The sequence below is a fragment of the Streptomyces sp. NPDC047974 genome, from assembly GCF_040653375.1.
GTDB lineage: Bacteria > Actinomycetota > Actinomycetes > Streptomycetales > Streptomycetaceae > Streptomyces.
The window spans coordinates 1-56,382 of the sequence record NZ_JBEZNU010000002.1 but is presented as its reverse complement, the minus strand read 5'-3'; the positions used below and the strand labels follow the sequence as shown (position 1 = coordinate 56,382).

The window sequence follows — 56,382 nt, the reverse complement described above, 5'->3', positions numbered from 1 at the left end:
CGCCGCTGCGCGGCCCACCCGGACCCCTTACCGGCCACCCGGGCCGCCTTCCGGACCGCGCCCGCGGCGCTCGCCGGCGCCCGCCTCGCGGCGGGCCTCGCGACCGTCCTCCTCGGCGTGCTCCTGCTGCCCGTGGTGGGCCCGCTGCCCGCCGCCGCGCGGTACGCCCTGGTGCGGCTCTGGACACGGGCGGTCGTCCGCGCCTTCGGGGTCCGGCTGACCGTCACCGGCGCCCTCCCGGACGCCGGCCGGTCCGCGCTCGTGGTGGCCAACCACGTCTCCTGGCTCGACATACCGGTCGTCGCCGCCGTCCTGCCCGGCCGGATGATCGCCAAGCGCGAGGTGCGCGGCTGGCCGGTGCTCGGCCCGCTCGCCGCCCTGGGCGGCACGCTCTTCATCGACCGCGACGGGCTGCGCCGGCTGCCGGGGACGGTGCGCGAGGTCGCCGGGGTGCTGGCCGGCGGCGGCCGGGTGACGGCCTTCCCTGAGGGCTCCACGTGGTGCGGGCGGGACGGTGGGCGGTTCCGTCCGGCGCTCTTCCAGGCCGCCGTGGACACGGGATCCGATATACAACCCGTACGCATCGCCTATCGGCCCGAAGGGGCGGCGGCGTACGTGGGGGAGGACCCGCTGGGCGCGTCGCTGTGGCGGGTCGCGCGGACGCCGGGACTCACCGTGGAGATCCGGATACTGGATCCGATATCCGCAATCCAGTATCCAGACCGTCGGCTTCTCGCCTCCGCAGCCCAGCGGGCCGTCCTGCCGACTTCCTACCGGGCCGTCGCCAGCGACAGCGCGAAGCGGCCCTCAGCGTCCGTCCACCAGCGCGTCAGCTCGAACCCGGCCTCGGCCAGCTCCGTCCGCACGCCCTCCTGACGGAACTTCGCCGACACCTCGGTCCGCAGCTCCTCGCCCTTCTCGAACTCGACCATCAGATCGAGCTCGGGGATCTTTACGGTCAGCGCGTGCCGGGCGCGCAGCCGCATCTCGATCCACTCGCGCTCCCGGTCCCACCGGGCCACGTGGTCGAAGTCGTCCGGATTCGCGTCGGCGCCCAGCTCCCGGTCGAGCACGGCCAGCACGTTCTTGTTGAACTCCGCCGTCACCCCGGCCGCGTCGTCGTACGCGGCCACCAGGGTCGACTCGTCCTTCACCAGGTCCGTGCCGAGCAGGAAGCCGTCACCCGGCGCCGTCATCTCCCGGACCGAGCGCAGGAACGTCCGCCGCTCCTCCGGCAGCAGATTGCCGATCGTGCCGCCCAGGAACGCCACGAGCCGCGGCCCCGGCGTCTCCGGCAGCGCGACGCTCCGGGTGAAGTCGGCGATCAGCGCGTGCACGTGCAGCCCGGGACGGTCGGCGAGCAGTGCCTCCGCCGCCCCGGCCAGCGCCGACTCGCTGACGTCCACCGGCACGTACGCGGCAAGGTCCGGCAGCAGCGCGTCGATCAGGAACCGGGTCTTCTCCGAGGAACCGGAGCCCAGCTCCACGAGCGTCCTGGCCCCGGTCGCCGCCGCGATCTCCGGCGCCCGGTCCATCAGGATCTCCCGCTCCGCCCGCGTCGGGTAGTACTCGGGCAGCCGGGTGATCTCCTCGAACAGCTCACTGCCCCGCGCGTCGTAGAACCACTTCGGCGGCAGCTCCTTGGGCGTGCGGGTCAGGCCGTGCAGCACATCGGCGCGCAGATCCGCGGCGGCCGCGTCCGGGGCGAGGGTGCGGGTCAGCTGGAACGTGCTCACGCGGTGAACTCCTTGAGCGGAATGAGGGTGACGTCGGAAGGGCGGGCGGTGACGAGCGTGTGCTCGGGCACCTCCTGCCACAGCGGATCGTCGTCGTAAGGTTCGGAGGCCACGACCACCCGGTCGGGGCCCGACAGGTACCACAGGCTGTTGCCCCAGGCCGTGGCGGCGATCTGTTCGCCGTCGGTGAGCAGCAGGTTGAGCCGCGCCTCCGGGGCCGCCTCGGCGGCCGCCGTCACCGTCTCGGCGAGCGCGTCCCCGGGGCTCCGGCCCGCCCGGAGCCGGTGCAGCACCAGGGCCCACAGCAGCGCCGCGTCGGTCCGCGCCTCCAGTTCGAGCAGCTCCGCCGCCGGCAGCGTCGACGCCAGCGGTGTCAGCGTCCCCGGCCAGCCCGGCACGGCGCCGTTGTGGCTGAACAGCCACGGCCCCGAGGCGAGCGGCGCGGCCGCCGCCTCACCGTCGGCGCCCGGCAGCGTCGCCCCCCGGACCGCGCCGAGGAACGCCCCGCTGCGCACGACCCGGGCGAGGTCCGCGAAGGACAGGTCGCCCCAGATGGGCCCCGTGCGCCGGTACCGCGCCGGGACCGGGTCCCCGTCCGCGTACCAGCCGACGCCGAAGCCGTCCGCGTTCACCACACCGCTGGTCTGCGTCCGCGGCGCCCAGGCCTGGCGCAGCAGCGCATGCGGCGGCCTGACGATCAGGTCGCCGAGCGCCACCGGCTCGCCCAGATAGGCGAGATGACGGCACATCAGTCCGTCTCCGCGGAGCGGGCGGTGCGGAAGCCGGCGAAGATCTGCCGCCGTACCGGATAGTCCCAGTTGCGGAAGGTGCCCCGGCAGGCCACCGCGTCCACCGCGAACGAACCGCCGCGCAGCACCTTGTGCTCGGGACCGAAGAACACCTCCGAGTACTCCTTGTACGGGAACGCCCGGAAGCCCGGGTACGGCAGGAAGTCGCTCGCCGTCCACTCCCAGACGTCACCGATCAACTGCCGCACGCCGAGCGGGGACGCACCCGCCGGGTAGCTCCCCGCCCGGGCCGGCCGCAGATGCCGCTGGCCCAGGTTGGCGTGGTCCGGGCCCGGGTCGGCGTCGCCCCACGGATAGCGGTGCGAGCGGCCGGTCACCGGGTCGTGCCGGGCGGCCTTCTCCCACTCCGCCTCCGTCGGCAGCCGCCGCCCCGCCCACCGGGCGTACGCGTCCGCCTCGTACCAGCTCACGTGGACCACGGGCTCGTCCTCCGGCACCGGCTCCGTCACGCCGAAGCGGCGGCGCAGCCACTGACCGCCCTCCTGCCGCCAGAACAGCGGGGCCACGATGCCGTGTTCACGGATCTGGGCCCAGCCCTCCGGGTGCCACCACCGGCGCTCGGTGTAGCCGCCGTCCGCCATGAACGCCAGGTAGGCGCCGTTGGTGACAGGCACCGTGTCGATGTGGAAGGCGGCCACGGTGCGGACGTGCGCCGGACGCTCGTTGTCCAGCGCCCACGGCTCGTCCGACGTTCCCATCGTGAACGGACCGGCGGGTATCAGGACTTCGGGCGGAAGCGGCGCCGAGGGGTGCACCGGGGGAGGCGGAGCGCTCAGCGCGGCCGGCCCCTTCCTCAGCTGATGGGTGATCAGCATCGTCTCGTCGTGCTGCTGTTCGTGCTGGGCGATCATCCCGAAGGCGAATCCCTCGTCCAGCAGCGGACGTCCGTCCGGGCGCACCTCGGTCAGGACGTCGAGGACACGGGTCCGCACGTCGGAGGCGTACGCCCGGGCCTCGGCCGGCCCGAGGAGCGGCAGCGACGGCCGCTCCGAACGGGGGTGCGCGAAGGCGTCGTACAGCGGGTCGATCTCCGGCCGCAGGGCATCCCGGCCCGCCACCTCCCGCCACAGCCACTGCTCTTCCTGGTTCCCGATGTGTGCCAGGTCCCAGACGAGGGGGGACATCAACGGAGAGTGCTGCGCGGTGAGTTCGCCGTCGTCCACGCTGTCCGTGAGCAGCGCGGTGCGCTCCCGGGCGGTCGTCAGCGCCTCCAGCGCCCGCTCCCGCAGCGCTTCCGGGCCGAGCTTCCCGCCCGCGGCCGGGCCCGTCTCCGTGCCCGTCGTCGTGCCGGTCGTCGTGTTCGTATCGGCCGTGCTGGTCATGACGTCACCACCTGGAGCTCGTCTGCGGGGCAGCCCCCGGGGTCCACATACCGTTCCCGGAAGGCGTCGACGGCCTTCCGTACCTGCTCGCTCGCGCCGATCCGGTGGAGGGCGGGCCGGACCGCGGCGAAGACCTCGACCGCCACCGCGTGCAGCAGCGGATCGGCGAGGCCGTCCCTGGCGGCCCGCAGCCAGAGCGGGTTGCGGGGCGCGGGTTCCGTCCCGGCCAGCTCCGCCAGCGGCCGTACCGCCCGGTACACCGCCTCGGACGCCGTCACGTCCTCGAAGGCCGCGGCCGCCACCGCCACCGGCACCATCCAGCCGTCCGGGCCGGGCTGCGCGTCGATCATCCGCAGTTCCAGATGCCCGCGCGGCCGGACCGGCGGGAAGAGCGTCGTCAGGTGGTAGCGCAGGTCGTCGGCGTCGGCCTGCCGGGGCTTCCCGGTCCGCAGCCACTCCCGGAAGGTCAGTCCCTCCGGCACCAGCCACGGGCCGTCGCCCTCCGCCCGCACGCAGAGCACCGGCGTGTCCAGGACGTGCGCGGCCCACGCCTCGCGCGGGTCGCCGTCCGCCGGCGGGGCCAGCGCCCGCGTCGGGTCCAGATCCGTCCACAGCGCCTGCCGGGTGGAGCGCCAGCCGGTCGGACGCCCGCCGTGCAGCGGGGAGTTGGCGAAGACCGCCACGAGGACCGCGCCGAAGAGGTGCGCCAGCTCCCAGCGGCGCAGATAGCCGAGCGGACCCGGCTCCTCGTGCCCCGCGTCGAGGCAGACCTGCACCGAGGCCGACTCGCACATCATCGCCCGGCCCGAGGGTCCCGTCCGGCCCAGCGCGAGCTCCATCGCGTCGTACCGGGGCTCGCGCAGCACCCGCTCGCGCGGTGCGTGCCAGGGGTCGACCCCGTATCCGCTCAGCGTCAGACCGAGCGGTCCGAGCGCCGTGCGCACCGCCGACAGGTCGGAGGCGAGGGAGTCCATGCATTCCATGAGAGAACCGGCAGGGAGCGAGCTGAGCTCCAGCTGCCCGCCGGGTTCGAAGGTGAGCGACGACACCAGGGGCAAGGACCGTACGGTGTCGAGCGCGGCCGCCAGACGGTGCGGACGCACCGGTTCACGCGGGTCGCGCAGGTCGTGGACGAGCCACTCCAGCTCCGCCCCCACGGTCCGGGGCGGGCCGGTCTTGAAACAGATACAGCGCAGCAGGTCCTCTGCCGCCTCCTCGGTGAGGGGCGGGCCGCTGCGCGGAGTGACGCCGGGCGCCATCCGTGCACCTCCAAGTGCTGGTCGCGGAGCCGTTCGGCTAGCCGCTGCCTTCCACCTAAGGCCACGGTCGGGCAGCGTGCAAGAGCGCGTCGGCGCCCCCGAGTGCGCCCTCCGCGCCCCCAGTGGGGCGCTGCGGCGGAGAGCCGAGAAAGACTCAAGAGTTACCCGAGCAAGACTCAAGCAAGACTCAAGCCGGATTCGAGTGAGATTCGAGTGAGATTCGAGCGAGGTTCGAGTGAGACTCAAGGGGGATTCGAGAGTGGCCCGAGGCAGACTCGAGGCAGACCCGAGGGAGACCGGATGAAGACTCGACGGTGATGCGAGGATGACCCGGGCAGGAACCGAGCCCGCTCCGGAGGGGAGCCGAGGGCGAGCGGGGAAAACCGTTTGTCCCGAACCCGCCGAAACGATCATCCTCGGGACATGAGTGCACGACTGCGCGAGATCGCGCGGCAGACCGAGGCGATCGTCGCCGCGGCTTCCTACACCGCCCCCGACGGGCGGACCGTCTCCCTCCGCGAGGACCTCTCCGCCGCCCTGGCCGGAACCAGGCTGTACGGCCCCGAGCCGGTCCCCGTCGCCCCCGCCACCGGCCGCGCCGGCCGCATCGAGGTCACCGGCGAGAGCAGCCTCGCCGCCGCCCGCCGGATGACCGCCGCCGACCCGGCCGGGCCGGTCGCCGTCCTGAACTTCGCCTCCGCCCGCAACCCCGGCGGCGGCTACCTCAACGGGGCCCAGGCGCAGGAGGAGGCCCTGTGCCGCTCCTCCGCCCTCCACGCCACGCTGCTCCGCGCGCCCGCCTACTACGAGCACCACCGGAGCGAGCGGGACGCGCTCTACACCGACCGGGTGATTCACTCGCCCAGGGTCCCGGTCTTCCGCGACGACCGCGGCGCGCTGCTCGCCACCCCCTTCACCGTCGGTTTCCTGACCTCTCCGGCCCCCAACGCCGGCGTCGTCCGCCGCCAGGACCCGGCACGGGCCCACCTGGTGCCGGCGGCCCTGGCGTCCCGCGCCGAGCGGGTCCTGGAGACGGCGGTCGCCGCGGGGTACCGCCGGATCGTCCTGGGCGCGTGGGGCTGCGGCGTCTTCCGCAACGACCCGGCAGAGGTGGCCGGGGCCTTCAAGGCGCTGCTGACCGGTGACGGGCGGTTCGCCGGCCACTTCGACGAGGTCGTCTTCGCGATCCTGGACCGCGCCTCGGGCGCCCCGACCCTTGCCGCCTTCCATCGGATCCTGGATCCAATATCCTGATCCGCTCCGTAATGCGGTGTTCGTACCCCCGTGCGAGTCTGGAAGGACACGGACGCGCCGCCGAGTCGCGGCGCGGCCGAGAGTCTTCGTACGGGAGGCACGATCGTGGGCAAGAAGCAGACCCGGGTGAACAAGGGCGCCCGCACGGGTGGTCACGAACACCGCGAAACCCCGCCCGCCAAGGAGAAGAGCGGCAGCCCGGCCATGGGCGAGGCGCCGCGCTCCGTCATCGAGCAGCCCTCCCACCGCAGAGAGCGGAAGTTCGGCCACAACTGACCTCCGCGCGACAGGAAGTGCGCCCCTGCTCCCGCGCCGTCGTGCGGGAGCAGGGGCGCGACGCGAACGGGATCAGCCGTTCCGGTCCTTGATCACCACGACCAGCATGGCGGCTCCACCCACTCCGATGGCCCCTCCGGCGGCGATGCCGATCCAGCCGAATACCCGCCGGCCGAGTTCGTCGCCCTTCTTCTCCTCGTCCGCGGTGGACTCGACGGCGTCGTCGCCGGTTCCCGTGACGCAGACCTGACCCTCGTCCATTTCCCGGCTCCCGCAGAGGGCTCGTCCCTCCGAGGTGGCCAGACCCCAACTGGCGGTCAGCAGCCAGATTCCGGCGGCCGCGATGGCCAGGGCGATCGGAATCGCACAGCCGAGTACGGGCCCTTGCCGTGCCGGTGACGATGTCATGTGCCTGACACGCTCCTCGATGGGTTCCGCTGGTGGGCGGATGTCCGACGTCGACGTGCGGGTGGCGGATGCCCCCGGCGTCGGAGGCGCCCCGCACTCACTCACTAGAATATGGTTCTAATTTCGGCGTCATCATACCCGGCAAGGAGCCACGCACGGTCAGACCTGATGCCCGCGAGACGGAGTGCGGGCCGGGTCCGGCACGCCCGTGGCGCGTCGGACCCGGCCCGCGTACGCAGGGGGGGGCGTCAGGTCACGTGTCGGCGTCGCCGACGGTGATCTCGACCGTCGTCACCTCCTCCTCCGCGGCCGACCGGGCGCCCGGCACGGCCGCCGCGGCCGGGCGCTCGGAGCCGTTCGGGCCCATCGTGGCGAGCAGCTGGCGGGCCAGGCCGAGGCCCGTACCGCCCATGGTGAGCGCCTTGGCGAACATGTCCGCCATGCCGTCGGCACCGTTCAGGAGGACCATCTGGTCCACGTTCCCGAAGGCGGAGGCGCCGGCCTCGACGATCTCCGGCCACCGTTCGGCCAGCTGCTGCGCGACCACGGCCTCCTGGTTCTCCGCGAGGGCCGCCGCCCGCGCCTTGATCGCCTCCGCCTCGGCCAGACCCTTGGCCCGGGTGGCCTCGGCCACCGCGAGACCCTTGGCGTGCGCCGCCGCGGCCTCGGCCTCGCCGGTGACCCGGGTCGCCGTCGCCGACGCGGCGCTCGCCAGCTCGGTCTCCCGCGCCTTGGCCTGCGCGGCCGAGATCCGGGCGTCGCGCTCTGCCTCGGCCAGGGTCCGCGTCTCGTACGCCATCGCGTCGGCCGGCTTGCGGACGTCCGCCTGGAGCTGCTGTTCCTTGCGGTGCGCCTCCAGCTCCGCGACCCGGGTCTCCTGGACCACGACCTCCTGCCGCGAGGCCGCCTCGGCGAGCGGACCGGCCTGCCGGGCCCGGGCGCTGGCCTGGTCCCGCTCGGCCTGGTAACCGGCCTGGAGGATCTCGCTGTCGCGGGTCGCCTCCGACATCCGGGCCGCCGCCTGCTGCTCGGCCTCGGTCGCCAGCCGGTTGGCCTCCGCCTGCGCGATCCGGGCGTCACGCTGAACGGCGGCCGCGTGCGGGGCGGCGAGGTTCTTGATGTAGCCGGTCGGGTCCTCGATCTCGTGGATCTGGAGCGAGTCGACGATCAGACCGAGCTTCTCCATCTCCGTGCCACAGGCCGAACGCGCCTGCCCGGTCAGCTTCTCCCGGTCACGGATCATGTCCTCCACGGTCAACCCGCCCACGATGGCGCGGAGATGACCGGCGAAGACGATGTGGACCCGCTCGCTCATCAGCTTCTGCTGGTCGAGGAAGCGACGGGCCGCGTTGGCGATCGACACGAAGTCGTCGCCCACCTTGAAGATCACCACACCCCGGACCTTGAGCGGAATGCCCTGGTGGGTGACGCATTCGACCTGCAGCTGCGTCTCGTTGAGGTCCAGCGACAGCTTCCGCACCGCCTGCACGCCGGGCACCACGAGGGTGCCGCGCCCGGTGACGATGCGGAACCCCATGCCGTCGCCGAGGCCCTCGTTCTTGTGGTTGGAACCGGAGATGATGAGGGCCTCGTTGGGTTCCGCGACCCGCCACATCATCTTGAACAGGACGATCAGGACGGCGACCGCGCCGACGACGGCGCCCGCCAGAATGCCGATGCCCATGGGAAAGGTCCCCCTTCACCGGAGCCGTGCGGATCCGGTGAAGGGAGTGTGCGCCCGGGGCGGCCGCGGCTCAACGGTCGTGCCGGACGTCGTGTCAGACGTCGTACACGGCTGTGACATAGACGGTGCGCGGAGGGAGGTGTTCCACGACGGTCACCAGGGTGCCGACCTCGATCCGCTCCTTCGGGGCCGCCGCGTACGCGAGGAAGTGCTCGGCCCCGCCGCGGATCCGAAGCATCACCTCGCCGACGAGCCCGGGCCCGATGGTCCCGGTCACGCGGCCGAGCAGTCCCAGCATCGAGCTCTCCATCGACTCGTCCATGCCTGAACGGTACGTCAGAACGGTACGTCAGAACCCCTGCGTACGGAGGGGGTTGCCGTCCCCGTCGATCAGCGGACCGAGCGGATCGGCCGCACCGCGAGGGCGCCCAGGACCGACAGCACCGCCGCGACGAGGAACAGCGGCGTGTAGCCGCCGCCGATCGACACCACGGCCGAGGCGACGAAGGGCGCCACGATCTGCGGTCCCGCGTTGGCGACGTTCAGCACGCCCATGTCGCGGGCGGCGTCCTCCGCCGCCGGGAGCACCATGGTCACCAGAGCCGTGTCCACCGCCATGTAACAGCCGAAACCGAGGCCGTTGACGACCGAGAAGACCAGCATCGCCGTCCAGCTGCTGGAGAACGCCGGGACGAGCAGCGCCCCTGCGGCCAGCGCGGCGGAGGCGCCGACGAACAGCTTGCGGCGGTCGTAGCGGTCGGACAGCCAGCCGCCGATCACCGTCGAGACCACCATGGCCACGGAGTTGACCGGCATCAGGATGGCGACGGCCTCCTCGGCCGAGAGCCCGGCCGGCAGATCGGTGTGGTCCTTGAGGATGTAGAGCTGGAAGCCGGACACCGCGAAGTAGCCGAGGACGAGCAGCGCCCGGCCGATGAACGCCCAGCGGAAGTCGTGGTCCTTGAGCGCGCTGCCGAAGGCGGCGATCTGCGCCTTCACCGGCAGCGGCGCTTTCGCCGGCATCCGTTCCTCGCGGGCGAGCGCGGTGAAGACCACGGAGGTGACGGCGACGATCGCGCCGAAGACCAGATAGCCGGTCCGGTAGTCGTCGGAGTAGGCCGCGCCGACCAGGGCACCGATCGTGGAGCCGATGGGCAGACCGAGGCCGACGGCCGCGGAGGCCTTGCCGCGGGAGGCGAGCGGGACGCGATCGGGCACGACGGACGTGAGGGCCGCCTGGTACACGTTCATCACCGCCTGCCCGAGGCACCATGCGATGGTGACCAGCAGGATCGTGTGCACGCTGCCGAGCAGCAGCATCACCGGCACGGCGAGCAGCCCGCCGCCGAGGATCCACGGGTTGCGCCGCCCGGAACGGTCGGAGAGCGCCCCCGCGACCGGGTTGAAGACGGTCGCGAAGATCGCTGATATGCCCGCGACGAGCCCGAAGTTCGCCACCTTCTCGGCCGGGTCGACGGCCTCGATCTGGAGCGCGAGCAGCATGCCCGCCACACCGACGTAGAGCGCGTACATCGCGCTGTTGCCGAGGAGGAGCAGGGGGAGCAGTCCACGGGTGGGGCGGGGGCCGGCGGGGGAGTGCGGGCCGGCGGGGCCGGGGGCGGAGCTCGTAGCGGCTGCGGCTGCGGCTGCGGCTCCGGCGTGTGCCTTGGCCTTGGAGTCGGGCCTGGCGTCGGCTCCGGCGTGGGTTCCGGATCCGGAGCCGGTCCCGGGGGAGGAAAGGGCCACGTTGCCCTCCAGGGGAGAACGCCCGATGAGGGGGCGGAAGGCGGATGATTTCGGGGTAGTGACACGTGTCAGTGACGCGTGTCAGCATTGTGTAGCACTCGATTCCGGCCATCCGCCAGACCTGCCGCCGGATTGTTCTGGAAAGATGCCGAAGCGATGAGTCAGTCGATCGAACAGCCTGCCGACGGCACCCCGGGCCGCACCCCCGCCCGCACCGTGCCGACCAGCGCCGACGTGGCGCGCCTCGCGGGCGTCTCCCGGGCCACCGTCAGCTACGTCCTGAACAACACCTCCGCGGTCCGCATCAGCGAACCGACCCGCGAGCGGGTCCGCGAGGCCGCCCGCGAGCTGGGCTACGTCCCCCACGCCGCCGCCCGTACCCTGCGCGCCGGCCACAGCCGGATGGTGGTCCTGCCCAGCGCGCACGTCCCCATCGGCCCGCTCTACAGCCACTTCTTCAACGACCTCCAGTGGGCGCTGCGCCGCCTCGACTACACCGTCGTGCAGTACGGCAGCGTCGGCCTCGCCCCCGAGGACGCCGCCCGCGCCTGGGCCGAGCTGCGCCCCGCCGCCGTCGTCTCGGTGGGCGAGGTCGAGGTGACCCCCGCGGCCGTGGAGATCCTCAGGCGCTCCGGCGTCAAGGCCGTCATCACCGTGGGGACCCGGCCGACGGAAGGCGCCCACTCCCTCGTCCTCGACCAGCCGCGGGTCGGCCGGGTCGCCGCCGAGCACCTCATCGCCACCGGCCGGCGCCGGATCGGCGTCGTCGTCCCCGAGGAGTCGGGCCTCGGCATGTTCTCCGGCCCCCGCCTGGACGGCGCCCGCCACGCCGCCGAGGCCGCCGGCCTCGGAGTCGTACCCCTTCCCCTCGCGTACACGGAGGAGTCCGCCGCGGCACTGGCCGCACGCTGGCCGGAACTCGCCCTCGACGGTGTGTTCGCCTACAACGACGAGTACGCCATGCTCCTGATGCGCGCCCTCCAGGACGCGGGCGTCGCCGTGCCCGAGCAGACCGCCGTCGTCGGCGCCGACGACCTCCTCCTCGGCCGGCTCCTGCGCCCCCGGCTGAGCACCGTGCACATCGACCTGCTCCAGGGCGGCGAGCTGGCCGAACTCGTCGACGGCGCCGTGAACGGCACCGCCGTCGAGACGAGCACCCGCCCCCTCCTGGGCTCGCGGGTCGTCCGGCGCGAGTCCAGCTGAACGCTTAGCGTCGGTTCATGAGCACTCACCCGAACCGATACGAGATCCTCCTGGTCCCCGGCCACGTCGAGGACCGGGGCGGCGCGAGCGTCGCCGACAGCGCGGTGCGCTCCGCCGTGGTGGAGCGCACCGGCCGGTACGGCGAGTCCGGATACCCGATCTACGAGGGCCACGGCATGACCGCCGACATCGACCCCGAGACCCGCACGGTGGAAGCCCTCCTGGTGGACGGCCGCGAGCTGGACTACGGGCTGGTGGCGCTGGTGAGGGACGCGGGGGAGGGCTGAGGGCGGCCGGGGACGGCAGGGGAGACGGACGGGGCCGGCTGAGGACGCCTGGGAAGGAGGGGCGGGAGGTCAGCGGTCCCCGTCGTCCGCCGTCCCGTTCGCGTCCCTCCGGCGTCCCGGGCCCGTCGAGCGGTCCAGCTGCCAGGCGAGGAGCCGGGTCACGGTACGGGCCGCGTCCGGGCCGAAGCGTTTCCCCGCCGCCTCGGCCGCGCGGACGACGTAGGCCTCGGCTTCGGCGCGGGCGGCTCCCGGGGTACGGGCCTCCCGTTCGGCGTGGGCGGCTTCGGCGGCACGGAGTTCCGCCTCGGCGCGGGCCAGCTCGGCGTCGTACGCGTCGGCCTCGAAGTCCCGCTCGGGAGGGCGCGACTCCCCGTCGGGAACCAGCCACTCCGTCCACTGGACGACGTCGCCGTGGCGCTGCACGACCGCAGAGAGGAAGCCGCAGCATCCGCCGGTGCAGTCGGGTTCGCCGAGGTCGACGCGGCGCGGCCGGCGCGTCGCCCGCAACGGGCTGGGGGCACCCGGCGGGAACATCCGGTCGACGTCCACGCCACGGGCGCCGGGCCCCGCGCCCTCCTCGACGACGTCCTCGCCGTTGACGCACAGGCGCACCAGGCGGTGGCTTTCGAAGGACACCGCCCGAAAGGAGATCTCCAGCCGATCGAACACCGGACCAGCCTACGGGTCGAACACCGGACCGGCCCACGGGCCGTTGACAGCCGGGACGCCGGGGCCCAGACTCTGCGCGCGCAGCCGCGCGAAACTTGTTTCACCAGGCGAACAGAGTCGTTCCGCCGGGACCGGGAGAGATCCGATGAGCATCCGCGACGTGTACATCGTCGACGCCGTCCGCACCCCCATCGGGAAGTTCGGCGGCGCCCTCGCCTCCGTACGGCCGGACGACCTCGCCGCCCATGTCGTCAAGGCCCTCGTCGACCGCACCCCCGACCTCGACCCGGCCCTCGTCGACGACGTCTACTTCGGCGACGCCAACGGCGCCGGCGAGGACAACCGCGACGTCGCCAGGATGGCCGTCCTCCTCGCCGGCCTGCCCGTCACCGTCCCCGGGGTCACCGTCAACCGCCTCTGCGGCTCCGGCCTGGAGGCCGTGATCCAGGCGGCCCGCGCGATCGCCCTCGGCGACGCCTCCGTCGCGATCGCCGGCGGCGTCGAGTCCATGTCCCGCGCCCCCTGGGTGCTCCAGAAGCCCGAGCGCGCCTTCCCCGCCGGCCACCAGCAGCTGCACTCGACCACCCTGGGCTGGCGCATGACCAACCCGGCGATGCCCGCCGAGTGGACCGTCTCCCTGGGCGAGGGCGCCGAACTCGTCGCCGACAAGCACGCGCTCGGCCGCGACGTCCAGGACGCCTTCGCCCTCGACAGCCACCGCAAGGCCGCCGAGGCGTGGGCCAAGGGACTGTACGACGGCGAGGTCGTCCCGTACCCGGGCGCGGAGCTGACCCGCGACGAGTGCGTCCGCGAGAACACCTCCCTGGAGGCGCTCGGCCGCCTCAAGCCCGCCTTCAGGGCCGACGGCGGCACGGTCACCGCGGGCAACGCCTCCCCGCTGAACGACGGCGCCGCCGCCCTCCTCCTCGTCGACGAGGACGGCCTGCGCGAGACCGGCCGCGAGCCGCTCGCCCGGATCCGCGCCTCCGCCGTCACCGGCATCGAGCCCCAGCTCTTCGGCCTCGGCCCGGTCGCCGCCGTCCGGCGCGCGCTGGGCAAGGCCGACCGGTCCTTCGCCGACCTGACCACCTTCGAACTCAACGAGGCCTTCGCCGCCCAGGCCCTCGGCTGCCTCGCCGAGTGGCCGGAACTCGACCCCGCGATCGTCAACCCGCGCGGCGGCGCCATCGCCCTCGGCCACCCGCTCGGCGCCTCCGGCGCCCGCCTCGCCGGCTCGGTCGCCCACCAGCTCGCCGCCGCCGGCTCCGGCACCGGTCTCGCCGCCCTCTGCATCGGCGTCGGCCAGGGCCTGGCCCTGGTCCTGGAGCGCTGACCGGAACCTCCGGGAGGAAGTCGTACGCGGTCCCCGTACGGGGAAGCCGTACGGACACGGCGTACGGGGAAGCCGTACGGACACGGCGTACGGGAACGGCGTACGGACACGGCGTGCGGACACGGTGAGAGCCCCCGCCGGGGCGGGGGCTCTCACCGGGCGCGGGGCGCCCAGGTCACTCGGACGCGGCCTGCTGCTGCGCCGCGACCGACTTGCGGACCTCGTCCATGTCCAGCTTGCGCGCCTGGCCGATGACGTCCTCCAGGGCGGCCTCGGGCAGCGCGCCGGGCTGCGCGAAGATCGCCACGTTGTCCCGGACGATCATCAGGGTCGGAATCGACCGGATCTCGAAGGCGGCCGCGAGCTCCTGCTGCGCCTCGGTGTCGACCTTGGCGAAGACCAGGTCCTGGTGGCGCTCGGAAGCGGCCTCGTACACCGGGCCGAACTGACGGCACGGTCCGCACCAGGAAGCCCAGAAGTCGATCAGGACGAATTCGTTGCCGCTCACGACCTCGTCGAAGTTGTCCTTGGTGAGCTCGATGGTGCTCATGCTTCCGCCTTTCGGTCTCCGGTGGTGTCCTCACGGTCCTCTGGGGACTCGCCCCGCACAACGGCCTATCGAGCCGCGCTATTCCGGCCCCCACCCACCAGACTGGTCCACATGACGCGAACCGCGGGGAACGAGCACGGAAACGGGGAGGACCAGGGGATGGGAGAGGGCCAGGGGACGGGAGCGGGGCAGGGGACGGGAGCGAGGCCGGGGACGGGAGCGAGGCCGGGGACGGGGCACGGCACCGAGCACGAGTACGACGTGGTGGTCCTCGGCGCGGGACCGGTCGGCGAGAACGTCGTCGACCGGGTACGGGCGGCCGGTCTGACCGCCGCGATCGTGGAGGCCGAACTCCTCGGCGGCGAGTGCTCCTACTGGGCGTGCATGCCCAGCAAGGCCCTGCTCCGCCCGGTCCTCGCCCGTTCCGACGCCCGCAAGGTCCCCGGTCTGCGCGAGGCGGTCTACGGCCCCCTGGACGCGCTGGAGGTCTTCGCGCACCGCGACGAGACCGTCGGGCACTGGAAGGACGACGGGCAGGTCGACTGGCTGGACTCGATCGGGGTACGCGTCTACCGCGGGCACGGGCGCGTGGCCGGGCCCCGCCGGGTCGTCGTCGACGGCTTCGAGGGCGAGCACCACGTCCTGACCGCCCGGCACGCCGTGGCCGTGTGCACCGGCAGCCGCGCCGTCCTGCCGCCGCTGCCCGGGCTCTCCGGTGCCCGTCCCTGGACCAGCCGCGAGGCGACCAGCGCCGACCGGGTGCCGGGCCGGCTGATCGTCGTCGGCGGAGGCGTCGTCGGCGTCGAGATGGCCACCGCCTGGCACGCCCTCGGCTCCCACGTGACGATGCTGGTGCGCGGCGACCGGCTGCTCCCCCGGATGGAGCCCTTCGTCGGCGAACGCGTCGCCGAGGCCCTGCGGGCGCGCGGTGCCGACGTCCTCACCGGCACCGACGTCGAGGCGGTCGTACGGGACGGGGGCAGCGGCCCCGTCACCGTGGTCCTGGAGGGCGGCGACACCGTCGAGGGCGACGAGGTCCTCTTCGCCACCGGTCGCGCTCCGCGCACCGAGTCCATCGGCCTGGAGACCATCGGTCTGGAACCCGGCTCCTGGCTCGACGTCGACGACAGCCTCCTCGTCACCGGAACCGACTGGCTCTACGCCGTCGGCGACGTCAACCACCGGGCCCTCCTCACCCACCAGGGCAAGTACCAGGCCCGCATCGCCGGCGCCGCGATCGCCGCCCGCGCGGCCGGCACTCCGCTCCCGGGCGCCGCGCCCTGGGGGCCGCACGCCGCCACCGCCGACCACGCCGCCGTACCCCAGGTGGTCTTCTGCGACCCGGAGGCCGCGGCCATCGGCCTGAGCCTCGCCGAGGCCGAACGCGCCGGACACCGGGTCCGCGCCGTCGACGTCGAGATGAGCTCCGTCGCCGGCGCGGGCCTCTACGCCCACGGCTACCGAGGCCGCGCCCGGCTCGTCGTCGACCTCGACCGCGAGGTGCTCCTCGGCGCCACCTTCGTCGGCCCCGCCGTCGGCGAACTCCTCCACGCCGCCACCATCGCCGTCACCGCCGAGGTCCCCGTCTCCCGCCTGTGGCACGCCGTCCCGTCGTACCCCACGCTCAGTGAAGTCTGGCTCCGCCTCCTGGAGGCCTACCGGGACGGCGCCGACCCGGCGTGACCCCCGAGTCCCGCACCAACGCCTACGACGCCCCCTGCGCCCACTGCGGCGCTCCGGTCCAGGCCGGCGCCGGTCTCCTCCGGCACGGCCGTCGCGGCTGGGACGTCTACCACCGCGAGCACGCTCCCGCGCCGGGGCCACGGGTGCCGGGCGACCACTCTGGGTGGCACCGTCGACGGTTGCTGTCCCTGGATATCGGATCCACCGGGAATCGGCCGGAGAGGGACAGGATCACGGGGGCGGCGGTGCGGGGGAGCGACGGGACGGCGCGGGACTGGGTACTGGATCTTGGATCCAACCTCCAGGATCCGAAATCCGGCTTCAGTCTTCGGAGTTCGGATCCCGGATCCGAACTCCGAGATCCAGATGTTGGATCCGATCTTCACTATCCGAATGTTGGATCCAAGATCCCGCCCGCCCCGCCCGCCCAAGCCCTGGAAGAGCTCGCCACCCTCCTCGCCGACCACCTCGCGAGCCGGGAACTCCTCGTCGTCTGGTACGCCCCACACGTCCTGTCGACCCTCCACGCCGAACTGCTCCGTCACGGCCTCACCCCCCTCGCCGACCGGCTCGCCGAGAGCGGAGGGGTCGCCCCGATCTGCGATCCACTGGTCCTGGACCGGCACGTCGACCGCTACCGGCCCGGCGGGCGTTCGCTGCCCGCCGTCGCGGAGTGGTATGGAGTGCCGCACGAGCGCCCGGGTGATCCGGCCTCGGACGCCGAGGCGGCGCTGCTCGTGGCGGGTGGGGTCGCGGCCTCGTATCCGGCGGTGGCGCGGTTGTCGCGGCCGATGCTCCATGCCGAGCAGGTGATCTGGTACGCGGAGCAGATGGAGCGTCACCCCGACGCGCCGGCCTGGCCGTTCGACCCCGTGGAGCCGGTAGCCGACTGAATCACCCTCCGCCCGTCCACCCGTCCACCCGTCCACCCGTCGGCCCGTCCACCCGTCGGCCCGTCCGCTCGCCTGCCCGTCGGCTCAGGCGCGAGGGACGAGCAGGGCAGCCGCGGCGCGGGCGGACTCCAGGGCGGGGCGGGCGCCCGGGGCCGAGTCCTGTCCGAGGACGACCCTCGTGCTGAGGCCGTCGAGGAGGGCGAGGAGTTCGGAGGCGCGGGCCGCCGCGTCGAGCGGGGCGAAGCGGCCGCAGGCCGCGCCTGCGGCAAGCAGGGACTCCAGGTCGCGCTGCCAGTCGGCGTCCAGTTCCCGCTGGGCCTCGCGGAGTTCGGGATTGCCCGCGGTCCTGGCCCAGAGTTCGATCCAGAGGGTCCAGCGCGGATCGCGCGGACCGCGCGGCAGATAGAGGCGGAGGAAGTCGTCGAGTTTCCGCTCGGCGCCCGTCCGGCGGCCGAGCAGCGCCCTGCGCTCCTCGGCGAGCGCGGCCTCGCTCCAGCGCAGCGCGGCGAGCAGCAGCCGGTCCTTGGATCCGAAGTAGTACAGGATGTGGCCGCCGCTGGTGCCGAGCCGTTCGGCCAGGGCGGACATGGTGAGGGAGGCGAGGCCGTCCTCGGCGATCGCCGCCATGGCCTCCTCCAGCATCCGCTCCTGGGTGACGTGTCCGTCGCGCCGCCGTGCCGCCCCTGCCATCGTCGCCGCACCCCGTTCCGTTCCCTCGCCCGGCCACCCCGCGGCCACCGGTCGCGGATCCTCGTACCGCGTCGACCTTAACCGGATCTCCGCCGGGGTCTTGACGTGGCCGGAACCTTTCACTCATCTTGAATGCCATTCAAGAACTTAGAACGTCATTCAAGATCCAGGCAGAGGAGCGTGATGTGCTCGACCACGAGACGGCGGCACCACTGACCGCCACCCGGGACGAGGTCTTCCAGGTCGAGGAGCACGGCATCGACCCCATCCCGGACGCCGAGCGCCACGGCAGCGCCAAGGACGTCTTCTGGGTCTGGTTCGGCTCGAACCTCACCTTCACCTACGTCATCAACGGCGCCCTCGCCGTCGCCTTCGGCCTCTCCTTCTGGCAGGCCACCGCCGTCGTCGTGATCGGCGGCCTCTCCTTCCTCGCCATCGGAGCAGCGGGCCTCGGCGGCGTCCGCACCGGCACCGCCACCCTGGTCCTCTCCCGCGCCGCCTTCGGCCTCCGCGGCAACCGCCCCGCCGGTGCGCTCAACTGGGTCGTCAGCATCGGCTACACGGTCGTCAACACCGTCGTCGGCACCCTCGCCCTGGAGGCCTTCCTCGCCGCCCTCGGCTGGGACGGCGGCGCCGCTCCCCGCGCCCTGGCGCTCGCCGTCACCCTCGCCCTGACCTTCGCGATCTCCTTCTGGGGACACGCCACCGTCCAGTTCGCCGAGCGCTGGATGGCCTACGTCCTCGCCGTCGGCTTCGGCGTCCTCGTCATCCTCCTCGTGCCGGGCGCCGACACCGCCGCCCCCGCGAGCGGGCCCGGCGCCGCCGGCTGGAGCCTCGCGTTCGTGGTGATGCTGGCCGGCCCGTTCTCGTACCTCCCGATGCCCGCCGACTACACCCGCTACCTGCCCCGGACCACCAGCCTGCGCGCCGTCACCGTCAGCGGCGCCCTCGGCGGCTTCCTCTCCTCCGTCGCCCTCGGCGTCGCGGGCGTCGCCGCCGCCACGCGCACGGACATGACCGACGCCGTCGCCGGCGCCGAGAGCCTGCTGCCCGGCTGGTTCCGGCCGGTCTTCCTCGCCCTCGTCCTCGGCGGCTCCGTCACCAACTCCGTCATCACGCTCTACTCCTCCGGCCTCAACCTCCAGGTCCTCGGCATCCCCTGGAACCGCGCCCGCGCCCTCGCCGTCAGCGCCGCCGTGACGGCCGCCGGCTCCCTCGGCGCCCTGTTCCTCACCGACTTCACCACCTCCCTCCTCTCCTTCCTCTCCCTCCTGATCATCGTCTTCGCCCCCTGGGGCGGCGTCTTCCTCGCCGACATGGTCCTGCGCCGCTGCCGGTACGACTCCGACGCCCTGCACCGCACCGACCCCGGCGGCGCCTACTGGTACCGGTCCGGCTGGCACCCCGCCGGCGTCGCCGCCCTCCTCGCCGGTGGCCTCTTCTCCGCCCTCACCTGCGACTCCGCCCTCTGGACAGGCCCCCTCGTCGCGCCACTCGGCGGCGCCGACCTCACGCTCCTCGGCGCACCCGTCGCCGCGCTCGTGTACGTCCTCCTGGCCCGCCGCACCGCCACCCCGCACCCGGCCGCCTGACCGCACCCGCCGCGCCCGCGACCGCCGCCGCCCCACCCGTACGACAAGGAACGCACCCCGCATGAACGGCACCACCCCCGCGCCCGCCTCCACGCCCGCCCCCGCCGACCTGCTCCTCACCGGAGCCCGCGTCCACACCGTGGACCCCGCCCTGCCGGAGGCGGAGGCGATGGCCGTACGGGACGGGCGGATCGTCTGGCTCGGCGCCACCGCGGACGCCGCTGCCTGGACCGGCCCCGGCACCCGCGTCCTCGACGCCGGCGGACGACTCGTCCTGCCCGGCTTCGTCGACGCCCACAACCACGTGCGGCTCGGCTCCGACGACGCCTGCGTCCAGCTCGCCGGAGCCCGCACCCTCGACGAGATCCACGCGCGCGTGCGGGCCTGGCACACCGCCCACCCCGACGCCCTCTGGATCGAGGCCGAGGCCTTCGACTACTCCGCGATCCCCGGCGGCCGCATGCCCACCGCCGCCGACCTCGACCCCGCCACCGGCGCCACCCCCGCCCTCGTCCTCAGCTACGACGTCCACACCGCCTGGCTCAACACCGCCGCCCTGCGCGCCCTCGGCGTCGACCGCGACCACACCGACCTGCCCTTCGGGCGCGCCGTCACCGACCCCGCCACCGGCGAACCCACCGGCTTCGTCAAGGACTTCGCGGTCAAGGGCCTGTCCCGCGACGGCCACCGAGCCCTGCGCGCCCTCGGCGTCCCCTGGGCCTCGCCCGACCGCCAGTACGGCCGTCTCGCCCGCAGCCTCGACGACGCCATCCGCTTCGGCATCACCACCGTCGTCGAACCCCAGAACTCCCTCGACGACCTCACCCTCTTCGCACGCGCGCGTGCCGAGGGCCGACTCCGCTCCCGGATCGTCGCCGCCCTGTTCCACCCCCGCGGCACCACCGACGCCGACCTCGACGCCTTCGAGACGGCAGCCGCCGAACACGCCGACGACCGCTTCCGCGTCGGCCCGCTGAAGCTCTACATCGACGACGTCGTCGAACCCCGCACCGCCGCCCTCCTGGAGCCCTACGCGGGCTGCGCCCACCACCGGGGCGAGACCTTCTACCCGCCGGAGGAGTTCGCCGAGCTGCTCACCCGCCTCGACGCCCGCGGCTTCCAGTGCTTCGTGCACGCCACCGGTGACCGCGGCATCCGCACGGTCCTCGACGCCATCGCCCACGCGCGCGTGGCCAACGGTCCGCGCGACGCCCGCCACCAGGTCGTCCACGTCGAGTGCCTCGACCCGGCCGACACCCCGCGCTTCGCCGAACTCGGCGTCGTCGCCTGCATGCAGCCCCGGCACGCCGCCCCCGACATCGCGGGACCGGGCCAGGACTGGGCCGAGAACATCGGCCCCGACCGCTGGCACAAGGCCTGGCCGCTCCGCGACCTGCGCGACGCGGGCGCCGTCCTCGCCCTCTCCAGCGACTGGAACGTCGCCGAGATGGACCCCATGGTCGGCATCCACGCCGCCGTCACCCGCCGCCCGCTCGCCGGCGGCGAGCCCTGGACGGCGGACCAGGCCCTCACGGTCGCCGAGGCCGTCGAGGGCTACACGAGGGGATCGGCGTACGCGAACTTCCTGGAGCACGAGCGCGGCTCGCTCACCGTCGGCAAGCTCGCCGACTTCGTCGTCCTCTCCCGCGACATCCTGCGCATCGCCCCGGAGGAGATCCCCGGTACGGTCGCGGAGACGGTCGTCGTCGGCGGCGAAGTGGTGGTGGAGAGGGCGGAGACCCCCGCGGGATGAGTGCTCCCGTACGCCCGGTTCAGTGCCCTCCCTCCCCGGACCCCGACGTCACCTCCATCCGGCGTACGAAGGAACGGCCCGCGTCCCTCGACTCGTAGACCCCGTCCCCCGAGGCCACGAGCAGCCGGCGCGCGTCCACGACGGTCAGCGCCTGCGGGGCTCCTCCACCAGGAACGGGGCCCACCCGGCTCCAGGCCCGGCCGCCGTCCCCGGAACGGAAGAGGACCCCGCCCGGCGAGACCCCGAACAGCGCGTCGCCCGCGCCCCACGAGACGTACGCGAGGACCTCCCCGGCCCCGGCCGAGAAGGTCCTGCCGCCGTCGGCACTCCGTGCGACGCCGCTCTCGGTCGTCGCGAGCACGACCTCCGGGTCGGCCGGCGAGACGGCGATGTCGAGGGCACGGAGCGCTGCCCGGTCCTCCCACGCGACCTGGTCCCGGGTCACCCGCAGCCGCCCCCCGGTGCTGTCGTAGCCGTAGACCGGCCCGCCGGGCGCGACGTCGAGCGCGTGGAAGTCCACCTCGCCCCCGAGGGACCGCTCCTTCCACGTGCGACCCGCGTCGCCGGAGGCGACCAGACCGAGGTTCGAGGGACCCCCACCGCCCGGGGCGGGGTGACCACTGGCCAGGAACGTGCCGTCGGCAGCGACGGTGAACCCCATGAAGTCGTCCCGCCGCTCCCCGACCAACACGGGCGCACCGCCGGCCCCGGGGGAGTAGATCCCCTCGTGCGTCGCGACGTAGAGGGTCTCTTCGTGGAGGCCGAGGCCATGGATATGGGTGAGGGCGGAGGCCGGTCCCTTGGATCCACCGGAATGGTCGGAGTCCGGGGACTGGGAACAGGCGGTCAGGGAGAGGGCGAGAGCGAGGACGGCGGCGGAGGCGGCCACGGCTCGGGGGAGGCGGAGGGTGGTCATGGTTCTTTCGTTCGCGGGGAGGTGACGGAGAGCGTCCGGGATCTCGGATCCGAGATCCCGGACTCGGGAGCCTGGATGTCGGATCTCGGATGTTGGATCCGGGAAGGCCGGGGTTCGGAATCCGGGATTTTGGATCCGGGATTTTGGATCCGAGATCCCGCATCCGAAATCCGGATCGTGGATTCACGATCCGGAGCACGGGATCCCGGATCCGAAATCCCGGATCCCGGGCCCGCCCCGAGCAGCCGGAGCGGGCCTGGAGGCCGACCGAGGGCCGGATCACGGATCACGGATCACGGATCACGGATCACGGATCACGGATCACGGATCACGGATCACGGATACGAGATACCGGACGATGGATATCGGATGGTGGATCCAAAACACGGACCCACCATCCGGATCGAGCCTCAGAGGCGGTCGAGGATCTTCCTCAGCTCGGCGATCTCCGCGGTCTGAGCCGTGACGACCTCGCCCGCCAAGGCCTTCGCCTCCGCGTTGCCGCCGTCCTTCTGTTCGGCCTTCGCCATCTCCACCGCGCCCTCGTGGTGGGCGATCATCAGCTCCGCGAACGTGCGGTCGAAGTCCTTGCCCTTCGCGGCGGCAAGGTCCTTCATGTCCTGGTCGGACATCATCCCGGCCATGGCGTGGTTCATTCCGGCGGACTCGGGCTTGCCCCAGCCCTTCAGCCACGCCTTCATCTTCAGGATCTCGGGGTCCTGCGCCTTTTCGATGGCCGCGACGATCTTCTTCACGTCGGCGTCCTCGGCGCGTCCGTCGGCGAGCTCGGCCATCTCCAGGGCCTGCTCGTGGTGGGGGATCATCATCTGCGCGAACATCACGTCGGCGTCGTTGAAGGTCCCGGAGGCGGACGGAGCCGCGGCGGTGGCGGAGGACGTGGAGCCGTGGTCCATGCCGCTCATGGCGTCGTCGTTGCCGCAGGCGGCGAGGAGCAGGGCGGCCGCGGCGACGGCGCCGGTGAGGCCGAGGGTGCGGGTGGTGCGCTTGCGGAAGGTACGCATGGTGATTCCTCGTGTGCTGTACGTACGGGACATGGGCTGTACCGGTGGGCGCGCGGGCAGCGTGGAGCGGCCCGCGGCGGGGTGGTACGGCCTAGATCCGCAGGACGGACAGCCGGGCGAGGTCGGGAGGGCGGCGCGGCGGGGCGTGCGGCGCGAGCGCCGGTGCGAGGCGCGCGAGGAGGAGGACGAGCCAGTCGGGGCGGCGGCCGAGCGCGGCCCGGACGAGGCCGGCGAGCAGCCAGACGGCGAGGACGGCCACGCAGAGCGTGGTCATGTCCATCCCGGATCCGGGCGCGTGCCCGTCGTCCGGCCGCGGCGAGCCGTGGCCGTCGGCGGCGGGACCGCCTCCGGGGGCGCCGGCGTGCGCCGCGCCCGTGGTGGAAGCGCCTGCAGCGGGGCCCTCGGGATGGCCCACGGAATGCATCATGAACACCCCGAGCGCGAGCACGACGACGAGCAGGAGGTGCGCGAGGGCACCTCCCGCTCGCTCGACGCGGTGCGGCCGGGGTGTGGGCATGATCAGGTCCTCCTCGACCCGACCATACCGTGCGGGGGTATCAGTTCCGCGTCAGGGCGTCACGTGGCGAGACCGCGTGACCTCCACGCGCGCGTGCGTCCCGTCCCCGTCAGGACGGCAGCTCGCCGCTCATCGCCGCGGCCATCCGCAGGTGCGGGGCGGCCTCGTCCTGGCGCCCCTGGCGCTCCAGCGTGCGGCCGAGCATCAGCCGGGCGTAGTGCTCCACCGGGTCGCGCTCCAGGATGGCGCGGAGCTCGGCCTCGGCGGGCTTCAGCTGGGCGGAGTGGTAGTAGGCGCGGGCGAGCAGCAGCCGCTGGGCCGTCTGGTCCGGGTGCTCGGCGACGAGGCCGCGCAGGATGCGGACGGCGGTCTGGTACTCCTTCGCGTCGAAGAACAGCTGCGCGCGGCTCCAGCGGTCGGCGGCCGTTCCGAACTCGTAGTACGTGTCGCTCACTTGCTCTCCCTGTTCCGGGGGGCCGGATCTGCCACCCTGTGGGGTGGTCCGCCCTCGTCAACACGCAAGGCTAGTTGAACATTCCACTACTAGGATGTTCCTTGATGTCCCCCCACTGGAGAGGTGTCGATCCTCGATGAGCAATCTCGACCGCCAGGCCGAGCTCGCCGTGTGCGGTGGCCGCGGCTTCGTCGTCGCCGAGCCCGTACGCGAACTCCTCAGCCCCCGGCACGTCCGGCTGGGCGAGTCGACCGAGGTGCGGCGTCTGCTGCCGAACCTCGGCCGCCGGATGGTCGGCGCGTGGGCCTTCGTCGACCACTACGGCCCCGACGACATCGCCGACGAACCCGGCATGCAGGTGCCGCCCCACCCGCACATGGGTCTCCAGACCGTCAGCTGGCTGCACGAGGGCGAGGTCCTGCACCGCGACTCGACCGGCAGCCTCCAGGCGATCCGACCCCGCGAGCTGGGCCTGATGACCTCCGGCCGGGCCATCTCCCACTCCGAGGAGAGCCCCCGCCCGCACGCCCGCTTGCTGCACGGCGCCCAGTTGTGGGTCGCCCTGCCCGACGCCCACCGGCACGTCGAGCCGCACTTCCAGCACCACGCCGACCTGCCCCGCGTCACCGCGCCCGGCCTCACCGCCACGGTCATCCTCGGCTCCCTCGACGGCGCGACCTCGCCGGGGACGACGTACACGCCCCTCGTCGGCGCCGACCTCGCCCTCGCCGCCGGCACCGAGACGGAGCTCCCGCTCGACCCGGACTTCGAGTACGCCGTCCTCTCCATGTCCGGCGAGGCGCACGTCGACGGCGTCCCCGTCCTCCCCGGTTCGATGCTCTACCTCGGCTGCGGCCGCACCCACCTCCCGCTCCGCGCCTCCTCCGACGCGGGCCTGATGCTCCTCGGCGGCGAGCCCTTCGAGGAGGAGATCGTCATGTGGTGGAACTTCGTGGGCCGCACGGACGAGGAGATCCGCGTGGCGCGGGAGGACTGGATGCGGGGCGATCGCTTCGGCGAGGTCAAGGGCTACGACGGCGACCGCCTTGGCGCCCCCGAGGTGCCGGCGGCCCACTTGAAGGCGCGGGGGAGGGTGCGCTGACCTGGGAATTTGCCTGTCGAGCCGATGGAGCGTCGAAGATTTTCGGTCCCCTCTTGCAGCTGTCGCCGCGACTGGGGGAGGGGTCCTGTCGTATCTCTCCCGCAGTCGTGCGGTCGGTGGGTGTGTTTCCAGGGTGTGCTTGTGTGGGAGCAGGTCCGATCAGCTGCATGCTGACTTTTTGCTGACTTCCCTGACAGGGCGTCAGGAGTCTGTCGGTGCGGTGCGGTGCGGTGCGGTGCGGTGCGGTGCGGTGCGGTGCGGTGCGGCGCTGGCGTGGTGGTGGCCCGGTCGCGGCGCCGTGGTATGCGCCGCTCGCCAGCTCCGTCACGGAACCGCTGGGAACGGTGGCCGGCGCGTGAGGACACCACCCAAGCTGATCGTCCCTGCGGGGTGGGTGCGCTGTCGGCCGCACCAAACGGCTGTCCCGTAAATGATCTTCGTGTCACGTCGGGCGTGCAGGGCCGCGGTGTGCCCCTCTCCTTCATCCGACAAGGGCGAGGTTGCCGGCGGTGGTCTTGGCGTCGTGTTCCTCCCGCGTCTTGCAGTCGGGTGCGATTCTCGGGCGGCAGTCGGCCGACCGCTGCGGCGTGCCAGGAGTGGGTGTCGACCTGGAAACCCTGAATGGCGGGGCGAGTCGACGCGGCGCCAAGTCGGTGTGCCAGGAGGTGGGGCGGCTCGGCCTCCAGTGGCAGGCTCCAGGGCTGGCCCCGGCGGGCCGCATCCGTACTATCGTGCCGCAGCGCGATCGCCGGCTTCCCGAACTGCCGACGACATGGGTGTCGCATCGACACCTCGGCGCGATCCGCAGCTGAGCTTGCGCACGCATCGCGCCGACCAGCCTCGGATGTGCGTGGTGCGTGCTGCTGGCCGACGATGAATGAGCTGGACGCAGGCGTTAAACTCAAACTCGATTCGTGTTTCCTATTTCCGTACTCGTTCTCCGTCTCACGCGGGGGACGGGAGACGAGGGGCATCGTGGCGAAGAGCGCGTCCACCGACGGCTTGACCTACTCGGCGTTCACCGGGTGGACTGATCGGCCCACCGATCTCGCGCCAGCGCTGGAAGGTGAGGTCCGGTGCGATGTCGTTGTCGTCGGCGGTGGTCTCGTCGGGATGGCGGTGGCGCTCCGGCTGGCGGAGCGCGGCGTCGATGTGGCTCTGCTCGAAGGCGGGTACTGCGGCTGGGGTGCGAGTTCACGCAACGCGGGCTACTTGTCGAACGCCCTGGCCGGGGACCCGCAGCTCTTGCGCCTGCTGTACCGGCGCCGGCTCCGCGACCTCGTCCGATATGGCGGGAACGCGGCGGAGTTCACCGAGGGCCTGATCGGGCGCCTCGCCATCGACTGCGAGTACGACCCCACGGGTAACGTCATCGCCGCTGTCTCCACCGGACAGCTCCGGCGTTTGAGGAAGAACATGGGGATCCTCCGGGACGCGGGGGCGGACGTGGAATTCGTCGACGGCCGTGACTTCGGCCTGCCGGGAACTTTCCTGGGCGGCATCTTCGAGCGGGGCGGTGGCCTGCTGAACCCCGGGAAGCTCGCCCTCGGGCTGCGGGCCGCACTGCGGGCGTCGAGTGCGAGGGTGTTCGAGCGGACGGCCGTGGAGGCCGTCGAGCCGGACGGCGCGGGCGTCGTGCTCAGCGTGCCCGGTGGGCGCGTCCGCGCCGAGAGGGTCGTGCTCGCGACCAACGCCCACTCCCGCGACCTCGAGATCGCCCCGAGCGGTATCACGCCCGTCTGGACCAGCTTGGTGGAGACCGAGCCGGTCGATCCCGACCGTCTGGCGGCCATCGGCTGGACAAGCCGTACCGGCATCATCACCCCGCACGCGATTCTCGAGAACTACCGGCGCACCCCTCGCGGCACGATCATGTTCGGTACCCGTCGACTCCAGGCGGCGCCGTCGGCGCTGGGTGCCCACGAGCCGGATCGCGCGGTGGTGGCGGACCTGGTCCAAGGCTTCCAGGAGCGGTTCCCGTCGCTCGGATATGTCGCGCCCCAGCGGGCGTGGGGCGGGTGGGTGGCGATGACGTCCTTCCTCCCGGTCGCCGGCGAGGCCGCGAAGAACGTCTTCTATGCCGTCAGCTGCAACGGTCACGGGCTGTCCCAGTCTCCCTACATCGGGACACTGCTGGCCGACCGACTCGCCGGTGACGAGATCCACGACGACCTGCGTGCGATCTGGCGGCCGCGGCCGCCCTACATGCCCTCATTCGCTCTCGGCGCGACGGCGCTGAAGGCCGGGTGGGTGCTCGACCGCATTTCGGACCGCCTGAGCCGGCGGCCCTGAGGAGCCAGGCCCAGGCGCAATAAAGGAGCTGACCGTCACCTCCGGCGCACCTCCCCGGACGTGACATCGCGGCCGCCGACAGGCAAGTGCTGTCGCGGCCGGAGCGGGTCGCGCCTTGTTTTCGAGTGCGCTGGCGACCCCCGGAGAGGAGGACATCCTCGGCCTGGCCCTCACCCCCGCTGCCGTGGCGAGAGCGTTGACCCGGCAGATGACGGTCCGCAACGCGAGCCTCGAACGGCCCGAGGGTGCTCACCAGGCGCGGTTCCTGGCGATGGTCTGCTCCCGCGTTGGTGACGGCGCCGAGGGTGTCTGTGCCTTCCGCGGGAAGCGCGCCCTGACTACCTGGCCGGCCTCCGCCGTGTCGCCGTTCTGCGGCCAGTGGATCGCCGCCACTGTGAACGCCTGACGGGGCGAGGGGCCGGCCCGTCGACGCAGGCGCGCGCCTCGGTGTCCGTGCGGCGGGATGGCACGGCCATGCCGTTCGGGTCGTGCCCGCCACCGGCGCGCCCTGCCGGAGCTCGAGACCCTGGCTCGCCGCGGCTCCGGGGCGAGATCCCTGCAGGGCGTGCACCACCGCCGGGGCGTCAGGCGGCACTCCGAGGGCCCGCGTGCTCGGTGCGAGATCCGGGTGCGGCGGCGGTGGCGAGCCGGCGGAGGCGAAGTCGCCGACGTGCGGGTCTCGTGCGTTCCCCACCGCACCTGTAAACTCGAAGTCGATTCGAAATCAAGTAGTCGGTTCGTCCGGACCGGACTGAAGCCGCGAGGTCTCGCGCCGTGCGCGTCGAGACCAGCCGGAAGCTTGGTGCGCACGACGAAGAGAGGAACAGGGATGACGAACGCGGAGCCCGAGTCGGACGCGGTCAACGCCGTGCCCCCCGTGCGCGAGGAGACCTGCGACGTCGTGGTCGTCGGGGCGGGAATGGCGGGCCTGATGGCCGCCACGACGCTTGCCCAGGAGACCGATGTCGTCGTGCTGGAGGCGGCCGATCGCACGGGCGGACGTGTCGAGACGGTTCGGAAGGGCGACTACTGGATCAACCTCGGTACGCAGTTCACCGAGGGGACCGGGCCGTTGATCGACGCTCTCCACCGCCACGGCATCGAGATGGGGTCGTTGGCCGGCAAGGGCGTGGCACTGGCACTCAACGGTCGGCTGGTCGACACGGCCGATCTCTTCGCGCTTATGTTCTGCACGCGCATGCGGCTCGTCGACCAGGTCGGCATGGCAGTGGTCGGAGCCCGCATCCTTGCCGCGGTGCCGTTCCTCGCCTCGGACAGCGGCCTGGCGAAGCGGGTGCGGGCCGGGCTCGACCGACGTCTCGCCTCCGACCTCCTGCGCGGTGTCCGCTCCGGACTGGCCCGGGACATGGTCCGGTCGTGGTCGGGCCAGTGGATGGGCTGCGAGCCCGGCGAAACGGCCGCGACCCAGCTGGTGACGTCCGTGGGAATCGCCATGACGGATCCGGCGAAGGTGCCGAACTTCGCGCTGCCGGTAGGGGGGAACCAGACGCTGACCGATGTTCTCGCCGCCGATCTCGGCGAACGTCTCCGTCTCCGGGCAGCCGTCAGGTCGGTGAGGGCGGAGGGGGACGGGGTCGTCGTGGAGTACGTCGCAGCGGGCCGCGCGGTACGGGTGCGCGCGAAGCGGGCCGTTGTCGCGGTGCCCAGCGACATCGCGATGCGGATCCTTCCGGCGCTTCCGCAGACGTACCGCAACGCGTTCCAGGACATCCGCTACGGCCGGTACGTGATCGTCGGCTTCTTCACCGAGGAGAAGGGGCCTCAGCCCTGGGACGAGCTCCTGGCCGTCTCCACGCCGCAGCTCTCGTTCCAGGCGGTGTTCAACCACGCCGCCGCCACCCGGAGGGGAGGCGAGCGCAAGCCCGGCGGCGCGCTGGCGTGTTTCGCCGGCGGCGCGATGGCCGACGAGCTCTTCGAGCTCTCCGACGAGGCGATCGTCACCCGGTTCGCCGCGGACCTCATCTCGCTCTACCCCCAGCTCGAAGGGAAGCTCGACGAGGGGGCCGTGCGGCGGCACCGCCGTGTGGTGCCCTTCTGGGCGCCCGGAAGGCGTGCGTCGCTGCCCGTGCTGAGGAACCCCCTGGGGCCGATCCACCTGGCCGGCGACTACCAGCTCGACATGCCCTCGCTCGCCGACGCGGCGAGCTCGGGCGAGAACGCGGGCAAGGCAGTGCTCGCGAGCATGGGGCGGTGACCTCGGCGGTGGCGATGAACGGGAGCCCGGCGTTGTCCGCGCCGAACGACGTCATGTCCGACGGCGCCGTACAGCACACCATGCTGTTCGACCGGGCCCCTGCGGAGTCACCGGTGATCCTCTTCGTCACCCGTCCGAGGCGATGACGCACGTGGTCGCCGTCCTCGCCCTGCTGTCCCTGCTCTTCGTGTGGTCGCTGGTGTCGAGCCGCATGTCCCGCTGGAGCGTCACCGCGCCGATCGCGTTCGCCGTGGCGGGCGCGGCGCTGGCGGGAGGCGACCGGCCCGTGCTCGGCTTCGACCTCGACGCCCACACCTTCCAGAGGTGTGTCGAGGTGGTTCTGGCCGTCATGCTGTTCACGGACGCCACCGAGGCCCGGGGATACGAACGGCTGGGCCGGTCGGTAGGGGAGGGGCGCCTGCTGGGCCTGGCGCTGCCTGCCTCGGTTCTGCTCGGCACCCTCGTCGGGGTCGCGCTCTTTCCCGGCACGAGCTGGTGGTTGTCGGCGGTGGCCGCCCTCGTCGTGATGCCCGCGGACCTCGCCCCCGTACTGAACCTGCTGCGTGACGAACGCGTGCCCCTGAGAGTGCGGGCCGCCCTGAACGTGGAGGGCGGTTTCAACGACGGCCTGGTCTCGCCGTTCTTTGTGTTCTGCGTGGCCAACCTCATTTCGACGGACGGGGACACGTTCACCGACCTGTTGCTGAACGCCGCCCGGGGCGCGGCGTACGCGGTGCTCGTCGGTGCCGTCCTCGGCCTTTCGGCGTTGTGGCTGGTGCGCAGGTCCCGGGAAGCCGGCTGGACGGGGCCCACCGGCCTGCGCATGGCCGGCCTCGCCCTCCCCTTCCTCGCATACACGGCCTCGTCGGAAGTCGGGGGCAACGGCTTCGTCGCGGCGTTCGTGACGGGCCTGTGCTACGCCCGCACCGCGCGTCCGGCGGGGGACGACCACCTCCGGCTCGTCCACGACGTCAGCCACCTGATGGCGCTGGCGGTGTGGTTCACCTTCGGGGTGCTGATCGCGGACGAGTTCGCGGGCGGCGTCAGCCTCGCGGTCGTGGTCTACGCGGTGTTCGCCCTCACCGTCGCCCGCTTCGTTCCGGTGGTCACCGCGCTCACCGGCAGCGGGTTCAGCGGGGCCGAACGCGCCGCCGTCGGCTGGCTGGGCTCGCGCGGCGTCACCTCCATCGTCTTCGCCGTCCTCGCGTACACGCAGCTACCCGAAGAGGAAGCGGCGTTCGTGGCCAGGACGGCCTGCGTGACCGTCCTGCTGAGCGTCGTCGCGCACGGTGTCACCGCGGAGCCGATCGCCCGCTGGTTCGCCCGCCGCGCCCCGCGGGAAGAGGTCGGGAAAGGAGGCTTGCCTTCGGCGACGACCGTGCGTGACACCGAGTGACGCGGACCGCTACGTGGCGCGGAACCGCCCCGCCTCGACCTCGACGATCATCCCCCTGTCCACCAGCCGGCTCAGGTGCCGTGCCGCGATCCGCCGCTCCACCGGCCGCACGTGGGGGCCTTCGACGAGCGGCCGGTAGACCAGCCGGCGCTCGGCGATCTCCTCGACGGTCCGCGGTTCGTCGAGGTACGTCAGAAGGGTCGCGTCCCGCCGCTCCACTACGCCGACGAAGGCGTCGAGCCGTCGGCCGAACTCCTCGGCACCCTCGATCACGCCCTTCTGGTGGGCCGTCCCGTACCAGCGGGCCCCGATCTCCCGGCATCGGCGCAGGGACGCCTCGAAATCCGTCAGGCTGCTGCCGACGTCTCCGTAGAACGGGCCGAACGAGGTCAGGTCGATGTCCGCCACGAACAGGAATCCGTCCGGCTCGATCAGGAAACCGCAATGACCGGCGGTGTGGCCGGGAAGATGCACGACCGTCACGGTGCGCCCCCCGAGGTCGAACACGGCTCCGTCGGTGAACCCCGTCGCGTCGGGGCGGTCACGCACGTGGAACCGGTCGCGCAGCATCGCCTCCGCCTGCTCCGTGGCGTCCGGAGGGAGGCCGTAGCCGGCGGCCATGACCGCACGGGACCGCACGGCGGCGAGATCGTCCTCGTGGGCGTGAACGGGCGCGCCGTACCGTCCGAGACCCGCGACGTGGTCCTCGTGCGCGTGGCTCACGAGCACGAGGTCCGCGGGGGGCGACGACTCGACGAGCGACAGCGACGGGTCGATGATCAGCGTCTCGGCGGTGCCGCGCACGAGGACGGAGTTGGCGTACGGGTAGGCGCCTCGCTCGGCGCCCACCAGTACGGTGACTCCGCCGTACTCCGCTTCCGTGTATCCCGTCGTGTGCACGGTCGGCACTCCTTCGTCGGCGAGTGGCGTGGTGGTCGGATCGCGTGGCGGCCGTCGCGGCCCTGCGTGGGGTGGTTCGCGCGGGTGATCCGCAAGCCCACGACGCGAAGGTAACGGTCCACCGATTCGGCCGACACCCCACGGCGACGGCCGCGGCACACCGTCGACGGAGCGCCGTGATGTCGTAGCGTCGGGCCCCGAACGGGTCGGTAGCCGCTGCTTCCTGAGGAGTTCTTCGTGCCGCAGTCACGTCCCCGGGGCCGCCGTCGGAACCAGTGGCTCTCCGAGCGTCGCCGGTCGGCGGTGAGCTTCGTCATCGCTGTGTGCACGGCGGTGCTTCTCCTCGGCCTCGACCGCAGCTGGGCGGAGATCTCGGCGGCGGACGTGTGCGTGCTGATGCTGCTCGCCCATCTCTTTCCCTATCTCCTGATCACGACGATCGCCTTTTCGACCGCCTCTCCCGATCGTGTGCGCGACTGGGCGGACCGGGAGACACGGGGCACGACCCTCCAGCGGTACGTGTACGGAACGGCGCCAGGGCCAGGGGTCTCCATCTTCATCGCGGCCGCCGCGCTCGTGGTGGCGGTGGTGTGGCGCCCCGGCCACATCGGCTCCGCGTTCGAGCCGGTCGCCCGGGCGGCGGTGGCACTCACCCTGGTCGCCGTCGCCTGGGTCTGCGTGGCCGTTTCCTTCGCCGTCGCCTTCCAGGCCGACAACCTTGTGGAGGGCGAACGGGCACTGGACGTGCCCGGCGAGGAGGCCCCGATCTGGAGCGACTACCTCTATTTCGCCTTTTCGGTCATGACGACGTTCGGCACGACAGATGTCACCGTGGTGTCCCGGGAGATGCGCCGTACGGTGACGGTCAACGCCTGCATTGCCTTCGTCTTCAACACCGTCACGGTGGCCAGCCTCGTCTCCGCCCTGGACAGCCTGTGACGAAGCCACCGGGGAACCGGGCGTCCCCTCAGATCCGCTCCCACCATCCCAGCGTCAGAACGATGCCCTTCTTGACCGCGCACCCGAGGGTATGACCCCTGAGGGAGAACACGAACGAGGAGAGCACCGCCGATGACGCGGTCGCCATCACGATGGCGATGCCGATGTCCCACGACATGAAGAAGCCGAGGAGGAGTGTGGGTACGAGCATGATCAGGCATCCGACGGCCGTCTCACGCAGAACCCGGCTCCAGCTCGCCTTCCGCCACGTCCGCGCCCTGCCGGAGTACCCCTCAAGGGGAACGTGACGAGTGGAGCCGCAGACGTCGGTGTTCATTTCGGTGTGCTCCCGAGAGGTGTGAGGGGTCGGGGCGGCTATTCCTGGGCCTGCGCGCCCAGGTGGCCCACCAGGGTGACGAACAGGTAGGTGCCGACGACGTAGAAGAACACCCGTAGACCGATGCCCTTCGCTTTCCATCTCTCGTTCGTCCGGTCCGCGTCGTGGTCCTCGTCGCGCACAGCGGTTCCCCTCTCAGGGTGTGGTGGTCGGTAGCGGTGAACCCTCCCCGCTACTGCTGCCAGCCGGCGGTGGAGCCGTCCGTGGCGACCTGTGCCAGGGCGTAGAAGCTCGACCCGCCCAGCCCCGCGGCCTCGGCCGTCTTGAGATTGCGTACGGCGGCCTCCAGCACGTTCGCGGCGAAGCCGGCGCCCCTCATGCCGTCGAGGCACGTCTCGCCTCCGTGGGTGAACACCGACAACGTGGCCTGGTCCGTCGTGAAATCACCGCTGCCGATGGCCGCCACCGCCTCCTTGGCCCCGTCCTTCAGCGCCGCGAGGACCTTGTCCGTGGCCTCGTCGAGGACGTCGCCCGAAACCCCCTGGCTGTGGGCGTACGCCGCGGCGTCGACGTAGGCGGCCAGCGCGGCGACGTACACCCCGCCGACGATCGTGAGGTCGACCGCGCTCGCGGCCTGCGCCTGTTCGGAGACGAACCGCGTCGCCGGACCGAGCGCGGCGATCAGCTCCTCGTGCCGCGCCCAGGCTTCGGGGCTTCCCGAGAAGAGGACGTAGCCCCGCTCGGTGCCGATGTCCTGGGGGAAGCAGAGGATCGCGGCGTCCAGGTAGGGGACGCCCTTCCGGGCAGCCCACGCGGCGGCGTGCTCCGCCTCCGCCGTCGAGCTCGTCCCCGTATTGAGGAGCGTCTTGCCGTTCCAGTCGCCGACGCACTCCAGGCTTCGGAGCACGGCTTCGTAGGACGGGGCACAGGTCAGGACAAGGGGGGCGGACGCGACCGCCGTTTCGAGGTCCGCCTCGGCTCTAATCCCCGGCAGCTCGGTCGCCAGCACCCGAGCCCGTGCCGTGTCCGGGTCGTATGCGGTGACCCTCCAGCCGGAACGCGCCAGGGCGCGGGCGATCGACGCCCCCATGAGCCCGTTGCCGATCACCGCGACGTCGCGCTCGGTGTATGTGGCCATGCCAGTTCCTCTCGTCGTGGGTTTCGGCGCCAGGGATGAACCCTAAACTCAAATTCGATTCGAGTTTAAGTTTTGGTGATGCGCGTAGTCAATCCGCGTTGTGGTGATCGGCGTCGGTCGCGGCAGGGGCCTGCCGCCTCGCTTCACCCGGGGGGAGCCGGTGTGTGGCTGATACGATCTCGAATTGTGTTCGAGAAGAAGTCCGCATCCCCGGCGTCGGCCCGTCCGGCCGTGCAGCGCCGTGGCATGGAGCGGAGACGCGCCATCCTGGACGCCGCCGAGGCGCTGCTCCGGGAGCAGGGCTACGAGGCGGCCACCCTGAAGGCCGTCGGTGAGCGGGCGGGCATCCCGGTCGCCTCGATGTACCACTACTTCCCCGACCGGCATCAGGTCGACGCCGAGCTTCTGCGCCGGCACCTGCGGGTGATCGAGGAGCTCGTCACCGCCGCGTTGGAAGGCTCCCCGCTGTCCACGCTGCGGGAGGCCGCGGACGCCGTCATCGACCCCCTGCGCGACTACTTCCGCGAGCATCCGAGCTGCGTCGAGCTGTGGTTCTCGGGCCGCAGCGAGGCGCTCGCCGTCCTGGTCCGGGAATTCGACGCCGCGCAGGCGGACCGGTTCTGGTGCCTTCTCATCGAGCGCGGTCTGGTATCCGCCGACACCCCCCGGCTCGCGCTGCAGCTCGCCTTCGAGGTGGGCAACCGCCTCTTCGACGTCGCGTTCCGGCAGTCACCGGCCGGCGACGACGCCACGATCGACGAAGCGCGCCGCATGGTGATCGCGTACCTCAAGACGTACGCGGCCTGACCTGACCTGGCCTTCCCGCGGCCACGCGGGCGGGGAGGTCAGGTCGCCGGGAGAGTGAGGAGACCGTCCGCGGGCAGGGCCTGTTCCGCCCAGATCACCTTTCCCTCGCGGTGGTGTCGGGTGCCCCAGCGTTCGGAGAGCTGGGCGACGAGGAGCAGTCCGCGGCCGCCCTCGTCGTAGGTGCGGGCGCGGCGCAGGTGCGGAGCGGTGCTGTTGGCGTCGGATACCTCGCAGGTCAGCGTGGACTGACGGATCATCCGCAGCCGGATCGGACTCCTGCCGTAGCGGATCGCGTTCGTCACCAGCTCGCTGACGATGAGTTCGGTGGTGAAGGAAAGCCCGTCGAGGCCCCAGGCGGTCAGCGTTTCGGAGGCGAAGCGGCGTGCCCCGGCGACGGCCGCCGGGTCGGAGGGAACGTCGAGGGTGGCCACGTGACCGGGGTCGAGCGACAGGGTGCGGGCCACGAGGAGGGCGATGTCGTCGACGGCTCGCTCCGGCACCAGCGCGGCGATCACCCGGTCGCAGACCTCGTCCGGGGACGCGGACCCCTGGGCCAGGCCGTCGCGCAGCAGCTCGTGAGCGGTGTCGACGTCCCGTGCCCGGCTCTGGACGAGACCGTCCGTGAACAGGGCAAGCAGGCTCCCCTCGGCCAGTTCGAACTGCACGGTCTCGAAGGGGAGTCCGCCCAGGCCCAGCGGCGGGCCGATCGGCATCTCCGGGAACTCGACCGACCGGGAGCCCGGCGCGTCGCCCGCTCCGTCCGGGGGAGTGGCCACCGCGGGCAGGACGTGTCCGGCGCTGGCCAGCGAGCACACGCGGGAGACCGGGTCGTAGACCGCGTACAGGCAGGTGGCGCTGATCTCGCCCGCTTCCTCCCCCTCCTCGTGCTGGAGCCGGATGACCACGTCGTCCAGGTGGGTGAGCAGCTCGTCGGGCATGAGGTCGATGTCCGCGAAGGCGCGCACGGCCATCCGGAGGCGGCCCATGGTGGCGGCGGCACGCAGTCCGCGCCCGACGACGTCGCCCACGACGAGGGCCACGCGGGCTCCGGACAGCGGGATCACGTCGTACCAGTCGCCCCCCACGCCCGCGCGGGAGCCACTGGGCAGATAGCGGGAGGCCGTGACGACGGCGGACTGCTCCACGGCGTGCCGCGGCAGCAGGCTGCGCTGGAGGGCGAGCGCGGTGGAACGCTCGTGGGTGTACCGGCGGGCGTTGTCGATGGACACCGCCGCTCTGGCGGCGATCTCCTGGGCGAGGAGGAGATCGTCGTCGTCGAAGGGCGCGCCGCTCCCCGTACGGAGGAACTGGACGAGGCCCAGCGTCTCCCCGCGGGCCACCAGGGGGAGGAGGAGGGCTGAGTGGAACCCGTCACCACCTGCGAGGCCCCCGCTCGCTCCGCCACGGCGTAGAACGGGCATGCCGGTCGCCAGCGCGCGGGCCGGCTCCGAATCGGCGGGGTAGCTGTGTGTCCGTCCGATCCGTACGGGAAGGTCCGTGGCGTCGCCGCCCGGTACGGATCGCCGGGCGACGCGACGGAGCGACGGCGGGGTCGACGGCGGCGAGACGTTCTCGTCGTCGAGGACGGAGGAGACGAGGTCGACGGCGACGAGGTCGGCGAAGCCGTCGGCGCCGACGTCCGCAAGCTCCTGCGCGGTGCGGTCGATGTCCAGTGTGGTCCCGATCCGGCGACCGGCCTCGTTGGCCAGCAGGAGCCGCCGTTGCAGTCGGCGGTCGCGTTCCTCCTGGTAGGCCGCGACCACGTGTGCGGAACTGCGGTCCACGTACCCGAACCCCGCCGCCATCAGGCGCAGTGCCGCGGCGTTGACCAGCTCGGGATCGTCGGTAAGCGTGAGGACCTCGGTCTGGACCAGCTGGAGCAGGGCGACGTGGCCGAGCCGGTAGCCGCGCAGGAGCGTGCTGATCGGGACCCCGCTCCGAGCGAGCCTGCGGGCGAGCTCCAAGGACTGCGGCGGCGGCGTGGCCTCCGCGGCGTCGGCGCCGTGTTCCAGCAGGTCCAGGAACGCGACGACGTGCCCGGCTGTCTCCTCGGCCACGAGATCCGCGACCTCGTCGTACCCCCATGGCTCGGACAGCTCGCCGCGGGTGTACCGCAGCAGGGTCTCGACCGATTCCTCCGTCCGCGGCCTGAGCTGCTGGGCCAGACGGTGGAGGAGGGTGTCGACATCGGTCCTCATAAGGGCATTGTCCGGAAGCGGAAGGACCCGTGCCACCGGGTGAGCGGGGAGCGGGGCGTCGGAGACGACGGACGGTTCGCGGTCACCCATGCCTCAGCTCGGAGCCGCGCCGCGCCGGGCGTTCCGTCGGCTCCCGTTGATCAGGTCGTTGAAGCGGTCGACCGTCCAGATGGTCCGCAGTCCCACGGCGCCCATCATCAGCGGGCGGGGGAAGTCGGGCTTCTTCGCCCAGAGCGTCTTCAGGTCCTCGTGCTGCCGGCCGTCCACGATCAGGTCTGCGATGAGGGAGCCGACGTAGGGGGCCTGGGCGAGGCCGTGTCCGTTGCAGGCGACCGAGTAGTAGACGCCGTCGCGGGTCGTGCCGGCGACCGGGAGCCAGGACGGGGTGATCGCGATCCATCCGCCCCAGGCCCGGGCGGCCGCGACGTCGGCGAGTGCGGGGAAGCGCCTTTCGAAGGCGCGCGCGAGTTCGGCGACGACGGCCTCGTCCGGCTTCCTCGGAGGGAGGGGACAGGTCCTGCCCCGCTGGAGCCGGCGGACCCCGAACACGATGGTGTCGCGCGAGGTCAGCCGGTAGTTCTCCATGATGTTGTGCTGGGTCACCACACCCGACCGGCTGGTCCATCCCAGTGCGGCCAGGCGGTCGGGGTCGATCGGCTCGGTCTCCACCTCGCTGACCCAGATCGGCACGGAGAGCCGCTTCGGGGTGATGGCCAGGTCGCCGCCGAAGGCGTTCGTCGCGAGCACGGCCCGCCGCGCTCGCACCTCGCCCCCAGGCGTGCTGATCACCACGTGATCGCCGGTCGGACGGACCTCGGAGACCCGCGTCCGCTCGAAGACCCGGGCGCCGGACGCGAGGACCGCACGGCGGATGCCGAGGCTGAACTTGCCCGGATTCATCATTCCGCCGACGGACTCGCGCATGCCGCCGAGGAATCCGCGCGGGATGCCGAGCTCCGCGCTCGTACCGAGCTCGACGTCCGCGCCGGCCTTGCGCAGGAGCTTCGTCACACGGCGCACGCGGCCCATCTGCCCACGGGACACGGCGGCGCAGACGTTGCCCGTGGCCTCGTAGTCGCAGTCGATGGCCAGCCGCTCGATCAGCCGCTCCAGGAAGTGAGCGGAGTTCTCCGCGAACCGGACGATGCCGGGAAACGTCTTGCGGTGGAGCATGCTCAGGAGCTGGATGTCGCCCCCCGGGGCGCCCGCCACCTGCCCGGCGTTGCGCGAGGCGGAGCCGTGCCCGCAGAACTCGGCCTCCAGCAGCACCACGTCCCGGCCGCGTTCGGCCAGTCGCAGGGCGGTCGACATGCCCGCCAGGCCGCCGCCGATGACCGCGACCTCGCAGGTGACGTCGTCGTCCAGAGCGGGCCGGACGTCGCCAGGAGGGTCGATCCACCCGGTGAAGGTGGTGTATTCGACGTGGTCCGTCTTCATCTCGCTGCTCCTCCTGGGCGGTGACGGGTACGACGGCGGCTGAGGGGTGGGACCGCCTCGGGTGGTCCGGGGTTCGTGGGAGCTTCAGACGAGCCGGCGCTTGAGGATCTTGCCGGTGGAGGTCATCGGCAGGCTCGACACGAGTTCGACGACGCGGGGGTACTTGTAGGAGGCCATCTGCTCCCTGCTCCAGGCGACGAGCTCGTCGGCGGTGACGACGGCGTCCTTCGCGGGGATCACGAAAGCCTTGATCTCTTCGCCGTGGCTGTCGTGCGGGACACCGACCACCGCCGCCAGACTCACCGCGGGATGGGTGAGCAGCACCTCCTCGATCTCGCGGGGGTAGACGTTGTAACCCCCGCGGATGATGAGGTCCTTCGCACGGTCGACGATGGAGTAGAAGCCGTCCTCGTCGCGCCGCGCGAGGTCTCCGGTGCGGAACCAGCCGTCGCGGATCACTTCGGCCGTCTCCTCCGGGCGGTTGTAGTAGCCCTTCATGACGTTGTGACCTCTGATCGCGATCTCGCCGACCTCCCCGGCCCGGGTGACCTCCGTCCAGTCCGGCCGGATCAGCTTCAGCTCCACGCCCCAGATCGGGACGCCGATCGAGCCCGGCCGGGGTGCGAGCCGGGGATCGCTGAACGTGGCCACGGGCGACGTCTCGGACAGCCCGTACCCTTCGAGCACGGTGATGCCGAGGCGCTGCTCGACCTGGTGGAGGATCTCGACCGGCAGGGCCGCGCCGCCGGAGATCCCGATCCGGAGGTTCCCGGCGATGCGGTGGACGTCGACGTCCTCGGTGAGGGCGTCGAGCAGCCCCCACCACATGGTCGGAACACCCGCGAAGAACGTGATGGTCTCGCGGCTCATCAGCTCGACCACCTCACGCGCCGCGAAGCGCGGCACGAGGTACAAGGTCGCGGCGACCGAGAACCCGGCGTGCATCTGCACCGTCGCGCCGAAGGTGTGGAAGAGGGGGAGGCACACCACGTGGCTGTCGGTGGCGGGCTCGTTGCGGAACAGCCGGTTGTCGGCCAGCACGTTCATCATGAGGTTCGCGTGGGAGAGTTCCGCTCCCTTGGGCCGCCCCGTCGTCCCCGAGGTGTACAGGATCACCGCAGTGTCGTTCGGCTCGGTGACCACCGGAGCGAACGCGGTGCTCATGCCGGCGAGAGCCCGGCCGAGCGTCTCGGCGCCGGCGATCGGGCAGGGAGCCTCCGGGTCGGCGGTGATGACGAAGAAGTGCTCGACCGTTCCGGCCTCCTGGTATCCGGCATGGCCCTCCGCGGCCATGGCCAGCTCAGGGGTCCCCTCGAAGCAGAAGTACGCCGAGACGTCCGCGTCGGCCAGGTGGTAGGCGATCTCGCGGCCCTTGAGCAGGACGTTGAGCGGCACCACGACCGCCCCCGCCTTGAGCACGCCGTAGTAGACGATGGGGAAGGCGGGGAGGTTGGGGCAGCTGAGGGCGACCTTGTCGCCGGGCCGGATGCCCCGGGACACCAGCAGGTTGGCGACCTGGTTCGCCGCCTCGTCCACCTGTCGGTACGACAGCCGGTGCGGGCCGAGCACGAGCGCGTCCCGGTCCGGGAACGTGCGGGCGGAGTCTTCGAGGAGGATCGAGAGGTTGAGCATGAGGGTTCTCCAGCGGCTCTGGGTGTGCGTCGGGTGATCTCGACGGCTGGGTCCGGAGACGTCAGCCTTCAGCCGCTGCGTCCTTCACCCGTGTTCGGTCCATGGCAGCGGCTCGTTTCACGGGCGTTTCACAGCGGAAGGTCCGGTGCGTCCACACCGACGACCCGGTCTCCGCAGAACACGCGCACCGACTCGGCCGGGCCGTGACCGCCGATGCCGGACGGCCCCCAGAAGCTCTGCGCGGAATCGTCGCCGAGATCGGCGATCTTCGCGCCGTTGATCCGCACCTCGCCGGCCAGGACCCGCGAGCCGACGTCGATGGCGCGTTCGGTGTCGCCGCCGAAGACGTAGGCGTCGAGTCCCGAGGGGTGGGCGTTCGCGACGCGCAGCGCCTCCTCGTCGGAGTCGACGGCGTGCACGGAGACGAGGGGGCCGAACAACTCCGCGGTGGCCTTCGCCGGGTCGGCCCCGGCGGCGACGGCCGGTGAGAGGAAGAAGCCGTCGAGCTCGGGCAGCCGGGCCGGCTGGTGGACGGTGGCCCCCAGGGCACGCAGTCCCTCGATCCGGCTCTGCAGGGTCGCGAAGTGCGGCGCGTTCGAGATCGGGCCGAGCTCGGCGCCCTCGTCGAGCGAATGACCGACCACGACCTTGGAGATGTGCTCGGTCAGCGCTTCGACCAGCGGCCCCACCAGGCGCCTGGGCGCGAGGACCTTGCCCGGTCCCTCGCACCACTGGCCGTTCAGCTTGGTCATGCCCTCGAAGATCCCGTCGGCGGCGACCTCGACGTCGGCGTCGTCGAGGACGAGCACGGGGTTGTTGCCGCCGAGCTCCAGTTGGAGGACCTTGAAGTCCTCCGCACCGGCCCGGGCGATCGCGCGACCGGCCGCCGGCCCCCCGGTGAACGACACGACCTTGACGCGCGGGTCACCGGTCAGCGCGGCGCCCACCTCGCCGCGGCCGTGCACGAGCTGCAGGGCACCGGCGGGCAGCCCGGCCTCGACGAAGCACTCGACGACGATCTGCGCGCTGCCCGGAGCGTGCTCCGACGGCTTGAGGATCACCGGGCAGCCGGCCGCGACGGCGCTGACGACCTTCGCCGCCGGGATGAAGCTCGGTCCGTTCCACGGCGTGAGGATCGCGGCCGGTCCCCACGGAACCTTGTACAGGCGGACGTCACGGCCACCCGCCGCCAGGGCCCTCACCCGGGGAATGCTCCGCAGATCAGCCGCCGTCGCCCGGATTCTCGCGGGCAGGAACGCCGCCACCTTCCGGGTGACGCCGATCGGCACGCCGCTGGTCAGGGAGTCGGTGCGCGCGATGCCCTCGACTCGGGCCTCGACGAGCGCGGCCACGCGTTCGAGGGTGTCCGCGCGCTCCTGGCGGGCCTCGTCGTCCCAGCGGCCGACGCCGTACACCCGCTCGGCGTGCTTCAGAGCCCGTTCGATGTCGCCGGGTCCCGTCGTGACCGTGCGGTGCACCGGTTCCCGGGTGTTCGGGTCGACGTTCCACTCGCCCGGGACCGTCTCGCAGTCGCTCCAGGCGTCCGCGATGTAGTTCACCGGCTGGGGGATCGTCGTCTCGCCACTCGTCATGTGATTCACCTCTGCATCCGTGGTCGGTCAGGCCTGGAGGTCGAGGACGATCCGCGTCACGTCACCGCTCCGCATCGCCTTGAAGCCCTCGTTGATCTCGCCGAACGGGATCACCTGCGTGACCATCTCGTTGAGCAGCAGCCGCCCCTGCTGGTACAGGCGCGCGAGCTGGGTGATGTCCTGGCGCACCTGACCCGAGCCCATGTACGAGCCGATGAGGCGCTTCTCGCCGAAGAAGAAGTCCGACGCGGGCAGCGTGAGTTCGGTGCCCTCCGGGGCGATGCCCACCAGGCACGCGGTGCCGGTCGGCCGCAGCACCGCGAGTGCCGTGGCCGCGGTGCGCGCCGAGCCGACGGCCTCGAAGGAGTAGTCGACCCCCTCGCCCAAGAGAGACCGCACCTCCGCGGCGACATCTTCGACGCCGCCGTTGACGACATGGGTCGCCCCATAGCCGCGCGCGGCCTCCAGTCGTGCCTCGTCCAGGTCGATCGCGACGACCGCCGACGCCCCCGCCAGCCTGGCTCCCTGGATGACGGCCGACCCGACACCACCGCAGCCGATCACCGCGACCGTGCTTCCCGGACGCACCCGGGCACCGTGGAAGACGGCGCCGACGCCGGTGATGACACAGCACGCCAGGAGGCACCCGACGTGAAGCGGCACGGCGTCGTCCAGCCGCACCAGCGCGTTCTCCCGCATGAGCGTGTGGCGCGAGAAGGCGCCGACGTCGCCGAGCCGCTCGACCGGTCCGCCGTCCGTCAGCCGGAACGCGGGGCGCGGGCGACGTCGGACCTCCGCCACACGCTGACACTGGGTCGACCGGCCGGCCTCGCAGTTGGCGCACAGGCCGCACGACGGCGTCAGCGCCCCGACCACGCGGTCGCCGACGCGCAGTGCGGTCACGGCCGAGCCAATCGCCTCCACCACACCCGCCACCTCGTGCCCCACCACCACGGGCAGGCCGGTCGGCACCGTGCCGGTCATGTAGTGCAGGTCGCTGTGGCACAGGCCCACATGCGTGACCGCGACGCGCACCTCGTCGGGCTCGGGGTCGTCCACCTGAATCGTGGTCAGCTCAAGCGGTTCGTTCACCGCGGTGAGTACCGCGGCCTCTGTCTCGATCACGTCGTCTCCTCTGTCGTTCTTCAGGGAAGGGCCGTTCCGGCCCCTGTGGCGCAGTTATTTCCGAGCGTCCTTGGCGGTCCAGAAGCCCTCGATGCCGGCGCTGAACACCCCGCTCTCCCAGGTCTTCCGGGCGGCGTCGTCCTCCCGGGCGAAGGCCTGCTCGATCTCGTCGAGACGCGGCCGCAGGAGCGCGAGGTGGAGCGCCGTCGTGTTGATCTCCGGTGTCCACTCGACGACCAGGTCGACGGCGCGGTCGAGCAGTTCATCGGGCGCGACGATCTCGTCCAGGAGGCCGATCCGCAGGGCCTCCTCGGCTCCGATCCGCGGCGAGCCGAGGACCGTGCGCATCGCGTGGTTCCGGACGATCCGGGGCAGCAGCAGACTCGACGCGTTCGAGATCGTGATGCCGCGGCCGTTCTCCGGCTGGTAGTACTCCGTCGCCGGGGTTCCGATCCGCCCGTCGCAGCAGAGGGTGATCTCCGAGGCGCCGCCCACCGCCAGGCCGTTCACCGCCGCGATGACGGGTACCCGTGTCTGGACGATGGCCCGGGTGATGTCGTGGAAGCTCTCGAAGGCCGTACGGAGCTCCGCGTACGAGGTGGGCACGGACCGGAGGTCCTCGCCCGCGGAGAAGGCCCGGCCCTCGCCGGTCAGGACGATCCCGCGCACGTTCTCGCCGGTGCCCGCCTCCCGGACGGCGCTCGCCAGCCGCAGCCGCGTGGCGACGTCCAGGGCGTTCAGCTTCTCCGGACGGCGCAGGGTCAGAACCGCAACGCCTCGGACGACGTCGATGCCGAGGGAGTCCGTGGGCGTAGCGGGCCCGCCGCCGGTCCCGCGCCGGCCGCCCAGGTCGAAGGTGATGCCGGGCTCCGCCGCGGCGCGGGCCTTGAGCGCGGGTTTGGACACACGCTCGGAGGGCGTCCGCGGGAAGTCGGTGACGAACTCGATGTAGCGCGGGACCTTGAAGCGGGCGAGCTGCCGGCCCGCCCGGTCGACGATCCGCGCGGCGGTCGTACGGTCCGCCGGCACCCCGGCGGACAACTGGACGAATGCCTTGACTTCTTCCCCGAAGATCTCGTCGGGTTCGGCGACGACGGCGGCGGCCATGACCTCCCCGTCACGTTCGAGGGCGGCCTCGACCTCGGCGCTCGCGATGTTCTCGCCGCCCCGGCGGACCATGTCCTTGATCCGGCCGACCAGCCGGATGCCGCCGTCCGGCCGGCGGACGACGACGTCGCCGGTGTGCAGCCAGCCGTCCCGCAGCACCCGGGCGGTGTCCTCCGGCCGGTTCCAGTAGCCGCGCATCATCGGCTCGCCCGAGACGATCAGCTCTCCGGGCTCGCCGTCGGGGAGATCGCCCCCCTGCGGATCGACCACACGGACACGCTTCGTCGGCACCGGAACCCCGAGGTTCCCGCTCCCGACGCAGCTCGTGTCCCCGACGGGACCGAACAGGTCGACGCCGGACTCGGTCATGCCGTAGATCTCCCGCCAGGGCGCGCCCCAGCGTTCCTCCAGCTGGGCGTGGATCCCGGTCGGGATGCCCGAACAGAGCACCAGACGCAGCTGGTTGTCCAGGTCGTCCGGGCTCGGCGGTTGCTTGAAGAGCAGCGTCGGCATGGATCCGAGGACGTAGAAGAACGTCGCTCGATGGCGGCGGACATCGGCGAAGAAGCCCGACGCGGAGAAGCGCGGCAGGACGACCAGCGGGGCCCCGACCGTCAAGGCGAGCGCGGTGTTCCACTGCGGATCCATGTAGGAGAACGGCTGGGCGGTGAGCAGGACGTCATCGGGCCCGAGACCGGTCCCCGCCGCGCAGGTCCAGCCCAGCCGCACCCAGTAGTCGTGAGTGAGCATGCATGCCTTGGGGAAACCGGTGGTGCCGGACGTGTACTGCAGGTTCGCCAGGGTCTCGGCGGTGGGACGCACCGCCGGAGCGGTCGCCGGGAAAGCCTCGGACCCGTCGTCGGCGACGTCGACGACGCGGAGGTCCGTCAAGTCGGCCTCGGCGTCGACGACCTCCTTCAGGAGGCCCACCCGATCGTGGTCGGTGAACACGACCCGGGCTCCCGAGTCCCGCAGGAGAAAGGTGAGATCCGCCCGCTTGTACGAGGAGTTGACCGGTACCGCCACGGCGCCGGCCTTCAGCGCGGAGAGCCACACGACCGGCCAGTGCACGACGTTCGGGAGCATGATCGCGACACGATCACCCGGCTGGACGCCGTCGACCTCGATCAGCCGATGCGCCAGCCTGGAGGTCCAGGCGTCGATCTCCGCGAAGGTCCACGACGCGTCTTCGAAACGGAGGAACTCACGGTCAGGTGATCGCCGCGTCCGCTCCGCCAGCAATTCGGTCAGCGTCGCGGTGGGCGGGGCCTCTCCCATCCGCTCGGGCCTGACGGCCGGCTGAGGACGGCGAGAAGTCACGTCTTCCTCCCACTGAGGTGTTTCTTTCACGACCATGGCTGCTTTCTCTGCATGGGACGTTGTCCGTCGTTTCGCCGCCCTGAACGCGGATGGTCAGGCGTCGGCTCGGCTCGGCTCGCGCAGGTCCGGTTCGGCACCGACCGACTCGTTGTGGCGGTGCAGGGCGCGGTAGGCGAAGTAGTACGTGAACATCTGGAAGCCCCAGGTGCTCAGGGCTCCGATGTAGAAGAGGGTGTGCGCCGCGTCGTCGCCCGGGATGTGGACGAAGTCGTACGTCGACGCGATGACGCAGCCGGCGGCGGTCGCAAGGCCCGCGCCGACGGCCCACCCCTTCGCGCCGATCGCCCAGAGGCGCTTCGAGAAATAGATCAGGAACAGGGTGGTCAGGACGTTGACGGCGATCAGGAAGATCGCGACCCCCGTACCGAGCCGTTCGCCGAAGAGCAGCAGAGCGAGGCCGACCGCGGTGGCGAACGCGAACACCCCGACGTCCGTCCCCACGGACGGCTTGTACCGGTGCGTCACGCGCATCAGGCCCAGGACGAGAATCAGCGTGATGCCGACCGACCGTGAGAACTGGTCGAAGAAGAAGGCCAGGGTGTACATCGGGCTTTCCTCGGTGGCCCCCACGGCCGCGTAGACGAAGAAGTTCGACCCGGAGGTGGCGACGATGATCCATTCGAGGCCGAGAAGATAGTTTCCGTAGTTCCGGATGAACTTCCACCCGAAGGTGAATCCGACGGCGATCATCCAGACGTCGGCGAGCAGGAAAAGCAGTTCTCTGAGTGCCATTTTCCTCGGTTCCTTGAGGTCTTTTCGGTATCCGGATCTCCGCCGAAGGCTGCGGGTCGGGGTGTCGCCCCACGGGGCCCGAGCCGGGCGATTCGAACGAGTCAGAACGTGCCGAGCGGTCCGCAGCCGCTCGCCGGGCGCAGATGGCCGCCGGCGAGCCCTCGTCGTGTGGGCTGATGGCCGCACGGGGTCTTCGCGAGGGGTGGGAGCCATGCTTCTTCATTACGGTCGCGCGATCAAGTCATATGACCAACTACTTTGCGGAGGGGGCGACGCGTGGATCGATATGGACATACCGCCTGGTAACCTGGACGCTGACTTGATCAATCGTCCAACTTCACCAGGGGGTAGATGTGGCACGCGTACCGGCGGCCGAGCGGCGGGATGAGCTGGTGAACGCCGCCATCCGGGTGATCGCGAGCCGCGGCGTCGACGGTGCCACGACCCGCCGGATCGCCGAACAGGCGAACGCTCCGCTTGCGACCCTTCACTACTGCTTCCAGACCAAGGAGCTGCTGTTCACGGCCGTCTTCGAGAGGCTGACGGAGCGGTACCGCGAGGTTCTGATCGAGAACGACGTGCACGGCGACCTGGTCGTGACCGCGCGTGCGATGCTCCGGGGCGTCCTTGACTGGTATCTCGAGTCCGACCCGGAATTCGCGTCCGCGAGCTTCGAGCTGATCAGCTGGGCGCAGCGCCAGGAAGAGCATCCGGCGGTGACCGTCTACAACGAGGCGTTCAACGTGGTGCGATCGATCCTCGCGAGAGCGGCCGCCGGACAGAACGTCCCGCCCGAGACGATCGACGAGATCGGCTATGTCATCAGCACCCTTTCCGATGGGTTCGTCGTGAACTGGTTGACGTACGGCGACCGTTCCCGGGCCGCGCAGCAGGCGCAGACCGTCGTCGACGTGTTCGACGCGTGGCTGGCCGCGAAGCTCGCCTGAGCGCTGTCCGCGCCATGCCCAGCCCGGACCCGAGTGCGTCATCCGTCGGCGCGCACTCGGGCCGGCCCCTCACAGGCGTTTGAGAGCTTCCTCGACGATCCACGTCATCGTCGGATCGTCGCTCTCCATCCATTCGGGGTGCCACTGGACTCCCAGAACCGGTGCGTCCGGAAGCTCCACCGCCTCGACCACCCCGTCGGCCGTCCGGCCCGTGACGAGGAGCCCCGTGCCACAGCGGTCGACGGCCTGGTGGTGCCACGAGTTGGTCATGGCCCGCGCTCCGAAGAGTCCCGCCACGATCGAGCCGGCCTCGAAGGTCACGACGTGATCGTCCGTGCCGTCGGTGAGCGCGGCCTCCTGCGACAGGTGCCGCACCTCACCAAGAGGGAGGTCGGCGACGAGCGTGCCGCCGAGCGCGACGTTGAGGACCTGCATGCCCCGGCACACGGCGAGCACCGGGATCCCGCGGTCGAGCGCGGCACGCACGAGCGCCAGCTCGTACGCGTCCCGCTCGGCGTCGTGGGCCATCGGGTCCGTGCGGGGGTCGACGTCAAGGACCAAGGAGGTGTCGCCTCCCCAGCACGCCGGGTGCACGTCCTGCCCACCGGTGACGACCACACCCGCCAGCCAGTGGCAGACCGCCTCCGCGTCCGTCTCGTACGAGAGGTGCACGGGGAGACCGCCGACCCGTGCGATCCGGATCGCGTAGTCGGCCATGTAGCTGTCGGCACAGCGATCGCCGTACCGCCGGTCCGCTCCCTTGATGAGGTCCAGCCGGATCCGCCGGCCGGTGATGCCGATCAGCGGCCGTACCGCGACCGACCCCTCGCCCACGGCGCTCACGGCAGCTCGAAGTAGCGGGCGGACTCCCACGCGGAGAGGTCGGCGGACGGATCGCCGCCCGCGGTGTGGAACTGCATCCACTCCCACCGGCGCGAACCGATCCAGTAGTCGACGAACTCGGAGCCGAGGAGGTCGCGCAGGATCGGGTCCGCTTCGAGGGCGGCGGCGGCCTTCGTGATGGTGTCCGGCAGCCGGGTGATCTCCCCGGGCGGCATGCACCAGGCCATCTCCGCGACCGGCTCCGGCGGTTCGATCTCGCGCTCCAGACCCGCGATCACACCGGCCAGCACGCCGGCGAGCGCGAGGTACAGGTTGGCGTCGGCGCCGGGGACCCGGTACTCCAGACGGGAGTACGACGGGTGTCCGCACACCGCCCGGATCGCGGTGGTCTTGTTGCTGATGCCCCAGCTGGCGGTGACCGGCGGGCCGCTGAGGTCCACCAGGCGGCGGTACGAGGTGATCTGCGGGAGCACGATCGAGGTGTTGCCCTCGATCGTCGCGAGCAGACCGCCGACGGCGTGGCGCATCGTCTTCGACGGCCCCTCCTCCGCGTAGAACGCGTTGACGCCGTCGCGCTGGAGGGACACGTTGATGTGCGAAGCCTGCCCGTAGCCCGCGGTGGGCTTGGCCATGAAGGTGACCGTGCGGCCGAGGTCGAACGCGACCTCGCGCATGATCTGGCGAGTCCGTGCCCAGGCGTCGCAGACCGTGAGCGGGTCGCCGGGTGCCAGGTTGATCTCGATCTGGCCGGCGGCGTCCTCGTCGCTCCAGGCCTCCCACTCGATGCCCACCGCGGAGAGCCGATCGGCGACGGCGTTCATGTAACCGGTCCAGTCCTTGGACTTCGCCAGGTGATAGGCCGTGCCCGCGCTCCCGCCGAGCGGTGTCAGGTCGCGGTAGCCGCGGGCACGCGCCTCGTGGATGGACTCCTCGAAGACGGTCGCCTCGATCTCGACGGCGACCGTCGCGGTGAAGCCGAGCGAGGCGAGCCGCGAGGTCATCTTCCTCGTCAGGTTGCGCGGACAGATCGGAACCGGCCTGCCGTCCTTCAGCCAGTAGTCGCCGATCACGGCCTGGCGCCCGGGCTCCCACTCGACCAGCGTCGACATGTCGGGACGGAAGTAGACGTCGTTCAGGTGTCCGCGCCAGTCGGGGAAGGCGAACCCGAGGACCGGCGCGTTGCCGAGGTCGAGCCCGAAGAGGAGATCGGCGAAGGCGAAGCCCGAGTCCATGCCGGAGGCGAACTTCTTCGGGGTCAGCGTCTTGCCGAGGAACGATCCCTCGTGGTTCGTCGCCTCCAGTCGAACGGCTCGCACGGCCTCCTCGCCGCAGTCGACGCCGTTGGCGGGCATGGTGAGTTCAGACATCGAAACGAACCTTCCAGGAAGCGCCGACCATGACCGACAGCTGGGACATGGTGCCTTGGATGCCGAGCGCACCCGTGGAGAGCACGGCGAGCAGGTCGTCGGCTCCGGAGAACACTCCGGCGAGCACCTCGGGGGCTCCGGCGATCAGGTAGTGCGTCGCGCCCTCGCCGAGTACGAGCTGTTCCAGGCCGTCGGGGCCCTCGGTGACCGCGATGAGCACGTCCGGAATGCCCGGCACCGAGCGCGCGGCACTCCAGAAGTGCGTGGCCGCCGTCTGCCAGTCCGGCACCGGGGGCGACAGCGCGAGCAGCGCGTCCGCGGCGAGCTCGGCGTCACCCGACGGGGCGGCGACGGGGGCGAACCGGGCGTTCAGATCGACGGTGATCGTGGCATCGGGTTCGACGAGGACTCCGCTGGAGACCGAGACGCCGTCGCCGAAGGTGATCGTCGCCGCCTGAGGCGTGTCATGGGACCGGATCGCCACGGTGCCGGCCGACCTTCGCAGCACCGGGAGGGCGTGCCCCGCACGGGCGGAGTCGCGCAGGGTGCGGCCGATCAGCCGGACGAGGGGAGTCGCATCGTCCTCGATCCTTACGTCGACCTCGGTTGCCGCTGGTGCGCCGGGCGCCGCGGGAGCCGTCGTGGTTTCGGTCATCCGTCGGTCCTTTCGACTTCGGGAGATCACGTGCGCCGTGCATCGGCTGCTTCGGATCTCGGATGGACCGTGATCATCATGGTCAATTGACTAGATCAGGTGACTAGGATGGTGGGGTACGCGTCGCGACCTGTCAATGACTTCGGAGAGGCCACACAGTGAATGAAGCGAAGCCCCCGTACTGGGAGCGGCTGGACCCCGATGCGCGGTCGGTGGCGCGATTCATCGCCGAGACCCTCAAAAAACCCGTACGTGAACTGGGCGCCGAAGTGGCGCGGAAAACCCTTGCGACCCCCCCGTCCGAACGGCCGCTCACCCCTCTCGACCAGGTCGAATCCCTGACCGTTGCCACCCGTTCCGGCGGGATCGGCGCACGCCTGTACCACCCGGACGGTCCGCCGCCGGGCGCCGGCCCACGGCCGACGCTGGTCTATCTGCACGGTGGCGGCTTCGTCCTGGGAACCCTCGACGGGGTGGACGAGGTCTGCCGCGCGATCGCCGCCCGATCGGGCTGGGCGGTGTTCTCGCTGGAGTACCGACTCGCACCGGAGAATCCCTATCCCGCGGCGCTGGACGACTGCTTCGACGCGTTCACCTGGCTGCGGCGGTCGGCCCCGGGCCTCGGCCTCGATCCGGACACGATCGCCGTGGGGGGTGATTCGGCGGGCGGCAGTCTCGCTGCCGCGCTGTGCCTCAAGCTCCGCGATCTCGGACTCGCCCGGCCCGTGTCGCAGGTGCTGGTCTACCCCGCCGTCGACGACACGTTCGCCAGCCGGTCCTGGACGGAGTTCGCCGACGCACCCTTGCTGACCAGCAAGGATGCCCGCTGGTGTTGGGAGCAGTACATCGGCCCGGATCGCACTGGGGAGGTCGACCACTACGCGGCCCCGATGCGCGCCGCGTCGTTGCGGGACCTCCCCCCGGCGCTGGTCCTCACCGCCGAGGTCGATCCGCTGCGCGACGACGCCGAGGCGTACGCCGAGCGGCTGCGGCGCGACGGCGTCGAGGTCACCCTGACCCGTTATACCGGCGTGTTCCACGGCTTCTTCACGGAGGTGGGCGTGTTCGCCAAGACGGAGGAGGCGGTCGCGCAGGTGGTACGCCACCTGCGCGGCATCGCGGACGCCTGAGCGCGGGCGGCGGACAGGAACTCGATCGCCATTCGACTATTGACGGCGAGCGGGCTCCTGTCTAGATTCACGTGGTCATACGACTAAGTCGGATGACCGACACATGTACGTCGATGCATCGAGGGGGTGTGGACCCCCGCCCAGGGCGAGGCCCTGACGGCCGGATGCCAGCCGCATTTCGACTATCCGAAGGCACACGCATGACCGAGACCGCTCCATCCACCGCCCCCGTCGTCGACCTCGTCTGCGTCGGCGCGGGGTTCTCCGGCCTGTACGCGGCGTACAAGGCCGCCGAGAAGGGCTGGACCTTCGCCGGATTCGAAGCCGCGCCCGATGTCGGCGGCACCTGGTTCTGGAACACGTACCCCGGCGCACGCTGCGACGTCGAGAGCGTCTACTACTCCTACTCGTTCAGCCAGGAGCTCCTGCAAGAGTGGACGTGGAGCGAGCGCTTCGCTCCCCAGGCCGAGATCCTGAGCTACATCCAGCACGTCGCGGACCGCTTCGACCTGCGCCGGCACTTCACCTTCGGCACCCGGGTGACGTCCGCGACCTGGCTCCCGGGGGAGCGGCTCTGGGAGGTGACCCTCGACTCCGGCGAGACCCGGCGGGGCCGCCACCTGCTCGCCGCCTCGGGCGGCCTTTCGGCGCCCAAGGACTTCGACGTGCCCGGCCTGGAGAACTTCACCGGGACCACGGTCTCGACGAGCCGGTGGAACATTCCGCTGAGCGATCTGGCGGGCAAGCGCGTCGCCGTGATCGGCACCGGGTCGTCCGCCGTCCAGTGCATTCCGCTCATCGCCGAGGTGGCCGAGCACCTCACCGTGTTCCAGCGCACCCCCAACTACGTTTTCCCCGCCCGGAATACCCCGCTGTCGGCGGAGTACGTCGACGAGATCAAGAGCCACTACGCGGCGATCCGCGAGGAGTGCCGTCACTCGCTCGGCGGCATCCCCGACCGCATCCCGGACGCCGCCGCGTTCGACGTCTCCGACGAGGAACGGCGCGAGCGCTACGAACGGGCCTACCAGCGCAGCGGGTTCAACGGCGTCGGCGGCGAGTTCTCCGACCTCCTGACCGACGCGAGGGCCAATGAGACCGCGGCCGAGTTCGTCCGCGAGAAGATCCGCCAGATCGTCCGTGACCCGAAGACCGCCGAGCTCCTCGAACCCCGCTTCCACCCGCTCGGCGCCAAGCGCAGCTGCTTCGGCACCGACTACTACGAGACCTTCAACCGTCCCAACGTCTCGGTGGTCTCCCTGCGCGACGAGCCCATCGAAACCATGACGAGCGACAGCATCGTCACGCGCGCCGGCTCCCACGAGGTCGACGCCATCGTCCTGGCGATCGGATTCGACGCCTTCACCGGCCCGCTGTACGCGCTCGGAGTCTCCACCCCGGAAACCGGCCGACTGCAGGACGCGTGGAGCGACGGAGTCCGGACCTACCTGGGCATCATGACCGCCGGATTCCCCAACTTCTTCATGATCGCGGGACCGCAGAGCCCCGCGCTCGCGAGCAACGTCGTCGTCACGATCGAGCAGGCCGTGGACTGGATCACCGATCTGATCGGCCACGCGAAGGCCGGCGGCGCCGAGGTCATCGAGCCGACGGCCGAAGCCCAGGACGACTGGGTGAAGATCACCGAGGACACGGTCGCCCAGACCCTCTACGCCACTACCGACTCCTGGTACCGGGGCTCGAACGTGACCGGCAAGCCGACGACCTTCCTCGGCTACGTGGGCGGGGTCGGCAAGTACCGCCGCATGTGTACCGAACTCGCCAAGCGCGGCTACCCGGGCATCGCGCTGGACGGCGAGACCGTAGCCCGCCGCCTCGGCCGTATCCACGAGGAGATCGCGTGAAAGTCGTGCACCAGCGCTACGTCGCGTACTCCGAGGCGCATTATGCGGGGAACCTGGTCGACGGGGCCTTCGGTCTGAAGCTGTTCGGAGACGCCGGAACGCACCTGGCGATCACCCTCGACGGCCACGAGAGCCTGTTCGCCGGATACGCGTCGGTCGAGTTCCTCGCACCGGTTCGCGGTGGCGACGTCGTCGAGGCGGAAGCACGCCTGGCGGCGAAGGGGAGGCGGAGCCGGACCGTCGACTTCGAGCTGCGGATCATCTGCCGAGCCGTCGACGACAGCGGCCGGGCCGAGGTGCTCCCCGAACCCATCGTGGCCACCCGGGCGCGCGGCACGGCGGTCGTTCCGGCCGCCGAGGCGACGACGGCACCGTGACCGCCCGGGTGGGAGACGCCGGTCGGCGCTGAGCAGCCCGAGCCGCGTGCCCCTTCGAGCGACCGGCCCGCTGTCGGCGGCGGGCCGGTCTCGGATCTTGCGGTTGCGTACGATGGCCGACGCGGCACCAGAATGTGCGGTGCGCTGGCGCAACAGCCCCGGGGGCGGCTCACCATGCACGGGCTGCCGGAATCGGCAGGGCCTCGTGACTCGCACACCCGCCCCCCAGCAACTGAGTTCTCCACATCATTGTCAAAGGAAGACGATCAGCATGGGCCGGCTCCTGCTGCGCATGCTGACTTTTGCTGACCTTCGAGGTTCTCATCCCGTCTGACCTGCGATTATGAGTTTTTGATCGTCATGTGGTGGAACTTCGTGGGCCGCACGGACGAGGAGATCCGCGTGGCGCGGGAGGACTGGATGCGGGGCGATCGCTTCGGCGAGGTGAAGGGGTACGACGGGGGCCGCCTGAACGCCCCGGAGGTCCCGCCTACCCCGCTTAAGGCCCGGGGTAGGGTGCGCTGACCTGCGGTTTTCTCCTCGCGGTCGATGTCCGCAGCAGGCTCGCTCGGCCGTGCCTCCGACTTTCGGCGTGCCACCGAGAGGGGTGGTTTCGCACCTTCTCTCGGTGGCGCAGCCGGCGCGGCGCGCTTCTATGGTGTGCTCGTGTGGGAGCAGGTCTGGTCAGCTGAATGCTGACCTTTTGCTGACTTTGCTGACGGGGCATCAGGTTTATCTCCGGGGGCAGTGGCTTCCTCTCCTGGTGGTCGTGCAGCGATCTGGCATGCCCAGCCTGCACCCCGAGGCAGTACCGATGATCGGACCGCCATGTCCTCAGCGTCGCTGCTTGTGCATCATGAGCGGATGGAGAGCCATCGACTACTTCACAGACCTCTCCATCCGCGTCCCAGCTCTCTCTGCCGTCGTCGAAGTGGGTCGTGCTCAGCAAGAGGAGCTGCTGCGGACGGCGGAAAGGAAAGAGCGCGCTGTACGAGTACAGGGGCGCTGAGCGGGCCGGCACAAGGGCTCGGGGATGCATGCGCGCGATCATCGAACGGCTTACGTGCAGACCAGAGACGCTGTGCTGCTCGTCAAGCGTGTCAGGTCGGGACGGTGGTGGGCCATAGGCAACGGTGGCTGCCCGGTTCCTCATGCTCAGGGAGCGAGGAGATCTTCTTGAAGTCGTCGCCCTCGGGGTGCTGACCTGCGCAGATGGTCGTATAGGGGGACTGACCTGCGGCTTTGCTCGTTTCTGGGGCTTTCATGATGATGCGGTTCTACGCGGTCGGTTCTCCCCAGCGGCTCCCCAATGGACCTTCGTTCTCCCCAGATTCTCCCCAGTGGGCACCGCTTCCAGGGAGGCAACACCGCTGGTGAGAGGCCTCATCCGAACCAGACAAGGGGCTGCAGACCGTAGTGGAAGGCGGGCAGGGTCGCAGATGCCTCGCGCCCGCCTCCTGTTGGAAGGGTTGCGGGAGCGCGGGAGGCTTTCGGTTCCGGCGAGCGCTTCCCTGCCTACGCCGAGTAGCCTGACGTGGGGGGCCGTCCGTCGGGAGGCCGTCATGACAGAACCCGGGGCAGGAGAGCAGCAGGTCGGCACTCCGTTCAGCCCGGGGGCCATGGCCACAGCAGTGCTGGACCAGCGGGGCGACGTCATCGGTTGGGACGCCGCAGCCCAGGAACTCTACGGGTATCTGGCGGACGATGTCCTCGGAAAGCCGGCCCGCAGGTTCTTCGTCCCCGTGGACGGACGCCCTCTCCTCGACCTGGACGTGCCCGTCGAGTCCTGGGGCGAGAAGCGGACCTTGCGTACACGGGGTGGGGGCGTCGTCGAGGTGGTGCTATATGTCCTGCGGCTGGAGCCCGGCGAGGCTCGACCGGCGAGTGCGGCCTGGGGCATCCTGTCTGTCGCGGCCGATCGGATGGATCGTTGGGTGACCGACCAGGCCATGCTGGCCGGGCTGTCCACTCAGTCGCCGATCTCGCTGACCGTGATCGGCTCGGACGGTCGCGTGAAGTGGGTCAACCCCGCGACGCAGGACCGGTTCGGCCTCTATCGCGATGACTGGTTCGGCGCACGGGCGCGGGACATCCTCCCCGAGGGTGAGATCATCTCCCCGGACCTCCGAGGCAGGTCGTTCGAATCGGTGATCGATCAGGTCTCTCGCACCGGCGAACCCGTCATCGACCTCCACTTCCGAAGCCCCCTGCCGGGTGACGCCGTCCATCGGCACGTCTGGTCCTGCTCCTACTTCCGCCTGCAGGACGCCGCCGGTCACCATCTGGGCGTATGCGAATCGGCCTTCGACATCACCGAGCGATACGAGGCTCAACAACGCTTTGAGCTGCTGAGCCGCTCCAGCAGCATCGGAACGACACTGGACGGGATCCGGACGTGCGAGGAATTCGTCGCCGTGGTAGTCCCCGATCTCACGGACGCGGCATGGGTCGACCTGGCGGAGCCCGTGCTCACCGGAGAGGAACCTGGTCCCTGGGGCGTCTCGAAACCGTTGCGGCGGGTCACCCACAGAGATACCACGGGTCACGAAGGCGCACCGGCGGAGGACCTTCCCCCCGACGACAGACAGTTGGTCCTTCCTCTGGTGGCCGGAGAGATGAGGCTCGGGGTTGTCACCCTTCTGCGCACCGCGACGAGGGGCCCCTTCAACGATGCCGACCGTGCCCTGGCCACCGAACTGGTCGCCCACACGGCGGTGTGAGCAATAGTCAATAGTTGTGGATCAGTTCGCTCCTCTTGATCTGCCTTCGGAGCTGCTGGCCTTCAGCTGGCTGCGCAGACTTCTGATCTCGGC

General features: G+C 71.3%; 52 protein-coding genes and 1 pseudogene (1 of these 53 only partly in view). 24 read left to right on the top strand and 29 right to left on the bottom strand.

All coding sequences use genetic code 11. The features are described from left to right. On the top strand, nucleotides 1-876 hold the 3' portion of the coding sequence (locus tag AB0E19_RS03390) for a lysophospholipid acyltransferase family protein (RefSeq protein ID WP_362172509.1). The gene continues 60 nt to the left of window position 1, outside the view; 876 of the gene's 936 nt are visible here — the last part of the coding sequence; the start codon falls outside the window, past its left edge; the stop codon is at nucleotides 874-876. Here the strand turns inward: AB0E19_RS03390 and egtD are convergent. Genes egtD through egtA form a run of 4 tightly spaced genes read right to left on the bottom strand, consistent with a single transcriptional unit; the run spans nucleotide 771 to nucleotide 5,126 of the window. Then, entirely contained in the window at nucleotides 771-1,736 is a 966-nt protein-coding gene (gene egtD, locus AB0E19_RS03385) for an L-histidine N(alpha)-methyltransferase (RefSeq protein WP_362172506.1), read from the bottom strand. The genes AB0E19_RS03390 and egtD overlap by 106 nt on opposite strands. Next, nucleotides 1,733-2,485, bottom strand: coding sequence for an ergothioneine biosynthesis protein EgtC (gene egtC, locus AB0E19_RS03380; RefSeq protein ID WP_362172503.1), 753 nt, complete (start codon nucleotides 2,483-2,485; stop codon nucleotides 1,733-1,735). Before egtC ends, egtD begins: the two co-directional genes overlap by 4 nt. Then, nucleotides 2,485-3,867 carry an ergothioneine biosynthesis protein EgtB gene (egtB, locus tag AB0E19_RS03375; RefSeq protein ID WP_362172500.1) on the bottom strand — a complete coding sequence of 461 codons (1,383 nt, stop codon included), beginning with the start codon at nucleotides 3,865-3,867 and terminating at the stop codon, nucleotides 2,485-2,487. The genes egtC and egtB overlap by 1 nt, the downstream gene beginning before the upstream one ends. After that, complete coding sequence (egtA, locus tag AB0E19_RS03370) at nucleotides 3,864-5,126, bottom strand: ergothioneine biosynthesis glutamate--cysteine ligase EgtA (protein ID WP_362172497.1); 1,263 nt, start codon at nucleotides 5,124-5,126, stop codon at nucleotides 3,864-3,866. The genes egtB and egtA overlap by 4 nt, the downstream gene beginning before the upstream one ends. A gap of 423 nt (nucleotides 5,127-5,549) precedes the next feature. Between egtA and AB0E19_RS03365 the strand changes: the two genes are divergently transcribed. Continuing rightward, nucleotides 5,550-6,380, top strand: coding sequence for a TIGR02452 family protein (locus AB0E19_RS03365; protein ID WP_362172494.1), 831 nt, complete (start codon nucleotides 5,550-5,552; stop codon nucleotides 6,378-6,380). Nucleotides 6,381-6,485: 105 nt separating this feature from the next. After that, a complete protein-coding gene (locus tag AB0E19_RS03360; RefSeq protein WP_360609743.1) occupies nucleotides 6,486-6,656 on the top strand; it encodes a hypothetical protein in 171 nt (56 codons plus the stop codon). 72 nt (nucleotides 6,657-6,728) lie between these two features. Here AB0E19_RS03360 and AB0E19_RS03355 read toward each other — a convergent pair whose 3' ends face one another. From AB0E19_RS03355 to AB0E19_RS03340, 4 genes are all read right to left on the bottom strand, one after another. Further along, on the bottom strand, nucleotides 6,729-6,917 hold the full coding sequence (locus AB0E19_RS03355) for a hypothetical protein (protein WP_362172491.1): 189 nt from the start codon (nucleotides 6,915-6,917) through the stop codon (nucleotides 6,729-6,731). Nucleotides 6,918-7,317: 400 nt separating this feature from the next. Continuing rightward, nucleotides 7,318-8,748, bottom strand: a complete 1,431-nt coding sequence (locus AB0E19_RS03350; protein ID WP_362172488.1) for an SPFH domain-containing protein — start codon at nucleotides 8,746-8,748, stop codon at nucleotides 7,318-7,320. Nucleotides 8,749-8,842: 94 nt separating this feature from the next. Continuing rightward, nucleotides 8,843-9,070: a hypothetical protein gene (locus tag AB0E19_RS03345; RefSeq protein ID WP_362172485.1), complete on the bottom strand. Its 228-nt coding sequence runs from the start codon at nucleotides 9,068-9,070 to the stop codon at nucleotides 8,843-8,845. A gap of 68 nt (nucleotides 9,071-9,138) precedes the next feature. Further along, on the bottom strand, nucleotides 9,139-10,494 hold the full coding sequence (locus AB0E19_RS03340; RefSeq protein ID WP_362172481.1) for an MFS transporter: 1,356 nt from the start codon (nucleotides 10,492-10,494) through the stop codon (nucleotides 9,139-9,141). Between the two features lie 156 nt (nucleotides 10,495-10,650). On the opposite strand from AB0E19_RS03340, the gene AB0E19_RS03335 reads away from it, so the two are divergent. Both AB0E19_RS03335 and AB0E19_RS03330 read left to right on the top strand, forming a co-directional pair. Further along, nucleotides 10,651-11,697, top strand: a complete 1,047-nt coding sequence (locus tag AB0E19_RS03335) for a LacI family DNA-binding transcriptional regulator (RefSeq protein ID WP_362172478.1) — start codon at nucleotides 10,651-10,653, stop codon at nucleotides 11,695-11,697. A 17-nt stretch (nucleotides 11,698-11,714) separates the two neighbouring features. Further along, the gene (locus tag AB0E19_RS03330) at nucleotides 11,715-11,984 is read left to right on the top strand and encodes a hypothetical protein (RefSeq protein WP_362172475.1); all 270 of its coding nucleotides are present in this window, start codon (nucleotides 11,715-11,717) and stop codon (nucleotides 11,982-11,984) included. A 69-nt stretch (nucleotides 11,985-12,053) separates the two neighbouring features. Here AB0E19_RS03330 and AB0E19_RS03325 read toward each other — a convergent pair whose 3' ends face one another. After that, the gene (locus AB0E19_RS03325) at nucleotides 12,054-12,620 is read right to left on the bottom strand and encodes a hypothetical protein (RefSeq protein ID WP_362172472.1); all 567 of its coding nucleotides are present in this window, start codon (nucleotides 12,618-12,620) and stop codon (nucleotides 12,054-12,056) included. Nucleotides 12,621-12,798: 178 nt separating this feature from the next. Between AB0E19_RS03325 and AB0E19_RS03320 the strand changes: the two genes are divergently transcribed. Then, complete coding sequence (locus AB0E19_RS03320) at nucleotides 12,799-13,986, top strand: thiolase family protein (protein ID WP_362172469.1); 1,188 nt, start codon at nucleotides 12,799-12,801, stop codon at nucleotides 13,984-13,986. 175 nt (nucleotides 13,987-14,161) lie between these two features. Here the strand turns inward: AB0E19_RS03320 and trxA are convergent, their stop codons facing one another. Beyond that, nucleotides 14,162-14,536: a thioredoxin gene (gene trxA, locus AB0E19_RS03315; RefSeq protein WP_360609752.1), complete on the bottom strand. Its 375-nt coding sequence runs from the start codon at nucleotides 14,534-14,536 to the stop codon at nucleotides 14,162-14,164. Nucleotides 14,537-14,647: 111 nt separating this feature from the next. Between trxA and AB0E19_RS03310 the strand changes: the two genes are divergently transcribed. Together AB0E19_RS03310 and AB0E19_RS03305 are read left to right on the top strand one after the other, a co-directional pair. Next, nucleotides 14,648-16,219: an NAD(P)/FAD-dependent oxidoreductase gene (locus tag AB0E19_RS03310; protein ID WP_362172465.1), complete on the top strand. Its 1,572-nt coding sequence runs from the start codon at nucleotides 14,648-14,650 to the stop codon at nucleotides 16,217-16,219. Beyond that, entirely contained in the window at nucleotides 16,216-17,112 is an 897-nt protein-coding gene (locus AB0E19_RS03305; RefSeq protein WP_362172462.1) for a hypothetical protein, read from the top strand. Before AB0E19_RS03310 ends, AB0E19_RS03305 begins: the two co-directional genes overlap by 4 nt. 84 nt (nucleotides 17,113-17,196) lie before the next feature. Here the strand turns inward: AB0E19_RS03305 and AB0E19_RS03300 are convergent, their stop codons facing one another. Continuing rightward, a complete protein-coding gene (locus AB0E19_RS03300; protein ID WP_362172459.1) occupies nucleotides 17,197-17,802 on the bottom strand; it encodes a TetR/AcrR family transcriptional regulator in 606 nt (201 codons plus the stop codon). A 185-nt stretch (nucleotides 17,803-17,987) separates the two neighbouring features. Between AB0E19_RS03300 and AB0E19_RS03295 the strand changes: the two genes are divergently transcribed. Together AB0E19_RS03295 and AB0E19_RS03290 are read left to right on the top strand one after the other, a co-directional pair. Beyond that, a complete protein-coding gene (locus AB0E19_RS03295; protein WP_362172456.1) occupies nucleotides 17,988-19,394 on the top strand; it encodes a cytosine permease in 1,407 nt (468 codons plus the stop codon). Nucleotides 19,395-19,455: 61 nt separating this feature from the next. Beyond that, complete coding sequence (locus AB0E19_RS03290; RefSeq protein ID WP_362172452.1) at nucleotides 19,456-21,147, top strand: amidohydrolase; 1,692 nt, start codon at nucleotides 19,456-19,458, stop codon at nucleotides 21,145-21,147. Between the two features lie 19 nt (nucleotides 21,148-21,166). Here AB0E19_RS03290 and AB0E19_RS03285 read toward each other — a convergent pair whose 3' ends face one another. From AB0E19_RS03285 to AB0E19_RS03270, 4 genes are all read right to left on the bottom strand, one after another. Further along, nucleotides 21,167-22,063 (bottom strand): F510_1955 family glycosylhydrolase, encoded by an 897-nt coding sequence (locus AB0E19_RS03285; protein WP_362172450.1) that lies wholly within the window; start codon nucleotides 22,061-22,063, stop codon nucleotides 21,167-21,169. A gap of 410 nt (nucleotides 22,064-22,473) precedes the next feature. Next, on the bottom strand, nucleotides 22,474-23,085 hold the full coding sequence (locus tag AB0E19_RS03280; RefSeq protein ID WP_362172447.1) for a DUF305 domain-containing protein: 612 nt from the start codon (nucleotides 23,083-23,085) through the stop codon (nucleotides 22,474-22,476). A 91-nt stretch (nucleotides 23,086-23,176) separates the two neighbouring features. After that, the gene (locus AB0E19_RS03275) at nucleotides 23,177-23,602 is read right to left on the bottom strand and encodes a DUF6153 family protein (protein WP_362172445.1); all 426 of its coding nucleotides are present in this window, start codon (nucleotides 23,600-23,602) and stop codon (nucleotides 23,177-23,179) included. A 109-nt stretch (nucleotides 23,603-23,711) separates the two neighbouring features. Beyond that, nucleotides 23,712-24,056, bottom strand: coding sequence for a tetratricopeptide repeat protein (locus tag AB0E19_RS03270; protein WP_362172443.1), 345 nt, complete (start codon nucleotides 24,054-24,056; stop codon nucleotides 23,712-23,714). Nucleotides 24,057-24,192: 136 nt separating this feature from the next. Here AB0E19_RS03270 and AB0E19_RS03265 point away from each other — a divergent pair, with 136 nt between their 5' ends. From AB0E19_RS03265 to AB0E19_RS03240, 6 genes are all read left to right on the top strand, one after another. Then, nucleotides 24,193-25,158, top strand: coding sequence for a pirin family protein (locus tag AB0E19_RS03265; RefSeq protein WP_362172440.1), 966 nt, complete (start codon nucleotides 24,193-24,195; stop codon nucleotides 25,156-25,158). Nucleotides 25,159-25,754: 596 nt separating this feature from the next. Beyond that, nucleotides 25,755-25,970, top strand: a complete 216-nt coding sequence (locus AB0E19_RS03260; RefSeq protein WP_362172437.1) for a hypothetical protein — start codon at nucleotides 25,755-25,757, stop codon at nucleotides 25,968-25,970. Between the two features lie 163 nt (nucleotides 25,971-26,133). Beyond that, nucleotides 26,134-27,450 (top strand): FAD-dependent oxidoreductase, encoded by a 1,317-nt coding sequence (locus AB0E19_RS03255; RefSeq protein ID WP_362172434.1) that lies wholly within the window; start codon nucleotides 26,134-26,136, stop codon nucleotides 27,448-27,450. Between the two features lie 115 nt (nucleotides 27,451-27,565). Next, nucleotides 27,566-27,856 (top strand): hypothetical protein, encoded by a 291-nt coding sequence (locus AB0E19_RS03250; protein WP_362172431.1) that lies wholly within the window; start codon nucleotides 27,566-27,568, stop codon nucleotides 27,854-27,856. Between the two features lie 471 nt (nucleotides 27,857-28,327). Then, nucleotides 28,328-29,665 (top strand): FAD-dependent oxidoreductase, encoded by a 1,338-nt coding sequence (locus tag AB0E19_RS03245; protein ID WP_362172428.1) that lies wholly within the window; start codon nucleotides 28,328-28,330, stop codon nucleotides 29,663-29,665. Nucleotides 29,666-29,807: 142 nt separating this feature from the next. Beyond that, the gene (locus AB0E19_RS03240) at nucleotides 29,808-31,061 is read left to right on the top strand and encodes a cation:proton antiporter (RefSeq protein WP_362172425.1); all 1,254 of its coding nucleotides are present in this window, start codon (nucleotides 29,808-29,810) and stop codon (nucleotides 31,059-31,061) included. 9 nt (nucleotides 31,062-31,070) lie between these two features. On the opposite strand, the gene AB0E19_RS03235 is transcribed toward AB0E19_RS03240, so the two are convergent. After that, a complete protein-coding gene (locus tag AB0E19_RS03235; RefSeq protein ID WP_362172422.1) occupies nucleotides 31,071-31,961 on the bottom strand; it encodes an MBL fold metallo-hydrolase in 891 nt (296 codons plus the stop codon). A 303-nt stretch (nucleotides 31,962-32,264) separates the two neighbouring features. On the opposite strand from AB0E19_RS03235, the gene AB0E19_RS03230 reads away from it, so the two are divergent. Next, nucleotides 32,265-32,900, top strand: coding sequence for a DUF1345 domain-containing protein (locus AB0E19_RS03230; protein ID WP_362172419.1), 636 nt, complete (start codon nucleotides 32,265-32,267; stop codon nucleotides 32,898-32,900). 28 nt (nucleotides 32,901-32,928) lie between these two features. Here AB0E19_RS03230 and AB0E19_RS03225 read toward each other — a convergent pair whose 3' ends face one another. From AB0E19_RS03225 to AB0E19_RS03215, 3 genes are read right to left on the bottom strand one after another with little or no spacing between them, the layout of a single operon-like run. Next, nucleotides 32,929-33,237, bottom strand: a complete 309-nt coding sequence (locus AB0E19_RS03225) for a hypothetical protein (RefSeq protein ID WP_362172416.1) — start codon at nucleotides 33,235-33,237, stop codon at nucleotides 32,929-32,931. Between the two features lie 38 nt (nucleotides 33,238-33,275). Beyond that, nucleotides 33,276-33,419, bottom strand: a complete 144-nt coding sequence (locus AB0E19_RS03220) for a DUF6126 family protein (protein ID WP_169749492.1) — start codon at nucleotides 33,417-33,419, stop codon at nucleotides 33,276-33,278. A 50-nt stretch (nucleotides 33,420-33,469) separates the two neighbouring features. Next, nucleotides 33,470-34,375: an FAD-dependent oxidoreductase gene (locus AB0E19_RS03215; protein ID WP_362172412.1), complete on the bottom strand. Its 906-nt coding sequence runs from the start codon at nucleotides 34,373-34,375 to the stop codon at nucleotides 33,470-33,472. A gap of 246 nt (nucleotides 34,376-34,621) precedes the next feature. On the opposite strand from AB0E19_RS03215, the gene AB0E19_RS03210 reads away from it, so the two are divergent. Next, on the top strand, nucleotides 34,622-35,182 hold the full coding sequence (locus tag AB0E19_RS03210) for a TetR/AcrR family transcriptional regulator (RefSeq protein ID WP_362172409.1): 561 nt from the start codon (nucleotides 34,622-34,624) through the stop codon (nucleotides 35,180-35,182). 38 nt (nucleotides 35,183-35,220) lie between these two features. On the opposite strand, the gene AB0E19_RS03205 is transcribed toward AB0E19_RS03210, so the two are convergent. From AB0E19_RS03205 to AB0E19_RS03175, 7 genes are all read right to left on the bottom strand, one after another. After that, nucleotides 35,221-37,380, bottom strand: a complete 2,160-nt coding sequence (locus tag AB0E19_RS03205; protein WP_362172406.1) for a SpoIIE family protein phosphatase — start codon at nucleotides 37,378-37,380, stop codon at nucleotides 35,221-35,223. A 93-nt stretch (nucleotides 37,381-37,473) separates the two neighbouring features. Beyond that, nucleotides 37,474-38,817 carry an FAD-binding oxidoreductase gene (locus AB0E19_RS03200; RefSeq protein ID WP_362172403.1) on the bottom strand — a complete coding sequence of 448 codons (1,344 nt, stop codon included), beginning with the start codon at nucleotides 38,815-38,817 and terminating at the stop codon, nucleotides 37,474-37,476. Nucleotides 38,818-38,901: 84 nt separating this feature from the next. Then, nucleotides 38,902-40,449, bottom strand: a complete 1,548-nt coding sequence (locus tag AB0E19_RS03195) for a long-chain fatty acid--CoA ligase (protein ID WP_362172400.1) — start codon at nucleotides 40,447-40,449, stop codon at nucleotides 38,902-38,904. A gap of 128 nt (nucleotides 40,450-40,577) precedes the next feature. After that, entirely contained in the window at nucleotides 40,578-42,041 is a 1,464-nt protein-coding gene (locus AB0E19_RS03190; protein WP_362172397.1) for an aldehyde dehydrogenase, read from the bottom strand. Nucleotides 42,042-42,068: 27 nt separating this feature from the next. Further along, on the bottom strand, nucleotides 42,069-43,166 hold the full coding sequence (locus tag AB0E19_RS03185; protein WP_362172394.1) for a Zn-dependent alcohol dehydrogenase: 1,098 nt from the start codon (nucleotides 43,164-43,166) through the stop codon (nucleotides 42,069-42,071). Nucleotides 43,167-43,220: 54 nt separating this feature from the next. Then, the gene (locus AB0E19_RS03180; protein WP_362172391.1) at nucleotides 43,221-45,593 is read right to left on the bottom strand and encodes an AMP-binding protein; all 2,373 of its coding nucleotides are present in this window, start codon (nucleotides 45,591-45,593) and stop codon (nucleotides 43,221-43,223) included. Between the two features lie 93 nt (nucleotides 45,594-45,686). Beyond that, nucleotides 45,687-46,385, bottom strand: coding sequence for a transporter (locus AB0E19_RS03175; RefSeq protein WP_362172388.1), 699 nt, complete (start codon nucleotides 46,383-46,385; stop codon nucleotides 45,687-45,689). Between the two features lie 353 nt (nucleotides 46,386-46,738). On the opposite strand from AB0E19_RS03175, the gene AB0E19_RS03170 reads away from it, so the two are divergent. Next, the gene (locus AB0E19_RS03170) at nucleotides 46,739-47,332 is read left to right on the top strand and encodes a TetR/AcrR family transcriptional regulator (RefSeq protein ID WP_362172385.1); all 594 of its coding nucleotides are present in this window, start codon (nucleotides 46,739-46,741) and stop codon (nucleotides 47,330-47,332) included. Nucleotides 47,333-47,401: 69 nt separating this feature from the next. Here the strand turns inward: AB0E19_RS03170 and AB0E19_RS03165 are convergent, their stop codons facing one another. From AB0E19_RS03165 to AB0E19_RS03155, 3 genes are read right to left on the bottom strand one after another with little or no spacing between them, the layout of a single operon-like run. Further along, nucleotides 47,402-48,175, bottom strand: coding sequence for a gamma-glutamyl-gamma-aminobutyrate hydrolase family protein (locus AB0E19_RS03165; RefSeq protein WP_362172382.1), 774 nt, complete (start codon nucleotides 48,173-48,175; stop codon nucleotides 47,402-47,404). Beyond that, on the bottom strand, nucleotides 48,172-49,542 hold the full coding sequence (locus AB0E19_RS03160; protein WP_362172379.1) for a glutamine synthetase: 1,371 nt from the start codon (nucleotides 49,540-49,542) through the stop codon (nucleotides 48,172-48,174). Before AB0E19_RS03160 ends, AB0E19_RS03165 begins: the two co-directional genes overlap by 4 nt. Beyond that, complete coding sequence (locus AB0E19_RS03155; protein ID WP_362172376.1) at nucleotides 49,535-50,197, bottom strand: hypothetical protein; 663 nt, start codon at nucleotides 50,195-50,197, stop codon at nucleotides 49,535-49,537. Before AB0E19_RS03155 ends, AB0E19_RS03160 begins: the two co-directional genes overlap by 8 nt. A 158-nt stretch (nucleotides 50,198-50,355) precedes the next feature. Here AB0E19_RS03155 and AB0E19_RS03150 point away from each other — a divergent pair, with 158 nt between their 5' ends. The 5 genes and pseudogenes from AB0E19_RS03150 (at nucleotide 50,356) to AB0E19_RS03130 (ending at nucleotide 56,289) form a co-directional block, all read left to right on the top strand. After that, complete coding sequence (locus AB0E19_RS03150) at nucleotides 50,356-51,327, top strand: alpha/beta hydrolase (RefSeq protein WP_362172372.1); 972 nt, start codon at nucleotides 50,356-50,358, stop codon at nucleotides 51,325-51,327. 200 nt (nucleotides 51,328-51,527) lie between these two features. Continuing rightward, the gene (locus AB0E19_RS03145; protein WP_362172369.1) at nucleotides 51,528-53,192 is read left to right on the top strand and encodes an NAD(P)/FAD-dependent oxidoreductase; all 1,665 of its coding nucleotides are present in this window, start codon (nucleotides 51,528-51,530) and stop codon (nucleotides 53,190-53,192) included. After that, complete coding sequence (locus tag AB0E19_RS03140; RefSeq protein ID WP_030545651.1) at nucleotides 53,189-53,569, top strand: hotdog domain-containing protein; 381 nt, start codon at nucleotides 53,189-53,191, stop codon at nucleotides 53,567-53,569. The genes AB0E19_RS03145 and AB0E19_RS03140 overlap by 4 nt, the downstream gene beginning before the upstream one ends. A gap of 342 nt (nucleotides 53,570-53,911) precedes the next feature. Continuing rightward, nucleotides 53,912-54,094 (top strand): annotated as a pseudogene (locus AB0E19_RS03135) (pirin family protein); the annotation flags it as partial. A 1,094-nt stretch (nucleotides 54,095-55,188) separates the two neighbouring features. Next, nucleotides 55,189-56,289, top strand: coding sequence for a PAS domain-containing protein (locus AB0E19_RS03130; protein WP_362172365.1), 1,101 nt, complete (start codon nucleotides 55,189-55,191; stop codon nucleotides 56,287-56,289). Nucleotides 56,290-56,382: the final 93 nt, after the last annotated feature.

Bases quoted from the DNA above. Each gene is read 5' to 3' on its own strand.
- AB0E19_RS03195 (WP_362172400.1), bottom strand. From the start codon at position 40,449: ATGCTCAACCTCTCGATCCTCCTCGAAGACTCCGCCCGCACGTTCCCG.
- AB0E19_RS03355 (WP_362172491.1), bottom strand. From the start codon at position 6,917: ATGGACGAGGGTCAGGTCTGCGTCACGGGAACCGGCGACGACGCCGTC.
- AB0E19_RS03335 (WP_362172478.1), top strand. From the start codon at position 10,651: ATGAGTCAGTCGATCGAACAGCCTGCCGACGGCACCCCGGGCCGCACC.
- AB0E19_RS03215 (WP_362172412.1), bottom strand. From the start codon at position 34,375: ATGGCCACATACACCGAGCGCGACGTCGCGGTGATCGGCAACGGGCTC.
- AB0E19_RS03175 (WP_362172388.1), bottom strand. From the start codon at position 46,385: ATGGCACTCAGAGAACTGCTTTTCCTGCTCGCCGACGTCTGGATGATC.
- AB0E19_RS03210 (WP_362172409.1), top strand. From the start codon at position 34,622: ATGGAGCGGAGACGCGCCATCCTGGACGCCGCCGAGGCGCTGCTCCGG.
- AB0E19_RS03205 (WP_362172406.1), bottom strand. From the start codon at position 37,380: ATGAGGACCGATGTCGACACCCTCCTCCACCGTCTGGCCCAGCAGCTC.
- AB0E19_RS03330 (WP_362172475.1), top strand. From the start codon at position 11,715: ATGAGCACTCACCCGAACCGATACGAGATCCTCCTGGTCCCCGGCCAC.
- AB0E19_RS03310 (WP_362172465.1), top strand. From the start codon at position 14,648: ATGACGCGAACCGCGGGGAACGAGCACGGAAACGGGGAGGACCAGGGG.
- AB0E19_RS03160 (WP_362172379.1), bottom strand. From the start codon at position 49,542: ATGTCTGAACTCACCATGCCCGCCAACGGCGTCGACTGCGGCGAGGAG.
- AB0E19_RS03200 (WP_362172403.1), bottom strand. From the start codon at position 38,817: ATGAAGACGGACCACGTCGAATACACCACCTTCACCGGGTGGATCGAC.
- AB0E19_RS03350 (WP_362172488.1), bottom strand. From the start codon at position 8,748: ATGGGCATCGGCATTCTGGCGGGCGCCGTCGTCGGCGCGGTCGCCGTC.
- AB0E19_RS03190 (WP_362172397.1), bottom strand. From the start codon at position 42,041: ATGACGAGTGGCGAGACGACGATCCCCCAGCCGGTGAACTACATCGCG.
- AB0E19_RS03265 (WP_362172440.1), top strand. From the start codon at position 24,193: ATGAGCAATCTCGACCGCCAGGCCGAGCTCGCCGTGTGCGGTGGCCGC.
- AB0E19_RS03145 (WP_362172369.1), top strand. From the start codon at position 51,528: ATGACCGAGACCGCTCCATCCACCGCCCCCGTCGTCGACCTCGTCTGC.
- egtB (WP_362172500.1), bottom strand. From the start codon at position 3,867: ATGACCAGCACGGCCGATACGAACACGACGACCGGCACGACGACGGGC.
- AB0E19_RS03285 (WP_362172450.1), bottom strand. From the start codon at position 22,063: ATGACCACCCTCCGCCTCCCCCGAGCCGTGGCCGCCTCCGCCGCCGTC.
- AB0E19_RS03275 (WP_362172445.1), bottom strand. From the start codon at position 23,602: ATGCCCACACCCCGGCCGCACCGCGTCGAGCGAGCGGGAGGTGCCCTC.
- AB0E19_RS03300 (WP_362172459.1), bottom strand. From the start codon at position 17,802: ATGGCAGGGGCGGCACGGCGGCGCGACGGACACGTCACCCAGGAGCGG.
- AB0E19_RS03225 (WP_362172416.1), bottom strand. From the start codon at position 33,237: ATGAACACCGACGTCTGCGGCTCCACTCGTCACGTTCCCCTTGAGGGG.
- AB0E19_RS03130 (WP_362172365.1), top strand. From the start codon at position 55,189: ATGGCCACAGCAGTGCTGGACCAGCGGGGCGACGTCATCGGTTGGGAC.
- AB0E19_RS03240 (WP_362172425.1), top strand. From the start codon at position 29,808: ATGACGCACGTGGTCGCCGTCCTCGCCCTGCTGTCCCTGCTCTTCGTG.
- AB0E19_RS03365 (WP_362172494.1), top strand. From the start codon at position 5,550: ATGAGTGCACGACTGCGCGAGATCGCGCGGCAGACCGAGGCGATCGTC.
- AB0E19_RS03290 (WP_362172452.1), top strand. From the start codon at position 19,456: ATGAACGGCACCACCCCCGCGCCCGCCTCCACGCCCGCCCCCGCCGAC.
- AB0E19_RS03155 (WP_362172376.1), bottom strand. From the start codon at position 50,197: ATGACCGAAACCACGACGGCTCCCGCGGCGCCCGGCGCACCAGCGGCA.
- egtC (WP_362172503.1), bottom strand. From the start codon at position 2,485: ATGTGCCGTCATCTCGCCTATCTGGGCGAGCCGGTGGCGCTCGGCGAC.
- AB0E19_RS03320 (WP_362172469.1), top strand. From the start codon at position 12,799: ATGAGCATCCGCGACGTGTACATCGTCGACGCCGTCCGCACCCCCATC.
- egtA (WP_362172497.1), bottom strand. From the start codon at position 5,126: ATGGCGCCCGGCGTCACTCCGCGCAGCGGCCCGCCCCTCACCGAGGAG.
- AB0E19_RS03280 (WP_362172447.1), bottom strand. From the start codon at position 23,085: ATGCGTACCTTCCGCAAGCGCACCACCCGCACCCTCGGCCTCACCGGC.
- AB0E19_RS03345 (WP_362172485.1), bottom strand. From the start codon at position 9,070: ATGGACGAGTCGATGGAGAGCTCGATGCTGGGACTGCTCGGCCGCGTG.
- trxA (WP_360609752.1), bottom strand. From the start codon at position 14,536: ATGAGCACCATCGAGCTCACCAAGGACAACTTCGACGAGGTCGTGAGC.